The organism is Streptomyces sp. NPDC055243, assembly GCF_044544025.1.
Taxonomy (GTDB): Bacteria; Actinomycetota; Actinomycetes; order Streptomycetales; family Streptomycetaceae; genus Streptomyces.
In genome coordinates, this window is sequence record NZ_JBITWR010000026.1 from 55,192 (window position 1) to 109,171 (window position 53,980).

Below are 53,980 nucleotides of genomic sequence, written 5' to 3' on the forward strand. Positions count from 1 at the left end.
AGGCGGGCGAGGAGCAGCCCCGCCGGTCCGGCTCCGATGATTCCGACGGTGGTGCGCATCGGCCGACCCCTCCACTTGTTCGTCTGGTGAACTTTCGTTCATAATGTGCTGACGGGAGTCTCCGACCGGACCATGCGGCTGTCAACGGTTGCGGGGAACCCGATGTCCACCCGTGCGAGGAGCGGCGCCATGCCAGAAGAGTCCGTACGCCCCCTGGAGCGCGGTCTCGCGGTCCTGCGCGCCCTCGCCGTCGCCGACCAGGCACGGGCGGGCGACCTCGTCCGCGCCACCGGCCTGGCCCGCTCGACGGTGGACCGGGTCGTGGCGACCCTGGCCCGCATCGGCTACGTACGCGAGCACGGCCAGGAACTGCACCTCACACCCCGCCTGATGGAGCTCGGCAACGCCTATCTCGCGGCCGGCGGCCTCAGCGGCGAGGTCGCGGCGCGCACCGCCCGGCTCGCGGACGAGCTGGACGAGTCGGTGTCCCTCGCGGTGCCGGACGGCGACGGCGTCCGCTTCGTCACGCAGGCAGCGCGGCGCCGCGCCATGTCCGTGGCCTTCCGCATCGGCGATCTGCTGCCCGCCGAGCGGTGCGCGCCGGGGGCACTGTTCGCCGCCGAGTGGGACGAGGCCGCGTGGGCGGCGTGGCGGGCCCGCGTGGCCGCCGACCCCGAGGGGAGCGCCTTCCCCGCGCTGCCGCCGGGCCCGGCCGCGCCGCCCCCGGCTCTGGCGGACCGCGTGGAGCGCTCGCGGGCGACGGGCTGGGCCCTGGACGACCAGCTGATCGAGCCGGGCCTGATCGCGACGGCGGTCCCGGTGCGCGACGCCACGGGCCAGGCCCGGTACGCCCTGTCTGCGGTGAGCCACACCAGCAGGCACACGGCGCAGGGCCTCGCGGAGCTCGTGCTGCCACGGCTGCGACAGGAGGCGGCGCTGCTCGAAGCGCTGCCGACCGTCCAAGCGGCGTACGCGGAAGAGGAACTGACGGCAGCTCAGGAGCCGGACACCGCCGACGCCAAGACCGAACTGGGCCCCGGGTTCCTCCAGTCGCTCGCCCGCGGTCTCGCCGTCCTGCGCGCGCTGGGCCGGGCCCGCGGCGACGGACTCCCGCTCACCGCGATCGCCGCGGCCACCGGGCTGCCCCGGGCCACCGCACGCCGCTGCCTGCACACCCTGGAACTGGAGGGGTACGCGGCGCACGACGGCCGCCTCTACCGCCCGCTCCCCCGCATCCTGGAGCTCGGCTACGCGCGCCTCTCCCGCCTCGGCCTCGCCGACATCGCCGAGCCGCACCTGCGCCAACTGACGGGGCGCGTCCACCAGTCGGCCTCGGTGACGGTGCTCGACGGCACGGACATCCTGTACGTGGCGCGGGCGGCGACGGTCCGGGTCATGAGCGTCCACATCACGCTCGGCACGCGCTTTCCCGCCTACCCCACCGCCATGGGCCGCGTCCTGCTCGCCGGGCTGCCCGCGCCGGAGCGCGCGCGCATCCTGCAGGCCGCCCCGCCCGAGCCCCTCACCCGGCGCACCGTCACCGACCCCGCGGAGCTGAACCGCGTCCTGGACCGGGCCGCCGCCGACGGCTACGCCACCGCGGACGAGGAGCTGGAGGAAGGTCTGCGCTCGGTCGCCGTACCGCTCAAGGACGCCCGGGGGCGCGTGGTCGGCGCCCTGAACGTGGCCCAGCACGCGGGCACCGCCCCGCTGGCGGAGACCATCGGGGCGCTGCTTCCCGCACTGCGCGAGACGGCGGCGGCGATCGAGGCGGACCTGCACACGGCGGCCCGCTTCAACGGCGTACTGATGCCGTAGCGGGATACCGCCGACGTCTTAGCGGAGGTGCCCGGAGCCGGACTTGAACCGGCACGCCCGCTAGGGGCAGCGAGGTTTAAGCTCGCCGTGTCTGCATTCCACCATCCGGGCAGGCCATGGGCTCCGCATCAAGTGATTCGACCCTATCGGGAGGCGTCCCCCGAACAGCGGAACAACAGCCCGATGTTGTCTTATTTTATTGACGTCTGAGGGTGCATCAGCCACCGGTACAGCCCATAGGTACATGCCGCAGGCCCTTCCGCCACTGTGCGGCCTCCGTGACGGAATGACGGAATTTAGCCGCCTCCGGAACGTCCGGGGGGTCACTGGCGAGTGGTACCCGTGTCAGGGGTCGGTGTCATCCCCAGGTATGACACCGGCGCCCGGGGTCCGACTGCAGAGGGCCCTCGGAACCGGAACAGCGGCTGACTACACGGCGCGGATCCGCAAGGACGATGGAGTACGTCCCCACTCGTCGTCCCGACAGGAGCACCGCCCCGTGACCACCACCCCCTTCGCCGCCCGCACCACCGCAGTGGCCGCGCGCGCCACGGATCTCTCCAAGGTGTACGGACAGGGCGAGACCCAGGTGGTCGCCCTGGACCATGTCTCCGTCGACTTCCGGCAGGGCGAGTTCACCGCGATCATGGGCCCGTCGGGCTCCGGCAAGTCGACCCTGATGCACTGCGTCGCGGGGCTCGACAGCTTCAGCGGCGGCTCCGTGCGGATCGGCGAGACCGAGCTGTCCACCCTCAAGGACAAGCAGCTCACCAAGCTCCGCCGGGACAAGATCGGCTTCATCTTCCAGGCCTTCAACCTCCTGCCGACGCTGACGGCCCTGGAGAACATCACGCTGCCGATGGACATCGCGGGCCGCAAGCCCGACAAGGCGTGGCTGGAGCAGGTCATCTCCATGGTCGGCCTGGCCGGGCGGCTCAAGCACCGGCCCACCGAGCTCTCCGGCGGCCAGCAGCAGCGCGTCGCCGTGGCCCGCGCGCTGGCCTCGCAGCCCGACATCATCTTCGGCGACGAGCCGACCGGAAACCTGGACTCGCGCTCGGGCGCGGAGGTCCTGGGCTTCCTGCGCAACTCCGTACGCGAACTGGGCCAGACCGTCGTCATGGTCACCCACGATCCGGTGGCCGCGGCGTACGCGGACCGCGTGATCTTCCTGGCCGACGGTCGTGTGGTCGACGAGATGCACGGGCCGACGGCCGACGGGGTCCTCGACCGGATGAAGGACTTCGACGCCAAGGGCCGCACGAGCTGAGCGCCGTGCCACCTCCGCAGGCTCCCGCCCGCGGGTACGCCGTGGCTTGTCGCGCAGTTCCCCGCGCCCCTTCGAGGGCGCCCTCTCCGGGGCCCCACCTTCTCTCTCCCAGGACTCACACCCATGTTCCGTACCGCCCTGCGCAACGTGCTCGCGCACAAGGCCAGGCTGCTCATGACCGTGCTCGCCGTCATGCTCGGCGTCGCCTTCGTCTCCGGCACCCTGGTCTTCACCGACACCTTCGGCAACGCCTACAAGAACAAGTCGGCGAAGAGCTTCGACCACGTCTCCGTCGCCGTCCAGCCCGAAGGCGGCTCCTCCTTCTACTCGTCCCCCGACGAGGGCGAGGCCAAGAAGCCGCCGCGGCTGACCGACGCCCTCCTGAAGAAGGCCCAGAACCTGCCCGGCGCCGAATCGGCGATAGGCGGCGTCATGGGCTTCACCGCGCTCGCCGACAAGGACGGCAAGCTCGTCGGCGGCGAGTGGGGCACCAACGGGGCCAACTACTACCCCGGCAAGGACGGCAAGGACCCCCGCTACGACTTCACCGAGGGCGCGGCCCCCAAGTCCGCCGGTGACCTCGCCCTGGACTCCAGGACCGCCGAGCGCACCGGCTACCAGGTCGGCGACACGGTCCGCTACTCCACCGACGGACCGGTGAAGCAGGCGAAGATCAGCGGCGTCTTCGACACCGAGGACGGCAGCGTCCTGGCGGGCGGCAGCCTGGTGGTGTTCGACAACGACACCGCTCTCAAGGTCCTCGGCAAGACCGAGTACGACGAGATCGACGTGAAGGCCGCCGCGGGCACCTCCGAGACGGCGCTGAAGAGCTCGGTCGAGAAGATCCTGCCGAAGGAGACGGACGCCCTCACCGGCGACCAGCTCTCCGACGACCAGGAGGCGATGATCGAGGAGCAGACCAAGTCGATGAGCCAGGTGCTGCTCATCTTCGCGGGCATCGCGCTCTTCGTCGGCATCTTCATCATCGCCAACACCTTCACGATGCTGGTCGCCCAGCGCACCAAGGAACTGGCCCTGATGCGCGCCGTCGGCGCCTCGCGCCGTCAGGTGACGCGCTCCGTGCTCATCGAGGCGTTCCTGGTGGGCCTGGTGGCCGCCGTGACCGGCTTCGCGCTCGGCATCGGCGTGGCCATGGGCCTGGAGTCCCTGATGAACTCCGCGGGCGCCTCGCTGCCCGACGGACCGCTCGTCATCGCCCCGACCACGATCGTCGTCGCCCTGATCATCGGCGTGGTCGTGACCATGCTGGCCGCCTGGCTGCCGGGCCGCCGCGCCGCGAAGATCCCGCCGGTCGCCGCGATGAACAGCGTCCACGCGTCGCCCACCATGCGCGGCCTGGTCGTGCGCAACACCATCGGCTCGATCATCGTCGCCCTCGGCGCGGTCATGCTCTTCATGGACGACAACTACGTGATGGCCGGCGGCGCCGCGACGATCATGGTCGGTGTCATCGTCCTCACTCCGCTCCTGTCGCGCCCGTTCATCGCCTCGTCGGCCCCGCTCCTGAAGCCGTTCGGCGTCACGGGCAAGCTGTCCCGGCTCAACGCGGTGCGCAACCCGCGCCGTACGGCGTCCACGGCCGCGGCCCTGATGATCGGCCTGACCCTCATCACGGCGATGACGGTGGTCGCGACCTCCATGAGCAGCGCGATCAACAAGATGGCCGCGGGCTCCCTGAAGGCCGACTACACCGTCTCCATGGCGAACTACCAGCCGCTGACCCCGGAGGTCCGCGAGAAGCTGGACAAGCTCCCCGAGGTCGAGGCGAGCAGCCCGCTGCGCACGGCCTACGGCGAGGTGGACGGCTCGTACAGCAAGATCTCCGGCGTCGACGAGAAGGCCTTCGGCAAGCTGGCCAGCCTGGACTTCACCAGTGGCTCGCTCGCCGCCCTGAAGGGCGACTCCACGCTGATCGACAAGGAGACCGCGGACAGGGAGAACCTGAAGCCGGGCGACACCGTCCCGGTGAAGTTCGACGACGACAAGACGGCACAGCTGAAGGTCGCCGGCGTCTACGAGCCGAACGAGATGATCGACGGTCTGTTCACGCCGCTCGCCGTGGTCGACCCGCACCTCTCCAAGATCACCGACCAGCAGGTCCTGGTGAAGATGGAGGGCGGCACGTCCGACAAGGCCGAGGACACCATCGTCAAGGCCCTCGGCGACAACCCCGCCATCAAGATCCAGGACAAGGACGCGATCAGCAACGAGATCGCGGGCGCGATCAACCTGATGCTGAACATGCTCTACGGCCTCCTGGCGATGGCCATCCTGATCGCGGTGCTCGGTGTCATCAACACCCTGGCCATGTCGGTCTTCGAGCGGAAGCACGAGATCGGCATGATGCGGGCCATCGGCCTGGACCGCGCGAAGGTCAAGCAGATGGTGCGCCTGGAGGCGGTCATCATCTCCCTGTTCGGCGCGGTGCTCGGCATCGGCCTCGGCCTCTTCATGGGCTGGGCCGCGGGCAACAGCATCTCCGGGACGGTGAAGACCTACGCGATGGAGATCCCGGTCGGCCGTATCGCGATCTTCCTCTGCATCGCGGCCCTGGTCGGCGTCCTCGCGGCGATGTGGCCGGCCCGCAGCGCGGCCAAGCTGAACCCGCTGATGGCGATCAAGAGCGAGTAGCCCCCGGCGGTACGTGACAGGAGCGGGGCCCCGGACATCCACCGTCCGGGGCCCCGCTCGCGTACGCCCTACCGCCAGGCGCGGGCCCGCAGCGGCATCCCGGAGGTGCCCACCTCCGGGGTCTTCACCGCGAGGACCTGGTTGACGCCGATGCGGTTGCGCTCGAAGGCCAGCGCGGACGCCGCCATGTAGAGGCGCCAGATGCGGGCGCGGCCCGGCGAGGTGAGCCGCTGGCCCTCCTTCCAGTGGGCCTCCAGGTTGGCGACCCAGCGGCGCAGCGTGAGGGCGTAGTGCTCGCGGATCGCCTCCACGTCGCGCACCTCGAACCCGGCGCGCTCCAGGAGCCCGACGGTGGACCCCACGGGCGCGAGCTCGCCGCCGGGGAAGACATAGGCGTCGATGAAGTCGTCCACCTCGTACGCCGACTCGTCGGCCTGCGGCCTGCGCGCGATCTGGTGGTTGAGGAGCCTGCCGCCGGGCGCCAGGAGCGCGTGCAGGTCGTGTGCGTACTCCAAGTACCGCTCGGCGCCGACGTGTTCGGCCATACCGATGGAGGAGATCGCGTCGTACGGACCGTCGCGCACGTCGCGGTAGTCCTGGACGCGGATCTCGATCCGGTCGGTCAGGCCCTCCTCCGCGATGCGCTTCCTGCCGTACGCGGCCTGCTCCTGGGAGAGCGTGACGCCGACGACGGTGACGCCGTGCTCGCGCGCCGCGTGGATCGCCATGGAGCCCCAGCCGCAGCCGACGTCGAGCAGCCGCATGCCGGGCTTCAGGTCGAGCTTGCGGGAGATGAGCTCCAGCTTGTCGCGCTGGGCGTCCTCCAGGGTGGAGTGCTCGGACTCCCAGTAGGCGCACGAGTAGACCATCGAGGGGCCGAGCACCAGCTCGTAGAAGTCGTTGCCCACGTCGTAGTGGTGGCTGATGGCCTGCCGATCGCTGCCCTTGGTGTGCAGGTGAAGGGTGCGCCGCCTGCGCATCTCCTCCTGGGGCGGGGGCGGCGGCAGGAAGGGCGCGGCGAGGCCCACCAGGGTGCGGGCGGCGGCACGGAACTTCGGGTCGCGCAGGGACTGCCCTAGGCCCTTGGCGTCCTCGTCGCGCTCCCAGATGAACCCGGCGAGTGCGTCGAGCGCGGCGTACAGGTCGCCCTCGACGTCCAGGTCCCCGGCCACCCAGGCCCGGGCCAGGCCCAGCTCGCCCGGCTTCCACATGAGGCGGCGCAGGGCGCGGCGATTGCGTACGACGAGGGTGGGGCCACCCGGCGGGCCTGCTTCGGAACCATCCCAGGCACGAATGCGTACGGGGAGCGGGGCCCCCAGCAGTTGTTCGGCAAGGCTCTTCAGCCGCAGTGCGGCGTCTGGCATGGTGCACACCTCCGTGATTCGGGATATCCCGGATAGGTTCAACACCACGTAAACACCAACCGGACGCTCCCGCAGTCCCGTTGCCGCGTCACGGATCGGCAAAATACATGTAGGCGGCATGTATACGGCGCCGGAAAAACCCGAAGGGGCCGCCCGCACCACGGATGGCGGGCGGCCCCTTCGGGCCTTTTCAGCGACCGGAGGTCAGGAGGCCTTGGCCCTCTCCTCGGACCCGGCGGCGACCGGCTCGGCCTTGGCCGCGGCGGGCTTCGGCGCGGGCTTGGCGGCCTCGTAGAACTCCTCGCGCGGCGTCTCCATGGCGCCCAGCGAGACGACCTCACGCTTGAGGAAGACCGCGAGCGTCCAGTCGGCGAAGACACGGATCTTGCGGTTGAACGTCGGCATCGCCATGCCGTGGTACGCGCGGTGCATGTACCAGGCCAGACGGCCCTTGAGCTTGATCTTCACCTTGCCCATGACGATCATCGCGACGCCCTTGTGCAGGCCCAGACCGGCGACCGCACCCTTGTTGGCGTGGCTGTACTCCTTCTGCGGGAAGCCCCGCATGCCGGAGATCACGTTGTCGCCGAGGACCTTGGCCTGACGCAGCGCGTGCTGGGCGTTCGGCGGGCACCAGGCGTTCTCGTTGCCGGCCTTGCGGCCGACCATGTCCGGCACCTGGGCGTTGTCGCCCGCGGCCCAGATGTAGTCGGTGCCCTGGACCTGGAGGGTCGTCTGGGTGTCGACGTGGCCACGGGGGCCCAGCGGCAGACCGAAGCGGGCGAGCGCCGGGTTCGGCTTGACGCCCGCGGTCCACACGATGGTGCTGGAGTCGACCTCGAGGCCGTTGTTCAGGACCACGTGGCCGTCCACGCAGGAGTCCATGCCGGTCTTGAGGTAGACCTCGACACCGCGGCCCTCGAGGTGCTCCTTGCCGTACTGGCCGAGCTTCGGACCGACCTCGGGGAGGATCTTGTCCGCGACGTCGACGAGCACGAAGCGCATGTCCTCGCGCTTCACGTTGTTGTAGTACTTGGCCGCGTCGCGGGCCATGTCCTCGACCTCGCCGATGGTCTCCGCACCCGCGAAGCCACCGCCGACGAAGACGAAGGTCAGCGCCTTGCGGCGGACCTCTTCGTCCGTCGTGGAGTCAGCCTTGTCCAGCTGCTCGAGGACGTGGTTGCGCAGGCCGATGGCCTCCTCGATGCCCTTCATGCCGATGCCCTGCTCGGCGAGGCCGGGGATCGGGAAGGTGCGGGAGACCGCGCCCATCGCGATGACCAGGTAGTCGAAAGGCAGCTCGTACGCCTCGCCCACGAGGGGGGCGATCGTCGCGACCTTGCGGTCCTGGTCGATGGTGGTGACCCGGCCGGTCAGAACTTCCGCCTTGGGCAGCACGCGTCGCAGCGGGACGACGACGTGCCGAGGCGAAATGCTGCCGGCTGCAGCTTCGGGGAGGAAGGGCTGGTAGGTCATGTACGACCGGGGGTCGACGACCGTGACGGTCGCCTCTCCGTAGCGCATCTTCTTGAGGATGCGCCGAGCTGCGTACAGGCCTACGTACCCACCGCCTACTACGAGGATCCTGGGACGCTCCGTGGTGCTCATGCCATCGAGTATCCACCTGCCCGACGGGGGTCGCTCGTGCGCCCCTTCACAAGCATGGGTAGACCCTCTGCTACACTTCGCCGCCCACGTGACGCAGGCCATAGCGCCCCAGGGGAACCACGCGGTAACCCGAAACGTTGTGCACCCCTTGTGAGCTGCCACTCTGGCCTCCGAGGCCCTGTGGACCACCCGCCCGGAACACGCTCCGGACACACTCGCGAACCTTCACTGTCATGGGTCGCGGAGTCCTCTGGGAGCACTTTCAGGGGCTCGGAACCCCTGAACATCGACCAACCGAGCCGATTTCCTTGTGAAGAACTTCACGAAGTTTCCCGACGGCATGTCGCCGCAGGGCCCCTCGACCCCCTCACCAGCCGCTCAGACGCTATATGACGCGCTCAGGCGATCGACCAGCCGATGCCGTCGAGGATGTCGTGCTCGCTGACGACGACCTCCCGGGCGCCGGTCCGATCCATGATCGACAGAAGGACCAGGGCGCCCGACACGATCACGTCCACGCGGCCCGGATGCATCACCGGGATCGCGGCGCGCTCGTCGTGCGTGGCCCGGCTCAGGCGTCCCACGATCTCGCTCACCCGCTCGTAGGAGATCCGGGAGTGGTGGATCGCCGCGGAGTCGTACGCGTCCAGGCCCAGCGCGATCGCGGAGACCGTGGTCACCGAACCCGCGAGCCCGACCAGGGTGCGGGCCTCGCGGATCGGCACCGTCCGCTCGGCCAGGTCGAGCGCGGCCTCGATGTCGGCGCGGACGGCGTCGAGTTCGGCGGGCGCGGGCGGGTCGGAGCGGATGTGGCGCTCCGTCAGGCGCACGCAGCCGACGTCTACGGAGCGGGCCGCGGCGACGTGTTCGTCGCCGACGACGAACTCCGTCGAGCCGCCGCCGATGTCCACGACGAGATACGGCTTGGCCAGGTGGTCGCTGCCCGCCAGCTCCTTCGTCGCTCCCGTGAAGGAGAACTCGGCCTCCTGGTCACCGCTGATGACCTCCGGCTCGACGCCGAGGATGTCCAGGACGCCGCGTACGAAGTCGTCGCGGTTCTCGGCGTCGCGGGAGGCGGAGGTCGCCACGAAGCGGAGGCGCTCGGCGCCGTGCTCCTTGATGACCTCGGCGTACTCGCGGCACGCCGCGAAGGTCCGCTCCAGGGCCTCCGGGGCCAGACGGCCCGTCTTGTCGACGCCCTGGCCCAGGCGGACGATGGTCATCCGGCGGTCCAGGTCGACCAGTTCGCCGGTGGCGGGGTCGGCGTCCGCGACGAGCAGGCGGATCGAGTTCGTACCGCAGTCGATGGCGGCCACGCGGGTCATGCGCGCTCCTCCGCGGCCGGCTCGGCCTCCGCAAGGGACACGCACGCGCCCTTGCGCCACCACTCCGGGAGCATCGCGATCGCCTCGTCGCCCAGGGGGTTCACGCCGGGGCCCGCGGCCAGGGAGTGGCCGACCAGGACGTGCAGGCACTTCACGCGGTCGGGCATGCCGCCCGCGCTCGGGAAGCCTTCCAGGACCTCGATGGCGTCCCGGCGCGCGATGTAGTCCTCGTGCGCCGCGCGGTACGCGGCGGCGAGCTCGGGGTCCGTCCCCAGCCGCTCCGTCATCTCCTTCATGACGCCGTTGGCCTCAAGGGTGCCGATCGCGGAGGCGGCCCGCGGGCACGTCAGGTAGTACGTCGTCGGGAACGGCGTCCCGTCCGGCAGGCGCGGCGCCGTTTCGACGACGTCCGGCTGCCCGCACGGGCAGCGGTGGGCGATGGCCCGCAGGCCGCGCGGCGGACGGCCGAGCTGCTGCTTGAAGGCCTCGACGTCGGCGTCGGTGGGCTCGGTGCGCGGGGTGGTCGGCGGGGGCGTTTCCATGCCTGTCTTTCGATCGGTTCTCAAGGAGAGATGGTGCGGTGACTACGGAGAATGGTGGTGGTGGCGGGTCAGTCGTCGGCCGGGCGGTCCGCCTTGTCGACGCCGTCCCAGACGTTCGAGTACCAGGGCCTGGCGGCCGCCCCCTGGTCGGAGCGCTGCTTCTTCGCCGCCTCGGGGTCGACCACCGTGTAGCCGGTCTCGCCCGGCATCACGTAGTGCAGCCGGTCCCGGATGCGCTGCTCCGCGTACTCGTCGTCCCGCCAGCGGGCCTTCTCGTCGCGCAGCTTCTCGACGTTCGCGCGGCGCTCGGCCTGCTCCTTGCGCTGGTCCGCGATCTCGGCGCGCTGGGAGACGTACTGCCTTATCGGGTAGGCGAGCGCGACGACCAGCGAGCAGAGCACGAGCGCGAGGAGCGCGGCACGTCCCGTGAGCCGGGAGCGGCGCGCCTGGCGCTTGGTCTGGGAGCGGTAGACACGCTCCGCGGTCTGCTCGCCGAGCAGCCGCAGTCTGGTCGCGGTGGAGAACCGGTCGCGGTCCTTCACGGCCATGTGTGCCGCCTCCCCGATACGTACGTACGTCCCCGCACACGGTACGGGACCGAGTACGGGGACGTAGGTAACTGCTCAGCGGAGCCGGAGCCCGAGCCTCGGCCCGGAGAAGCGGCTCAGCCCTTGAAGCGGGGGAACGCCGAACGACCGGCGTAGACCGCGGCGTCGTCGAGGATCTCCTCGATGCGCAGGAGCTGGTTGTACTTGGCGACGCGCTCGGAGCGGGCCGGGGCGCCGGTCTTGATCTGGCCGCAGTTGGTGGCGACGGCGAGGTCGGCGATGGTGACGTCCTCGGTCTCACCGGAGCGGTGCGACATCATGCACTTGAAGCCGTTGCGCTGGGCCATCTCGACGGCGTCCAGGGTCTCGGTCAGCGAGCCGATCTGGTTGACCTTCACCAGAAGGGCGTTGGCCGACTTCTCCTCGATGCCACGGGCCAGGCGCTCGGGGTTGGTGACGAACAGGTCGTCGCCCACGAGCTGGACCTTCTCGCCGAGCTTCTCGGTGATGGCGTTCCAGCCGGCCCAGTCGTCCTCGAACAGCGGGTCCTCGATGGAGACGAGGGGGTACGAGGCGACGAGCTCCTCGTAGTACTCGGTCATCTCGGCGGCCGAGCGGGACTTGCCCTCGAACTCGTACTTGCCGTCCTTGTAGAACTCGGACGCGGCGACGTCGAGCGCGAGACCGATCTGCTCACCGGGGACGTAACCGGCCTGCTTGATGGCCTCGAGGATGAGGTCGAGCGCGGCGCGGTTGGAGTCCAGGTTCGGGGCGAAGCCGCCCTCGTCGCCCAGGCCGGTGGAGAGACCCTTGTCCTTCAGGACCTTCTTCAGCGTGTGGTAGACCTCGGTGCCCCAGCGCAGGGCCTCCGAGAACGACTCGGCGCCGATCGGCGCGATCATGAACTCCTGGATGTCCACGTTCGAGTCGGCGTGCGACCCGCCGTTCAGGATGTTCATCATCGGAACGGGCAGCAGGTGCGCGTTCGGGCCGCCGAGGTAGCGGAAGAGCGGGAGGTCGGAGGCCTCCGACGCGGCGTGCGCGACGGCCAGCGAGACGCCGAGGATGGCGTTGGCGCCGAGCGAGCCCTTGTTGTCGGTGGCGTCGAGGTCGAACATCGCCTGGTCGATCAGGCGCTGCTCGGTCGCGTCGTACCCGACGAGCTCCGGGCCGATCTGCTCGATGACGGCGAGGACGGCCTTCTCCACGCCCTTGCCCTGGTAACGGTTGGGGTCACCGTCACGGAGTTCGATGGCCTCGAAAGCACCGGTGGACGCACCGGACGGAACGGCGGCACGACCCGTGCTGCCGTCGTCGAGGCCGACCTCGACCTCGACCGTGGGGTTGCCTCGGGAGTCCAGGATTTCCCGGGCTACGACGACGTCGATGGACGGCACGAGCATCTCCTTCTGGGATGTGACGCGGGTACGCGGGGCGTTGGCCTCGCGGACACGAGCCTAACCGGCTCCCGGACAAGAGCCAGCCGAGCGACCGCCCTGTGGACAAACCGAGAGCAAAATGTTTCCGAACGGAACAAAGCGTGGAGGGCGCACATGACCCCGCCCCGGTGCGTACGGGGGATACGCGCACCGGGGCGGGGAGGGCCCGTGGGGACGGGGGTGGGGCGACGCCTCCGCCGAGGCGCCGCCGCCGTCAGCTCTTAGCTGAGGTGGAGCTGCTGGCCCGGGTAGATCATGTCGGCGTTGTCGATGATGTCGCCGTTGAGCTTGTACACCTTGTGCCAGCCGCCCTTGACGTCCTTCGCCTCGGCGATCTTGGAGAGGGTGTCACCCTTCTTGACCTTGTACTCGCCGTCGCCCTTCTTGACCGTCTTGCCGGTCGGGGTCTCGACGGTCTTCTTGGACTCGGTCTTCGGAGCCTCGGCCTTGGGGGCCTCGGCCTTCGGAGCGGCCTGCTGCGGCTGCTCGGTCTGGGCGCTGGGCTGGCTCTTGGGCTGCTCCTGGGTCTGCTGCGGGGCGCTCTCCTGCGCACCGCCACCCTCGTAGGAGGCGCCCGAGAGGCCGACGCCGCAGCTCGGCCAGGCACCCTTGCCCTGGCCCGCGAGGACCTTCTCGCCTATCTCGATCTGCTGGGCCTTGGAGGCCTTGTCGGCGGTGGGCGCGTACTTCGTGCCGCCGTACGCGGCCCACGTGGACGACGAGAACTGCAGGCCGCCCGTGTAGCCGTTGCCGGTGTTGATGGACCAGTTGCCGCCGGACTCGCACTGGGCGACGGCGTCCCACTCGGAGCCGGTCGCGGCGGAGGCCGAGCCGGCCGCCATCAGCGGGGCGGCGACGGCGACACCGGTGACGCCTGCGAGCGTGGCGACACGGGTGGCCTTGGACGGGCGGCGGTGCTTGCCCTTGCTGGAAAACAGCATGAGTGATCCCCTCACCGACGCCTGCGAGGTGAGCTGTCGGGTTCGGGCCGATGAAGTTGCCCGGCCGCGCTTCCTTGAAGCGCGACTTAACCCCTAGCCGTTTCCTTCCGTCGGCCTCGCTCTCGCGACGCTCGACATCCGGTCCCGGCGGAAACCTTGGGTCCCCCGCTCCTGCCTACGGCGCTTACGCGACGACTGTTCCCGAACGGCCGTTGGCAGGACTCGGCGTACCGACCGGCGGGGCCCGCTGTGGCGAGCGGTCCCGACCGTAGTCATGCGATCGGGAGAAACTCAAAGACGATCAGGGCTTCTGAGACCCATCTCTCACTTGCGCCAATTGGGACATCAAGCGCAAAACGAGTCGTCAACTACCCCTACTTTTCGCCCAAATCGAGGCTCTGACCGGGAAGGATGAGATCGGGGTCGGAGCCGACGGACTTCTCGTTCTCGGAGTACAGCTCGGTCCACCCGCCCTTCACGTCGAGGTCGTCGGCGATGAGCGAGAGGCTGTCTCCGGAACGGACCGTGTACGTCCCGTCGGAGCCGTCCTGCTGACGCTCCTCGCCGCGGGAGGCGTGCCGACCCGAGCCCTCGCGGGAGGTGTCGTCGGAGGGCTTGTCGTCCGCGCTGTCGCCGCGGTGACGGCCCTCGCCCGCGCCGGAGGAGGGGGTGGGAGTGGGCGAAGTTTCATCGCTCTGCCCGGACTTGCCCGGGTCATCCGACTCGCCCGAGTTGCCCGGCTCGTCGTGATTCTTGTCTCGCGCGTCGGCGTCGGCGTCATCGTCCTCATCGGCGCCCGGCTTCTCGGAGGACTTGTCCGAGGGCTTCTCCGAAGACTTGGTGCCGTCCGCGGAGTCGGCCGACTCGCTCGGCGACTTACTCGGCTCGTCCGATTCGTCCGGCTCGGCCGACTCACCGGACTCGGTCGACTCGTCGGAAGGAATCGTCGTGATCGGAGCGCCCGGGTCGACGTCCGCGGCGGCGCCGTCCTGGGTGAGACCGGCGATCGGCGCGCAGCTCGGCCAGGCGCTGGTCCCCTGGTCGTCGAGGACCTTCTCGGCGACGGATATCTGCTGCGAGCGGCTGGCCAGGTCGGCGCTCGGCGCGAAGTCGAGGCCGCCGTACTCCTCCCAGACCTGCTGCGAGAACTGGAGCCCGCCGTAGTACCCGTTGCCCGCGTCCGCGCTCCAGGACCCGCCGCTCTCGCACTCCGCGAGCTTGTCCCACGTGGCGGTGTCCGCCGCGCTCGCGCTGGTGGCACCGAGCAGCGGGATCGCGATGGCCGATCCTGCGACTCCTGCCGCGACGATCAGGGCCGGGGCCTGGCGGGGGCGTCGGTGACGACCATTGCCGGAGAGCATGCGGTTGCCTTTCGCGTGACTGGAGCGACGACTGCGGCACGGGATGCCGAGTCGTCGGTGAACGTAGCGGCAGTCGAACGCTTGTCACAAGTCGATGCAGCGGAGATCACGTGAAAGTCACAGTCTTGACGGTCCGTCAGTTAAACGTCTCTCCAGGTGTCGAATATTTGCTCTGCTGTGCGGGTGTGAACTCCACGGGCAGCGTGCGGAGTCCGCGCATGATGAGCCCGCCACGCCACCTCAAATCACCAGGTTCCACCGCGAGTCGCAGGTCAGGCAGGCGCCGCAGGAGGGTCGCGAGGGCGGCCTGGCCTTCGAGCCGGGCGAGCGGTGCGCCGAGACAGTAATGAATGCCATGGCCGTAGCCGAGGTGTTGGTTGTCGCGGCGGGCGAGGTCGATCGTGTCCGGATACCGGAACCGTTCCGGGTCGCGATCGGCGGCGGCGAGCACGACGAGGACGGGGTCGCCGGCGGCGATGTCCTCCCCTCCGACGGTCAGCGCCTCGGTGGCGAACCGCCAGGTGGCGAGCTCCACGGGACCGTCGAAGCGCAGGAGCTCCTCGAGCCCGGTCTCCAGGAGGGCGGTGTCGCCGTCCTTGAGAGAGTCCTGGAGCTGCTCGCGCTGCTCGGGGTGGGTCAGGAGGGCGTACGTCCCGTTCCCGATGAGGTTGACGGTGGTCTCGAACCCGGCGAAGAGAAGGATGAACGCCATCGCGGCGGCCTCGTTCTCGGTGAGGTGCTCGCCGTGGTCGGAGGCGCGGATGAGCCCGGAGATGAGGTCGTCGCCCGGTTCGAGGCGCTTGCGGTGGATCAGCTCGGCGAGGTAGCCGCGCATCTTCTTCACGGACCGGGCGACCCCTCCCCTGGGCCCTCCGCCGTGGCGGATCATCATCCCCGCCCAGTCGCGGAAGTCGTCCTGGTCCTCGCGGGGGACGCCGAGCAGATCGCAGATGGCGTAGATGGGCAGCGGGAAGGCGAAGTCGTGGATGAGGTCGGCCTCCCCCTTCTCCACGAACTGGTCGATGAGCCGGTCGGTCAACTCCTGCACGCGCGGCGCGAATGCGGCGATACGGCGGGGAGTGAAGGCCTTGGAGACCAGGCGCCGCAGCCGCGTGTGGTCCGGCGGGTCGATGTTGAGCAGATGGGTCATGAGGTTCGCGCTGCGCTCGCCCGGGATGCCGGTCTTGCTCTTCGCGTGCGCGGGCTCGCCGTGATGGGCCGGATTCTTGCTGAGCCGGGGGTCGGCGAGCGCCTGCTTGGCGTCGGCGTACCGCGTGACCAGCCAGGCCTCCACACCGCTGGGCAGCCGGGTCTTGTGCACGGGTGCGTGCTCGCGCAGCCAGGCGTAGGCGGGGTAGGGATCGGTGGCGAACTCCCAGGTGAAGAGCTCGGGCCCCTGGGCGTCGGGCGCCGGGGACGCGGCCCCTGCGGGGCAGGCTGCGGGGGTCGCCTCTGCGGGGGCGGGCGGCTGGTCTTGCATGGGGTCGACGGTATCCCTAGCCGGGGGCCGATCCCTGGTCGGGCGGGGCGAGGGGGCCCTTCAGGCGCCGCCCGGCATCGGCGTTGCCCGAGGCCTCGGCCCGGCGGAGGTAGTGGACGGCGCGGTTCTGGTGGGCGCGGCCGAGCGTGGCCTCGACGTCGGGCCAGTCCCCCGCCACGGCCCGCTCCAGGTACGGGATGGCTTCGGCGTCCCTGCCCTGGAAGAAGAGGAGATCGCCCAGCGCCCCGGCCCCGACGAGGCTCCCGGAGTCCGCCGCCTTGCGCAGCCACTCCACCGCGCCCTCCTCGTCGTCCTCCGCGGCGGCCAGCATGCCGAGCGCCGTCAGAGCGTCGCCGTCCTCTTGCGCGGCGCGCGGCGTCAGGATCCGCCGGGCGGCCTCCGCCACCGCGTCGAACGAGAGCGCGTCGTCCTCCGCCGTTCCGAGAGCCTGGAGCCAGACCATGAGCGGAACCGGCGCGATGTCCGTAGAGCGGACGGCGTCCGCGACGAGCGAGCCGTAGACCCGCCAGGTGCCCCGTTCGTCGTCCGACACCAGCAGCCCGGTGATGCCCTGCCGAGGCTCGGTCGCCCAGGAGAGCGCTTGGCCGACCGCCTCGGAGTCGGCGTCCTCAAGGACGGAGCCGTAGACGGCGCACACCGCTTCCAGCAGCTCTTCCGGTACGTCCTCGATCCCGCACCGGGCGAGGTCGATCGCGGCCCTCACCAGCAGATGCCCCAGCGGCTGCGCGGCGGGCCGCCGCGCCCGGCGCCACTCGTCCCACAACTCCGGCCCGATGACGAGGAATTCGCCGACCCCCCGCTCGCCGCGCCACCGCAGGGCGTCCACGAGCCGCGGATCGTCGGCCTGCGCGAGCCGCGCGAGCTCCGCCGGACTCCACTGGACCGGCACCTCCACCGTGCGGGCCGCGCTCAGGACGCGGGACGCGGGGCTGCCCCCGAAGCGGTGGGTGTCGTACGCCTCGTCGTTCATCGTGGCGAGTACGAGGAAGCCCTCATGCGTGAGGTGGGCGAGGAGCCCCGCGGTGAGGCCGTGCTCGCCGAGGTGGCCGTCCAGGTCGTCGAGCCACACCACGTACGTGCCCTTGGCGTCACGACCCCGGAGCCGGGCGGGGAGGTCGCGCAGGTCGGCCCCCGCGTCCGGGGCGTAGACCCTGGTGTCGTCCGCGACGGCGCCGCGCAGCGCGGCCCATGCCGTCATCGTCTTGCCGGAGAGCGGCTCGCCCGTGACGACGACCAGGCCGCCCTTGGCCACGGCCTGAGCGACCAGGCCCGTCAGCTCTCCGTGGCAGTCGCGCGGAACGTACGGCGGCAGGCTCGGCTCGTCGCCGAACCGCCGGGTGGGGCGCACGCCGAGGGCCAGGCGCCGCAGTTGGTCGACGCGGGGCCAGCCGGTCGCCGCCGCGGGGGCGTTGTCCGGCCGTGGGCCGTAGTGGTTGTACTGGACGCCGATCGTGGGGCCGTTGAAGGTGCCGTCGCCGAAGTCGACGTGGTCGCCCGCGACGACGGGCGCGGTGTTCACCACGACCGAGTCGATCTCCCGCGACTGGATCACCGCGCCGTGCACGGTGCCGCCGGAGACGGTGTTGGTGGTGTCCGGGGCCGGGGCCGGGGTCGGAGCCGGGGTCGGGGTCGGAGCCGGGGTCGGGGCCGCGCAGAGCGGACACCAGCCGGAGGCGCCGACCAGGTGCCCGTTCGGGCAGAAGTCGGCACGGCGCGCGGGCACGTCCCCGCTGCCGAACTCGGCCACGATGCCTCGCAGTTCGGCGGCGGAGCCGGGGTTGGAGACCAGCAGGCGCCCCATCCGTCCCTGCCACTCTTCCATGATCCGCCGACTCGGAGGCCACTCGTAACCGCCCGTCGTGGGGAGCCCGATCCAGCCTTCGTGCAGCCCGACCTCCCGGAGCAGCAGCGTCACCCGGAGGGCCACTTCCCGCCACCGCGGCGTCCGGGACGCCACGAGCAGGGCCCGTGCCGCCGAAGCCGCGAGCTCCTCCAACTCCGGTTCCACGCACGCCCCCACGCATCTCGAACTGCCCTATCTCAAAGGTACTCAGCCCCCGTGCCCTCGGCAGCGCGAACCGCGTCCCGGTAAGCCCGCGCCGCGACCCGCAGCGCCGCCTCCGGGTCGACGCCCTGTGCCTCGGACCGCAGGGCAAGCGCGAGGAGTTCGTATCCGACGCCCTCGCCCGAGGGCAGCGGCACCTCGAGGCCCGCCGTCCGCACCCGTGAAGCCAGCTTTGCCGCCAGGGCGAGGCCCGGCTGACCCAGGGGGATGCCCTCCGTCAGGGACGAGCGCTGCTTCTCCTCAGCCTTGGTACGCAGCCAGTGCGCCTTCACGTCCTCGGGGGTGTCCGCCGAGTCGTCGCCGAAGATGTGCGGGTGACGGTGGATCAGCTTCTCGACGAGCGTGCCCGCCACGTCGTCCACGGAGAAGGGGGACTCCTCGTCCTCCTCGGCGATGCGCGCGTGGAAGACCACCTGGAGCAGGACGTCGCCCAGCTCCTCCCGGAGCTCATCCCTGTCGCCCTCCTCGATCGCCTCGACGAGTTCGTACGCCTCCTCGATCGCGTACTTCGCCAGGCCCTTGTGCGTCTGCTGGGAGGACCACGGGCACTCGACGCGGATGCGGTCCATGACCTGGACCAGGTCCAGGAGCCGCGCGCCCGGCAGGTCGTACGACGCCGGGAGCAGTTCCAGGTCCGGCATCGACACGCGGCCCGAGCCCGCGAGCCTGGCCAGGCCGTCCGTCAGGGCGCGGTCGCCCTCGGCCGTGGCGACGACCAGGACCGTGCGGCCGCCGGAGCAGGCGTCCACCAGTTCCTGGGCCGTGGGCGACGCCTGGTCCACCGCCACGCCCGCCTCGCGCAGATACGGCAGCTGGGGGTGGTCCGCGTCGGCGCACAGCACCTCGTCCGCCCCGTGCAGGGCCTGCCACGCGGGCCAGGACAGCAGGCCGGGGGCCACCCGGTGGCTGGTGGTGAGGAGGATGACGCGGCCGGGGGCGTCGGCCGGGAGCGTGGTTTCGTTCACCCGTCGAACGTAACCCACGGCGCCGACAGCCCCCTCCTCACGTCCGCTCGGGCTACCCGGACTCCCCCTACGCCTGTTTGGGCGCCGCGGCACCGTCCCCGGAGACCTCGCGCACCCACGGCGTCTTCGTGTCCGTGCGCTTGTTCTTCTCCACGTCCCACGTGCCGTACCGCGGGTTCAGGTCCACGTCCAGCTTCTTGGAGGCCTTGGAGAGTTCCTTCCAGAAGGCCTCCTGGCCCTCCGGGGCGTTCATGTCCGCGCCCAGCCTCTTCGCCAGCTTCTGCGCCTCGATCTCCGTACGGAGGCTTTCCTCCAGGCGGGACGGGGCGACGCTGTACTGCTGGAGCCAGCCCTGTTCGAGCGCCTTCTTGCCGCCCGCCTGCTGTTCCAGGCCCGCTCTCATCGTCTGGATGTCGCGGCGCGTGACCTTCACCCCGGCGTCGGACGCAGCCTGGTGCAGCACCTTGTCCAGGACCATCGTGTGCAGCGTGCTGCGCGTGAGGCCGCCGGTCTTGGCGATCGCCTGCTCGTACTGCTGCTCGTCCGGGATCGCCGCGCGCTGCGCGTCACGCACCTCGTTCACCCGGCCCTCCAGCTGCGAGACCGTGATCCGGTCGTTGCCCACGACGGCCGCGGCGCCCGGATGCGCCTCGCTGCCGCAGGCCGTGAGGAGAGGGGCCGCGGCGATCGCGGCGGCGGAGAGGGTGAGCGCGGTGCGACGGCGGCGGTGCAAGTGAGCCTCCCGGTCGAGAGATTGTGCGGCGGTGCACAAAGTCTTGCGGTGATCGATGTTAGGGAGTGGCCGGTCTCTCGGCCACCTATTCGACCAACGATTCTCGAAGAGTTGGGGCACCGGTTGGGGCACCCCCGCGCCGAGCCGTCACTACCCGCGCACTTGTCCTAGCCACTGCAACGTCCGCCGGATCTCCGCGGGGAACGGATGCCCCACTCCGTGCATCCGCTCGGCGTCCATGAGCAGCCGCGCCAGCGTGTCGTGGGCCGCCGCCCGGTCGCCCAGGGCCAGGAGCAGGTGGCCGATGCGGCGGCGGATGTCGAGGGGGCGCTCGCGGTCGTCCGACGCGTAGCGGTTCTCGTAGTACGGCAGGAGGGCGCGGTACTCCGCGAGTGCCGCCGCCGGTTCGCCGAGCTGTTCGAGGCACTGCGCGGCCTCGTAGCGGAACTGGAGCGAGTGCGGGTCGGCCTGGCCCGACTCGGCGGCGCGCTCGTCGGCGAGGCGGCGCAGTTCGGGCAGGGCGCGGCGGTACTGGCCGTCGTCCATCAGCGTCGCCGCGTACTGCTTGCGCAGGGAGCGGACCACCGGGGAGTGCTCGCCGTGCTTGGCTGCGGCCGCGGGCAGGATCGAGCCGAGGATGTCCACGGCCTGGGTGATGCGGCCCTCGCCCAGGAGCCGCTTGACCTCGTCGACCGCGCGCACGACGTCCGTCTGGCTGCCGGGACCGCCCGGGACCTGGCTCTGGCCGGGCCGGTCCGGCTGGATGTCGGGGGCCGACGCCGGTGTCGCGGCGCGGTCGGGCCACGGCGCGTGCGGGCGCAGGAAGGGGCGGGTCGGGTCGAGCGGGCCGCCGGTCGGGATGCCGCGCGCGGGAAGGAGCGGGGCCAGTTCCTCGTAGACCTCCTGGGCGCTGGCGTGCCGGTGCTGGGGGTCCTTGGCCAGGAGCCGGAGCACCAGGGCTTCGAGGGCCTCGGGGACCTCGGCGCGCAGCCGGCGGACCGGGAGCGGCGGTTCGTAGAGGTGGCGGTGGAGCACGCCGAGCGCGGTCGAGCCGCTGAACGGCACGTCGCCGCTGAGGAGTTCGTGCAGCAGGACGCCCAGGGCGTACAGGTCGGTGTACGGGCCGACCGCGCCGCCCATCGCCTGCTCGGGCGCCATGTACGCGGGGCTGCCGATGGGCGAGCCGGTGTGGGTGAGGCGGGTGGTGTCGGTGTCCATCACCGAGGCGATGCCCAGGTCGAGGATGGCCACGGTGCCGTCCTGCTTGACCATCACGTTCCGCGGCTTGAGGTCGCGGTGCACGATCGGCACGGCGTGCACCGCGGAGAGCACGGCGCACAGTTGGGCCGCGATCGCGACGGCCCACTGCCACGGGTAGGGGTCGTGCTCGGCGAGGTGGTCGCCGAGGTCCGCCCCGTCCACGTACTGCATGACGAGGTAGAGGTCCTCGCCCTCCGTGCCCGCGTCGTGGACGGTGACCAGGCCCGGGTGGTCGACCTGTGCGGTGACGCGGCACTCGCGCACGAAGCGGCGGCGCAGCTCCTCGGCCTCGGCGCCCGCGACCCGGTCGGGGCGGAGCAGCTTGACCGCGACGCGGCGGTCGAGGCGTTGGTCGTACGCCGTCCAGACCTGGCCCATGCCGCCCTGGCCGATGAGCGTGGAGAGTTCGTAGCGCCCGGCGACCACACGGCCGCCCGTCCCCAGTGACACGGTCAGTTGCCGCCTTCCTGCTTGCGCAGGTAGTCACTGAGCTCGTCGAGCTCGGCCTGTACTTGGTGGATGCGGGCCGGTGCGGGGCGCGTGGGCGGGGGCGGCGTCTGCTGGACCGGCGGCTGGTGCTGCTGCGTCGGCTGGACCGGCGGCTGGTGCTGCTGCGTGGGCTGGAGGTGGACGGGGGCGGGTCCCTGCTGCTGCGGATAGCCGTACGTGGGCTGCGGCCCTGCGTAGCCCACGTACTGCGGCTGCCGGTGGCGGCTGAAGTGCCGGATGTCCGCGAACAAGTAGTAGGCGATCACCGCGACCAGCGTGCTCAGCAGGATCACCATGCCCGCGCTGCCGGGGCCCTGGAACTCGTCCTCGCCCGGGTCGACGCCGACGAGCACGAGGGCCGTCACGTCGAGCGCGGTCACCAGGCCGAAGAAGGCCCAGTCGTACGCCTTGCGCGTCACGATCGCGAGCCGCAGCATCGGCGCCCAGGCGAGCAGACCGCACGTCACGACGGCGAGGACCACGAACATCACGCGCAGCGTCACATGAGTGCCGCCGGAGGTCGGCGGCGGTTGCTGCGGCGCGTAGCCGTGGCCGTGCATGGCTGCTCCTGGTGCCTGATGCGGCCGCACGTTCGCCTGGAGGAACGCGCGGCCGAAAGTCGAAATACGAAAGGATGCAGATTCGAGCGTATAGGCCGACAAGGAGAAGCGGTCCAGGGTTGTACCGAACCGTTGCCGTACTGGTCACGTCCCGATCGCGGCCCCCGGCGGAACCCGGTCGTGCCACTTCGGCGGAACCCGGTCCTGTCACTCCGGCGGAAGCGTGCCGTCCGTCAGTCCGTCGTGCAGGCCCCGCACCAACTGCTCGCCCAGCCTGCCCGCGAGCCGCAGGGCGTCCTCGAAGGCGGCGAGCGCCCGGAAGCGCTCTCCGTAGGCGCGCTGCCCGTCGAGCGGCAGGCGCGGAAGGCGGATGCGGCGGACGTCGAGCCGGGCCGCGGTGGACGCATAGCTGCTCGCCTGGCGGTTGTTGGCGGTGCCCCGCAGGAAGCCGGCGAGGAACCACGGGTCCAGGGCCGCCGGGTCGGGGCGCAGGAGGGTGAGCCCCCGGCCGAGCGCGGCGCCCGCCGTGGCCTCGTCGACGACGCGGGCGGTGGTGGTGGCGCCGGAGAGCGGGATGACGACGTCGCCGGGGCGGGTCACCACGGAGTCGGCCCGGTCGGCCGACGGGTCGACGGAGCCGGAGGGTTCCGTTCCGGCCAGCACGTCGTGCTCGGTGAGGACCCGCGTGACCCCGGGCGCCCCGCCCCCGGACCCCGTCGCCGTACGCAGCGACAGCGCGCCCGCGCGGGCGAGTTCGCCCACGGTGGTGACCGGCCCCCGGGTCGCGTCACCCGCCTGCGCGGGCGGCGGCATGAGCTCCGCCGTGCGGCGCACCGCGTCCCCGAGCCGTTCGCGAACAGCGGTCAGCTCCTCGGCGCCGCCGTCCGTGGCCGGTGGCGGCAGGCGGCGGGCCGGGGCCAGGTCGACCTCGTCGTCGAGGAGTTCGAGCACCGGCACGCAGCGGGCGAGCCCCGGCTGTTCCTCGACCGTGCCGTGCCGGTCGAAGCGCCGCCAGACGTCCAGCACGGCGTCCTGCACCGGCCGCCACGCCTGCCGGTCCCTGCCGTCGGCGGCGGCGAGCCCCGCCGTCTCGACGAGGAGCAGCTCGGGCGAGGCCTGCCCGTCCGGCACCGGGCGCTTGAGGACCCACACGTGCAGCGGGATGTTGTACGGGGGCGCGGCACCGGCGGGCAGCGCGATGACGGCGCGCAGGGCGCCGCGGCGCAGGAGGTCGGCGCGCACCCGGCGCCCCGAGCGGCGCGACGCGGCGGCGGGCGGCATCAGCAGGACGGCGGTGCCGCCGTCCCGGAGGCGGGCCAACGCGTGCTGGACCCAGGCGAGTTCGGACTCCGTACGGGCCGGGAAGCCGTACTCCCAGCGGGGGTCGTAGGCGAGTTCGTCGTGCCCCCAGTTGCGCTCGTTGAACGGCGGGTGGCAGAGCACGGCGTCGGCCCGTGCCTCGCCGAAGGCGTCCGCGCGCAAGGTGTCGGCGGCGGCGGCGCGCACGGTGGCGTCGGAGTGCAGGGCCAGGCGCAGGGCGGTGAGGGCGGCGAGTTCGGGGGCGCCGTCCTGGCCGTAGAGGCGCTGCCCCGGCCGGGGCGCGACGGCTCGCAGCAGGGCGCCGGTGCCGCAGGCCGGGTCGAGCACGGTCGGCGCGGGACCGGCGAGCGCGGGCTCGGCGAGCGCGGCCATCAGGTCGGCGGGACCGGCCGGAGTGAGCGTGTACTGCCGGGGGTTGGCGTCGATGTGCCGCCCGATCAGGAACTCGTACGTCTGCCGGGCGCCCAGCTCGGAGGCCAGCTCGGCCACGCCCCGCAGGAGAGGGACGGAGGGCAGGAGCCGCTCGGCGTCCGGGACGGCCACGGCGGCCCGCCGCGGGCCGCCGTGGCCCGGGGCGGCGGCCGCGGGCGCACCGAACCGCGGGGTGACGACCTGCGCGAGCGCGTCCGGGAGCAGCTCCGCCATCCGTTCGTCCGACACCGCGCTCACCCTGAGCCAGTCCGGGTGGCGGTCGCGTACGAGGAGCAGGGCGCAGCCCGCGTGCAGGAGGGCGGTGACCGGGCCCGCGGGGTGGCCCGCCAGGTGCTGCCAGACGCGTTCCCTGAGCGGCACTTCGCCCAGCTCGCCCAGCTTGCCCTGGGTGCGCAGCCACTCCTCGATCTCCGCGAGCGCGAAGGAGGGGCTGGTGTCGGTGCCGCCGACGGGCTTGGGGAAGTCGGGGTGGCGGCGGCGCCAGTTGCTGACGGCCGCCCGGCCGACGCCGGCGAGCCGGGCGATCCCCGCGGCGGTCACCTCTGTCGCGTTCTCCCGCACCGACTGGCTCCCCTCGGTCCCGCTGCCCGCCGCGCGCGTACCCCCCGCGGCGCTGTGGCGCCGATCCTACCCACCTCATGCGGGACCGCCCGCTTCACGGGTGTTAACAGACCATCAACTCGTCGTCGTGTTGACTCGGTTCACAGGCTCTGCTGAGATGGCGGCAGCACTTCCAATCCCGTGGGGGGATCTTCATGCGACGTACCACTCTTGCCGCCGTGTGCCTGGCCGCCGCCGCGACCGTCGGCCTGACGGCCTGCGGCACCGAGACGGACGGCTCCACGACCGCCGCCAAGCCGAAGAAGGAGGCGGGGCCGTTCCCCGGCCTGTCCGGGCCCGACATCGTCGACAAAGCCGTGAAGGTGACGACCGGCGCCTCGTCCCTCACCGTGCAGGGCAGCGTCCCCGACGAGAGCGGCACCATCGAGCTGGACATGGCCCTCGACACCAAGGGCCGCTGCGCGGGCACGATGGCGATGGGCGGGGAGGGCTCGCTCGACCTGATCACGACCGCGAAGACGGTCTACATGAAGTACGACGAGAAGTTCCTGCGCGCCCAGGGCAAGGGCGAGCCCGCGGCCGAGACGCAGGCCGCCGTGGACATGCTCGCGGGCAAGTGGGTGAAGACGTCCGCGACCGGCTCCGACGCCAAGGACATCACCGGGTTCTGCGACCTGGACGTCCTGCTCGACGAGTTCAGGGGCGCCGACTCCCCCGCCCGCAGGGGGAAGACGACCACCGTCGACGGCACACCGGCCCTCATGCTGACCGAGAACGACGGCACCGACCGGTACACCCTCTACGTCGCCACGGAGGGCAAGCCGTATCTCCTGAAGGTCGTGAACGAGACCGCGAAGACGCCGGACACCATCGCGTTCAGCGACTTCGACAAGCCGGTCGACACGACGCCTCCCGCCGGCGACGTCATGGACATCGACAAGCTCGCGGGCTGAGCCTCCCGGTCCCACGTGGCACGCGGCACGGGCTCACAGCACGTGCCGCACCCACACGTTCGGCTCGACGTACACGGCGTACCCGCGCTCCGGCTCGCAGTGCACCGGCACCAGCGCGCCCGGCACCTCGACGGGACCCGCCGTGTCGAACGGAAGGCCGGTCCACGCCCGCCACTGCGCGGTCGAACCGGACACCGTCATCGACGCGTGCGCCACCTTCGCGATGGTGCCGCCCGCCCGCACGTGCACCCGCAGCCACGGGTCGGCGGGCAGACCGTCGTCGCGCTTGCGCTGTGCGTACGTGTCGATCAGCGCGGCCGGTTCGAGGTGCTTGGCGTTCGGGCGCACCGGAGCGACGACTTCCGTGAAGCCGCGCGCGCGTGCGTTCTCGCGCATCGCGGTGAGCATCCGCCCCGAGACGCCCTGCCCGAGGAAGGACTTCGCCACGGTGATCTCGATCGCGCTCACCGTGTCGGGCTTCCTGCCGTGCCGCAGGTCGGAGAACGCCCACAGCATGACCTGGTCCCAGCCGCCGTCCGGCAACTCCCCGCGTCCGTCCGCCCGCAGCGCGAACGGCACGCTGAACGCCCGGGCCACGACCGCGTCCTCCGCGTCCGTGGCGACCAGGACGTACTCGGGAAGATCCTTGACGATCCGCCCGATCATCGACCACGCGATGGGGTCGTTCCCGATGAACTCCGGCCAGGTGTCGTCCATCGCCCAGAGCGGCCCGGCGAGTTCGGGCCGCTCGGCCAGCGTCGTGATCTTCAGGTCCATGCCCGGGACGCTAGCGGCCACGGGCCCGTCTGTTAAGCGGTTTTCCGTCCGTACGGGAAGACCTCAGCGCGCGTGGAACCGCCCGGGCGCGGCCGTCGGGCTGTCCCCGGCCGGCAGCTTCTCCCCCGGGCAGCCCGTCAGGACCCGCTTCATGGCGTCCCGCTCGGCGCCCGTCACCCACACCCCGTACTTCTTCTTCACCGCCACCTGGCGCGCCACGTAGGCGCACCGGTAGCCCTTGTCCGGCGGCAGCCAGGTGGCCGTGTCGCCGTCGCCCTTGCCGCGGTTGGGGCCCGCGTCGACGGCGAGGAGGTTGAGCGGATCGTTGGCGAAGGCGATGCGCTTGCTCGGCTCCCAGGTGCCCGCGCCCTTCTGCCAGGCGTCGGAGAGGGCGACGAGGTGGTCGATGTCGACCTGGCTGCGACCGCGCACGAACGTTACGTCCTTGCCGGTGTAGGGGTCCGGCGAGAGCGAGCCGGAGGCGACCTCGCAGTCCCCGTCGCGGTACTTCACGTCCTCCAGGTCGCGCTTGAGTATGTCGTCGCGGGTGCCGCAGCCGTTGGAGTCCGTGTCGGCCCAGGGGCTGCCGAACCGGTCGCGGTCGTAGCCGGTCTTGGGCGCGCGGCCCTTGACGGTGAGCGCGTCGACGGCGGCGAGCGCGGGCCCGGCCTTGGCGTCGGGCCCGGATGAGCCGCTGTCCTTCTCCTCGGGCATACAGCCGGTGACGGACCCGGCGGCGAGGACCGCGAGCAGCAGCGCGGCCCGAACTCCAGTGACACGGCGGCTGGTACGGGGGTTCACGCGACGGTCACCTCCGCCCCGAGTGCGAGCGTGCCGGGCGTCACGACGTCCGCGTACACGCCGATGCACATGCCGCGCGAGGCGGTGAGCGTCTTCAGGATGCGGCCGTCCGCCGGAAGCCCGCGCTGGGCCTGGGTGGTCATGACACAGCGTTCGATGCGCTCGGTGACGCGCAGCCGCAGGCCGCCGTCGAAGGCGATCTCCCGGCCGACCCAGTCCTCCTCGACCCACGGCTCGTCGGTACCGACCACGATGTTCTTGCGCAGCCGGCGTACGTCGACGGGGTCGGAGTCGCCGAGCAGCTCGCCGAGCGCGCGCAGCGAGGCGGTGCCGACGAGCGAGACGGCTCCCGCGTCCTGATGGCTCGTCTCGCCTTCGCGCACCAACTCCGCGCCTACGCCGCAGAGTTCGGCGATCCGGGGATCGCCGGGCCGCAGCGTCTCGCCGTCCGGCGTGGTGACGACGGGGCCGTCACCCTCGTACACGGCGGTGTGCTCCAGCATCCCCGGCGTCCGCCGGAACCGGCGGTGGTTCTTGCCGCTCGCCAGCTTCCCGTCCTCGTAGCGCAGGGCCCACAGCCGGTCTCCGGCCACGCCCCGCTCGTCGACGACGAGGTGATCCCGCTCGTCCCCCAGCATCGACTTCACCGGAAAACAGACGAGCCCCACAACAGCCCCATGCCCCACGGCACTTCCCCTCCCCTGGCCCACACGCTTTCGTCTCGCACCGCCACCGTACCGAGCGACTGGTTTAGACCATATCGTCCCCCGCATTACCTCCGGCGTAATCGACCCGCCGGAGGACGCACGGCACCATCGACCTCATCCGCAGGAACGCCGACCGAGGAGTGAGAAATGACGACCGAAGACACCACCCGCGCCGCCGTCCAGGCCTTCCTGCAGTGCAGGCTGGCGGGCGACACCGAGGGGCTCACCGCCCTCTTCGCCGACGAGGTCGACTGGCTGCTGGCCGAGAACCCGGGCGTGCCGTGGATCCGGCCGCGCTCCACCGCCGCCGAGTGCGCGGCCCAGGCCGAAGAACTCGCCGCGCACACCGTCCCGGAGAAGGCGGGCGCCACCGTCGACACGATCGTCGTCGAGGGCACGGAAGCCGTGATCTTCGGCCGCCTCTGGGGCACCGTGCGCGCCACCGGCAAGTCCTTCGAGGGCCCCTTCTCGCTGCGCCTGACGGTCGAGGACGGCCGGATCACGCGGCACCACCTCTACGAGAACAGCCGGTCGATCGCCGACGCCTGCACCCCGTGACCCCCGCCCCCGAAGGAGGGCGGGGCCCGAGCGCTACGACCCCACGATCGTCGTGAGGAACTCCCCCACCCAGCCGAGCAGTTCGCGGCCGACCAACGGCTTTCCGCCGACCTTGGCCGTCTTCGGACGCGGCACCAGGAGCTGGTGGGCGTTGGCCTTGATGACCGTGCCGGGGTAGAGACGCTTGAGCCGGAGCTCCTGCGACTCCCGCAGCTCCACCGGGGCGAACCGGATGTTGTTGCCCTGGAGCACGATCTCGCCGACCTCGCACGCGCGGGCCAGCATGCGCAGGCCCGCCACCAGGAGGAGGTTCTCCACCGGCTCGGGCAACTTGCCGTAGCGGTCGGTGAGTTCCTCGCGCACCGCCTTGACGTCCTGCTCGCTGCTCGCCGATGCGATGGAACGGTAGGCCGCAAGGCGCAGGCGCTCGCCGGGCGCGTAGTCGTGCGGGACGTGCGCGTCGACCGGCAGCTCGACCTTGACCTCCAACGGCGGCTCCTCCTCCACCCCGCCCTCCAGGGACGCGCGGTAGTCGGCCACCGCCTCGCCCACCATGCGTACGTAGAGGTCGAAGCCGACGCCCGCGATGTGGCCCGACTGTTCACCGCCCAGGAGATTGCCCGCGCCGCGGATCTCCAGGTCCTTCATCGCCACGTACATGCCCGCGCCCATCTCCGTGTGCTGGGCGATCGTGGCGAGGCGCTCGTGGGCGGTCTCCGTGAGGGGCTTCTCCGGCGGGTAGAGGAAGTAGGAGTAGCCGCGCTCGCGGCCTCGGCCCACGCGGCCCCGCAGCTGGTGCAGCTGGGAGAGGCCGAAGTTGTCGCCGCGCTCGACGATCAGGGTGTTGGCGTTGGAGATGTCGATGCCCGACTCGACGATCGTCGTCGAGACGAGGACGTCGAACTTCTTCTCCCAGAAGTCCACCACCACTTGTTCCAGGGCCTGTTCGGACATCTGGCCGTGCGCGGTGGCGATGCGGGCCTCGGGGACGATGTCCCGCAGGCGGGCCGCCGCCCGGTCGATGGACTCGACGCGGTTGTGGATGTAGAAGACCTGGCCCTCGCGCAGCAGCTCGCGGCGGATGGCCGCGCCGATCTGCTTCTCCTCGTACGGACCGACGAAGGTCAGGACCGGGTGGCGCTCCTCGGGAGGCGTGGTGATCGTCGACATCTCGCGGATGCCGGTCACGGCCATTTCGAGGGTTCGCGGGATCGGTGTCGCCGACATCGTCAGGACGTCGACGTTCGCGCGCAGCTTCTTCAGCTGCTCCTTGTGCTCGACGCCGAAGCGCTGCTCCTCGTCGACGATGACCAGGCCCAGGTCCTTGAACTTCGTCTCGGAGGAGAAGAGGCGGTGCGTGCCGATCACGATGTCGACCGAGCCGTCGCGCAGGCCCTCCAGGGTCGCCTTGGACTCCGTGTCGGTCTGGAAGCGGCTCAACGCCCGCACCTTCACGGGGAACTGGGAGTAGCGCTCGGAGAACGTGCCGAAGTGCTGCTGCACCAGGAGCGTGGTGGGGACCAGGACCGCCACCTGCTTGCCGTCCTGGACCGCCTTGAAGGCGGCGCGGACCGCGATCTCCGTCTTGCCGTAGCCGACGTCGCCACAGATCAGGCGGTCCATCGGGACCGTCTTCTCCATGTCGTCCTTCACCTCGGCGATGGTGGTCAGCTGGTCGGGCGTCTCCACGTACGGGAAGGCGTCCTCCAGCTCGCGCTGCCAGGGGGTGTCGGGGCCGAAGGCGTGGCCGGGGGCCGCCATGCGGGCGCTGTAGAGCTTGATGAGGTCGGCGGCGATCTCCTTGACGGCCTTCTTCGCGCGCGCCTTCGTCTTCGTCCAGTCGGCGCCGCCCAGGCGGTGCAGCGTGGGGGCCTCGCCGCCGACGTACTTGGTGATCTGTTCCAGCTGGTCGGTGGGGATGTAGAGGCGGTCGCCGGGCTGGCCGCGCTTGGCGGGCGCGTACTCGACGACCAGGTATTCGCGGGTCGCGCCCTGGACGGTGCGCTGCACCATCTCGATGTAGCGGCCCACGCCGTGCTGCTCGTGGACGATGTAGTCGCCGGTCTCCAGGGTCAGCGGGTCGATCGTCTTCCTGCGGCGCGCGGGCATCCGCTGGCCGTCCTTGCCGGCCGCCTTCTGGCCGGAGAGGTCGGTCTCGGTGAGGACCGCGAGCTTGAGGGCCGGGTCCAGGAAGCCGTAGTCGATCGAGCCGCAGGAGACGTGCACGACGGAGGGGGTGAGCTCGCTGAGGTCCGCGTCCAGGCGGGCCGCGATGCCCTCGCCGCCCAGGACCTCGACGGTGCGGGCCGCGGGGCCGTGGCCCTCCGTCACGTAGACGGTGCGCCAGCCTTCGGCCAGCCAGCCCTTGGTGTCGGCGAGCGCCTTCGCGGTGTCGCCGCGGTAGGTCTCGGTGGCGTGCATGCCGAGCTTGAGGGTGTCGTCGTCCACGTCTTCGTCGGCGGCGAAGGGGGAGACGGACCACCACATCATGCCCAGGTCACGGGCGTGGTCGCGGACGTCCGCGATGCCCCACAGGGAGGCGGCGCCCACGTCGATGGGGGCCTCGCCGCCACCGGCCGTCGCGGCCCAGCTGGCCTGGAGGAACTCCTGCGAGGTCGCCACGAGGTCGGAGGCGCGGGTGCGCACGCGCTCGGGGTCGCAGACCACGGCCATGCTGTCCCGCGGCAGGACGTCGAGCAGCAGCTCCATGTCGTCGACCAGGACAGGGGCGAGGGACTCCATGCCCTCGACGGCGATGCCCTCGGCGATCTTGCCGAGCAGCTCGCCCAGCTCGGGGTGGGCCTGCGCGAGGGCGGCGGCCCGTTCCCGTACGTCGTCCGTCAGGAGCAGCTCGCGGCAGGGCGGGGCCCACAGGCCGTGCGCCGCGACCTCCAGGGAGCGCTGGTCGGCGACCTTGAAGTAGCGGATCTCCTCGACGTCGTCGCCCCAGAACTCGACGCGCAGGGGGTGCTCCTCGGTCGGCGGGAAGACGTCCAGGATGCCGCCGCGCACGGCGAACTCGCCGCGCTTCTCGACCAGCTCCACGCGGGAGTACGCGGCTGCCGCGAGGGCTTCCACGGTGTCGTTCAGGTCCGTGGTCTCGCCGGTGCGCAGGGCCACGGGCTCCAGGTCGCCCAGGCCCTTGACCTGCGGCTGGAGGACCGAGCGCACGGGGGCGACGATGACGGAGACCCGGCCCGTCTCGGGGTCGTCGGGCCGGGGGTGCGCCAGGCGGCGCAGGACGGCGAGGCGGCGGCCGACGGTGTCGGAGCGCGGCGAGAGGCGCTCGTGGGGGAGCGTCTCCCAGGAGGGGTACTCGACGACTCCGTCCGGCGGGATGATCGTGCGCAGGGCGGCCGCCAGGTCCTCGGCCTCGCGGCCGGTCGCCGTCACGGCAAGGACGGTGCGGTTCGTCTCGCGGGCGAGGGCCGCGATGGCGAAGGGGCGCGCGGCGGGCGGACCGACCAGGTCTACGTGGGCGCGGTTGCCGTCGGTGGCGGTCTTGACCGCTTCGGCGAGTGCGGAGTCCTTGACGACAGCGTCGAGCAGACCGTGCAGGCTCATGTGGGCTTTCGCTTTCCGTCCAGGTTCTGGGGCGCGCAGGGCAACGCGAACCGCCCGGCAACGTGAACGGGCCGGGGGATCTCCAGCGTACGACTCCGGAGTGACAGGCGCGGCTCGGTCGGACAGGGCGGTCGCCGGACCGGCCGAAAGCAGACGGCCCCGGCGGCGCGTACTCGCGCCGCCGGGGCCGCTCTTCCCGCACCCCCGTAGCAGGAGCTATTCGGTGGCGATGGCGTTCAGGACGTTCATCCTGCCCGCCCTGAAGGCGGGGACCAGGGCCGCGAAGAGGCCCACGAACGCCGAGCCGACGAAGACGGTGAGGATCGTCGGCCAGGGGATCTCCAGGACCTTCAGGCCCTCCAGGGCCAGGAGCTTCTGGGCCGTGGCCCCCCAGCCCATGCCGAGGCCCAGGCCGAGCAGCGCGCCGAAGAGGGCGATGACCACCGACTCCAGGCGGATCATGCGGCGCAGCTGGCGGCGCGAGAGGCCGATCGCCCGCATCAGGCCGATCTCGCGGGTGCGCTCGACCACCGAGAGGGCCAGCGTGTTCACCACGCCCAGGATCGCGACGATGATCGCGAGGCCGAGCAGGCCGTAGACCATGTTCAGCATCTGGCCGACCTGGTCCTTCAGGGTCTGCTTGAAGTCGGTCTGGTCCATGACCTTGTACTGCGGGTACTCGGCCATGGCCGCCTTCAGCGACTTGTACGCCGCGTCCTGCTGGCCCTTCTCCGCCTTGGCGAACATGATCTCGTTCGGCGGCATCCGGTCGGCCGGCACGTACTTCTCGGCGGTCGTGAGGTTCACGTACATCGCGCCCGAGTCGATCGAGGTGTCGCTCGACGTGATGGCCCGGACCGTCATCTCGCCCGTCCTGCCGTGGTCGAAGGCGAGCTTCACCTTGTCGCCGACGGTGATGCCGTGGTCCTTGGCGAAGTCCGCGCCGACCGACATGGAGTCCGGCTTGTAGGCGTCGGCGAGCTTGCCGGCGACCGTCTCGCTGCGCAGGTCCTGGGCGTACGTCGCGTCGGCGGCGCTGAGGCCGACCCCCTTGGCGACCTTGCCGTTGGCGGCGGTCAGGTCCGCCTTGATGTCCTTGTACTGGGTGATGTGGGCGATGTGGTCGGCCTTCTCCAGGGCCTTCGCGGCCTTCGGCGTGATCGCCTGCTGGCCGTCGGGCTGGATGATGAAGTCCGCGCCGACCGACTTGTCGAGCTCGTCCGTGGCGGAGGCGACCATCGAGGAGCCGACCACGGAGAGGCAGGCGACCAGGGCGAGGCCGATCATCAGGGCCGCGCCGGTGGCGCCGGTGCGGCGCGGGTTGCGCAGGGCGTTGCGCTCGGCCATCCGCCCGATGGGGCCGAACATCCGAAGCAGTACGGCGCTGATGACGCGGACCACGCCGTTGGCCAGGACCGGGCCGATGACGACGAAGCCGATCAGGGTCAGGACCACGCCGCCGCCGAGGAAGAGCGAGCCCTCGCTCGCCTTGTCCGCCTGGGACGCGGTGTAGAGGCCGAAGCCGCCGGCGCCGGTGAGGACCAGGCCGATGACCGCGCGCACGGCGCTCGCCTTGCCGTCGGCCGGTGTCCCGGCGTCGCGCAGGGCGGCCATCGGGGAGACCTTGGCGGCGCGCCGCGCGGGGAGGTAGGCGGCCAGGACGGTGACGACGATGCCGAGGACCATGCCGACCGCGGGGGTCGTCCACTTGACGGTGAGGTCCTGGGTGGACAGTTCCATGCCCATGCCGGACATGAGCTGCATCAGGCCGACGGCGAGGCCGACGCCCGCGCCGACACCGAGGACCGAGCCGAAGACACCGAGCAGCAGCGCCTCGACGAGCACGGAGCGGTTGACCTGCTTGCGGCTCGATCCGATGGCGCGCATCAGGCCGATCTCGCGGGTGCGCTGGGCGACCAGCATCGAGAAGGTGTTGATGATGAGGAAGATGCCGACGAGGAAGGCGATCCCGGCGAAGCCGAGCATCGCGTACTTCATGACGTCCAGGAAGCCGCTGACGCTCTTGCGGTTGTCGTCCGAGCTCTCCTTCTGCGTCTTGACCTTGTACGCGGAGGCGTCCGCGCCCATGGCCCGCGTCACGTTCCCCTTGAGGACCGTGTCGCTGACGCCCTCGTCGGCGACCACGTTGACGTGTGTGAACCTGCCGGTGGCGCCGAGGAGTTCGCGCTGTGCGGTCGCGGTGTCGAAGTAGACGATCGCGGCGCCGGGGTTGGTCACCTTGAAGGTGGCTATGCCGGAGATCTTCGCGGTGTGGTCGCCGGTGACGGCGATGGTGCGCAGCTCGTCACCGATCTTGAGGTGGTGCTTGTCGGCGGTGTCGGAGTCGACCATCACGTCGGTGGGCCCGCGCGGGGCGTGCCCGGAGGTGATGTCCATCGAACGCAGTTCGTTGCGCGTCCAGTTGCCGGCCATGGTCGGGCCGCCGCCGGTGGGACCCACGTTCTTCTTCTCGGAGTTGACGACGGTGACGCTCTCGCTGACGACCGCGCCCTCGGCGGACTTGGCGCCCTGTGCCTTCTTCGCCTGCTCGACGACCGATGCGGGCATCGACTCGGGCTTGCCCGTGTCGGGCCGGTCGCCCGGGTCCGTCGCGGACTTGGAGGTGACGGTGACATCGGCGGACGTCGCGGCGAAGAGCTTGTCGAACGTCGTGTTCATCGTGTCGGAGAAGACGAGGGTGCCGCAGACGAACGCCACCGAGAGGACCACGGCCACGGCGGAGAGCGCCATGCGGCCCTTGTGCGCGAAGAAGTTGCGCATCGAGGTCTTGAGGACGGTCATGACGTACGCCCCCGGGCGTCGAAGTCCTTCATGCGGTCGAGGACGGTCTCGGCGGTCGGCGCGTACATCTCGTCGACGATGCGGCCGTCCGCGAGGTACAGCACCCGGTCCGCGTACGAGGCCGCCACCGGGTCGTGCGTGACCATCACGATGGTCTGGCCCAGCTCGGTCACCGACTTGCGCAGGAAGCCCAGCACTTCGGCGCCCGCACGGGAGTCGAGGTTGCCGGTCGGCTCGTCACCGAAGATGATCTCGGGGCGCGCGGCCAGGGCGCGGGCCACGGCGACCCGCTGCTGCTGGCCGCCGGAGAGCTCGGTCGGGCGGTGCTTGAGGCGGCCCGCGAGGCCGACGGTCTCCACGACCTGGTCGAGCCAGCCGCGGTCGGGCTTGCGGCCCGCGATGTCCATCGGGAGCGTGATGTTCTCCAGGGCGTTGAGCGTCGGCAGCAGGTTGAACGCCTGGAAGATGAAGCCGATCCGGTCCCGGCGCAGCTGCGTGAGCTTCTTGTCCTTGAGGCCGGTGATCTCGGTCTCGTCGAGGTAGATGTGCCCGGAGGAGACGGTGTCGAGGCCCGCGAGGCAGTGCATCAGGGTCGACTTGCCGGAGCCGGACGGACCCATGATCGCGGTGAACTGCCCGCGGGCGATGTCCACGTCGATCTCGTCGAGCGCGACGACCCGGGTCTCCCCGGACCCGTACGCCTTCACGACCTGGCGCGCCCGTGCCGCCACGGCCGTACGCCCTCCAGTGCCCCCGTGCCTGGGAATGGTTACAGCCGATGTCACGGTAAGTCTCCTAAGTCGGTTGCGCGGTGGGTCAGGCGTGTTCGCTACGCATAAAGAGTCTGGTCGTCCGACGGCTCCGGCACCCTGGTGCCCAGCGCAGTCTTTTGCGGGGGAAAACCCCACCCCCGGGGGTGTGGTCGGCCGACTTCGGGGCCGTCCCCCGGCCCTGAAGTCGGCGCCTCCGTCGGCCGTCCCCCGGTCCGTCCGTCGGCATAAAGCCAATCTAAGAAGCGGCCGTGGCCTTCTCATCCTCCAGCGGTACGAAGGAACCCCGGTCCGTAGTACGGAGGATCCCTTAAGGGATCTCCACCCGCCGGTGGAGCCGCTCTCGGGGTCACTCCACCCTCCTGCTGACCACACCCCGACCCACCTGCCGAGATGTTCTCCACCCCTGCCCTCGGAACCCACCGGGTGAGAAGGTGGCCCGGAGCAATTAGATGCAGGGGGAAGGAATCTCGGTGGGCACAGCCGGAGCGGGCGGCGCGGCAGGTTCGGGCACGGACGGCATACGTTCGAACGCCACCGGCAGCGGGCGGCGCGGCCCCGTCGTCGCCGCCCTCATGCTCGCCATGGCGCTCGCCGCCCTGGACTCCACCATCGTCTCGACCGCCATCCCGCAGATCGTCGGCGACCTCGGCGGCTTCTCCGTCTTCTCCTGGCTCTTCTCCGGCTATCTGCTCGCCGTCACCGTCACCCTGCCCATCTACGGCAAGCTCTCCGACACCTTCGGCCGCAAGCCCGTCCTCATCGCGGGCAGCGTCCTCTTCCTGATCGGCTCGGCCCTGTGCGCCCTGGCCTGGAACATGGGGGCGCTGATCGCCTTCCGCGTCATCCAGGGCCTGGGCGGCGGCGCGCTCCAGGGCACGGTGCAGACGCTCGCCGCCGACCTCTATCCGCTCAAGGAACGCCCCAAGATCCAGGCCAAGTTGTCCACCGTGTGGGCCGCCTCCTCGATCGCGGGGCCGGGTCTCGGCGGCCTGATCGCCGCGTACGCCGACTGGCGCTGGATCTTCCTGATCAATCTGCCCATCGGGGCGGTCGCCCTCTGGCTGATCGTGCGCCACCTGCACGAGCCGCAGCGCGAGGCGGTCACCCGGGGGCGCACCGACTGGGCGGGCGCGCTCACCGTCTTCGCCTGCGGTGGCGTCCTGCTCACCGCGCTCGTGCAGGGCGGCGTCGCCTGGGGCTGGCTCTCCGCCCAGTCACTGGCGCTGTTCGCGGGCGGACTGCTGCTGGCCGGGGCCGTCGTGGTCATCGAGCGGCGCGCGGCGGAGCCGATCATCCCCGGCTGGGTCTGGCGCCGGCGCACCATCGCGGCGGTCAACCTCGCCCTGGGCGCGCTCGGCCTCCTGATGGTCGCGCCCACCGTGTTCCTGCCGACGTACGCCCAGTCCGTGCTCGGCCTCGCGCCGATCGCCGCCGGGTTCGTGCTCTCCGTGATGACCCTGAGCTGGCCGGTCTCCGCCGCCCTGAGCCAGCACGTCTACCGCAGGCTCGGCTTCCGCGACACGGCGCTCATCGGCATCGGCGGGGCCGCCCTCGTCCTCTTCGCGTTCCCCCTCCTGCCCTACCCGGGGCAGGCCTGGCAGCCGGCCCTGATCATGCTGCTGCTCGGCGCGGCACTCGGCCTCTTCCAGCTGCCGCTGATCATCGGGGTGCAGTCCAGCGTCGGCTGGTCCGAGCGCGGCACGGCCACCGCGTCCATCCTCTTCTGCCGCCAGATCGGCCAGACCCTGGGCGCCGCGCTCTTCGGCGCGGTGGCCAACGGGGTGCTCACCTCGCGGCTCGGCGGCGCGGGCTCCCTGGACTCGGTGGCCCACGCCCTGGAGAACCCGGCCGCGGTCGCCGACCCCGAACGGCTGCGCCGCGCGGTCGATTCGGCGGTCGACACGGTGTACGTGGGAGCGGGGTGCGCGGCGGTGATCGCACTCCTCGTTCTGGTGTTCCTGGCGCCTCGGCGCTTTCCGGTAATCGGGACGGAAACCCCGGAAAACGGGGAGTCAGAGGCCCTGAAGGGCCAGGAAAACCCCGAACCGACCCCGCGCGAACGCCCTATGAACAAACCGGCCGAATAGACCGACCAACCAGTATGTGCAAAACCTTACGCGGCTCTACTACTTACAAGTAACGTGCTCGATTCTCACCTCTCGCTCCCTGCGGTCCCGCACCGGACCGACGCCGCGCAAGGAGAACCGGGATGTCCTACCCTCATCAACCCCAGCGCCCGCACCGCCCCCAGCAACCCCCTCAGAACCCTCAACGCCCTCAGAGCCCTCAGAGCCCTCAGAGCCCTCAGAGCCCTCAGAGCCCTCAACCCCAGCACCCGCATCACGCCTACCACCCCCACCTCCCCCCGCACAGCTCCTCCCCCTCCTACCCCACCTATCCCTGGCAGCCCGTCGCGCCACCGGACCCCCCACCACCCCCAAGGCTCCCCCGCCACCCCGCACTTGGCCGCCACAGCGACCTGCGCCACCTGCGCAGCGCCTACCGCTGGCAGCGCCGCGTCGCCACCCTCACGGCGCTCGGCTACTTCACGCTCTTCCTGATCCTCTCCGCGTTCGCCCCGACCCTGATGACGGGCACGGTCTCCGGCGGCCTCTCCACCGGCCTGCTGCTCGGCCTGTGCCAGGTGCCCGTCACCTTGCTGGCCATAGCGCTGTACGAGTACACCGCCCGCCGCAGGGTCGACCCGCTGGCCGAACGCCTGCGCAAACTGGCGGAGTTGGAGGCCAACCGATGAACTCCCGCTCCCCTCTGACCGGCCCCCCGTCCCCGCTGACCCGCTCCGACATCACGCTGGCCACCGACTCGGCCCAGGCCATGTCCCTGGTGGCGTTCACCGCCGTCGTCACCCTCACGCTGCTCCTGTGCGTGATGACGGGCCCCGACCGCGACAACCTCGGCGAGTTCTACACCGGCTACGGCGCCCTCTCACCGATGCGCAACGGCCTGGCCATCGCGGGCGACTACATCTCGGCGGCGACCGTGCTCGGCACGGGCGGAGTGATCGCGCTCCTCGGGTACGACGGGGTCGTCCTGGCCCTGAGCACGGCCCTCTCCCTCATGCTCCTGATGTTCCTGCTGGCCGAACCCCTGCGCAACGCGGGCCAGTTCACCATGGGCGACGTACTGACCCGCCGGATGCCGGGCCGCGCCGTACGCATCACCGCGTGCGCGGCGACGCTGGCCGCGCTGATCCCGCTCATGCTGGTGCAACTGGCGGGCGCGGGCGATCTGCTCTCCTTCATCCTCGGCTTCTCCGGCGAAGGCGTGAAGACGGGCTGCGTCGTCGCGCTCGGCGCGCTCATGATCAGCTACGCGGCGATCGGCGGCATGAAGGGCACCGCCCTCATCCAGATCCTGAAGATCGTGATGCTGCTCGGCTCCGGAGTGGTCATCGCCGCCCTGATCCTGCGCCGCTTCGACTGGGACCCGGGCGCGCTGCTCGCCGCCGCCGAGAAGGGCAGCGGGGTCGGCCCGGCCTTCCTCCAGTCCGGACTGCAGTTCGCGGGCGGCCCCAACCCCCGCCTGGACATGATCAGTTCGGAGCTGACGGTGGTGCTCGGCGGCGCGTGCCTGCCGCACGTCACGATGCGGATGTACACGGCGCGCAGTGCGCGCGAGGTACGCCGCTCGCTGTCCTGGGCGGTGTCGTCGGTGGCCCTCTTCGTACTGATCATCGCGATCGTCGGCTTCGGCGCGACGGCGATGCTCGGACGGGCGGCCATCGCACAGGCGGACCCGCAGGGCAACACGGCCTATCTCCTCGGCTCCAAGGCGGTGTTCGGCGCGAACGCGTCGACGGCGGAGACCCTCGTCTTCACGACGGTCACCACGGCGATCTTCCTGACGCTGCTGGCCTCGGTCGCCGGAATGATCCTGGCCTGCGCCAATTCCCTGGCGCACGACGTCTTCGCGCATCTGCGCAGGGAGCTGACCCCACGCCGGGAGATGACACTGGCCCGCGTCTCGGCGCTGGCCATAGGGGGCCTGGCGATCGCCCTGGCGGTCATGGTCCAGCACCACAACCTCCAGCCACTGGTCACGCTGTCGTTCTGCCTGGGCGCGTCCGCCCTCGCCCCGGCACTCGTCTACAGCCTCTTCTGGCGCCGCTACACCCGCAGGGGCCTGCTCTGGACCCTGATCGGCGGCACGCTCGGCTCGGTCATCCTCATGACGGGCACCAACCTGGTCTCGGGCGCCCCCACATCAGCCTTCCCGAACCACGACTTCAACTGGTTCCCCTTCACCACAACAGGCCTGGCCTCCATCCCCCTCGGCTTCTTCCTGGGCTGGCTGGGCACGGTGTCGTCAGGCCCCAGGGAATCGGAGGAACAGCGCAAGCGGTACGAGGCGGTGGAGGGCTGGATCTTGGCGGGGGTGACGAGGAGATGACACTCGCCGCGAGCTGATCACCCACCCCTCAGGAGCCGACGCGAGCTGATCACCCACCCCCGCCCCTTCCAGGAAGGCTCGACGCGGGGAAATCGGGTGGGTGGGCGGGAAAGAATCGCCGCGAAGCGGCGGCCTGAAACGCCCCGCCCAGCTAGGGGGCACCCTCGGCGGCAGCCCGCCCGGTCAGGGCAGCGAGGCTACTGCGCACATGCTCCATGTGCGCCCGCACCTCGTCCCACTCCTCCCCGTGCTCCCGCAGCATCCGCTCCGTCTCCCGCCCGACCTGCTCCTCCCGCACCCTCGCGGCAGCGAGCAACTCGGCGCCCCGCGCCTCCGCGTCCTCCTGCCCGTGCCGGGCGGACTCCTCCGCCTCGACCGAGGCCCGCTTCGCCTCGGAGAGGCGGGCCTCCGCGGCAGCGACGAGCGAGGCCTCCGCGGCCGCCGCCTCCGCTTCCCGCAGGGCGATCTCCCGCTCGGCGGCCTCCCAGCGCTCCGCGTGCTCCTTCTCCTGCTCCTCCAGGAGCGCGGCACTGCGCTGCCGCGTCTCCCGCAGCGCGGCAAGGGCCTCGCCCCGCCACTCCTTCACGTCACGGCGGGCCGCGATCCGCGACTCGTCCGCGGCGGCGCGGCAGGCGAGCAGCCGCTGCCGGGCCCGCTCCTCGGCCTCGCCGAGGACCTCGTCGGCGTACGCGCGAGCGGCCTCACGGACCTCCCGGGCCTCCGCGTCGGCCGCCTCCGTCACGCGCTGCACGTCCGCCTCGGCCGCTGCCCGCACGGCCGCGGCCTCCTCCTCGCCCAGGGCGAGGATGTTCCGCGCGCGCTCGCTCAAATTCTCGTACGTCTGAGGCGCGAGCCGCGACACCACGTCCCGCAGCCGCTCCGCCTCCGCCTCCATCTCCTTGGCGAGGACGGTGAGCCGGGCGGCACGTTCCCACGCGCCGTCGCGGTCCTGGGACAGATCGAAGGCGTACGCGTCCACCTGCTCGGGACGGTAGCCACGTCCGCGCACGGCGACGAAGCCGTGCTCCGACGCCGTTGCACCGCTGCTCATCCTTGAATCCCTCCTCCGACGCACCACGCGCGTATTACGCGATTGGCGCACATCTTGATGGATCAAGCGGAAGCGCTCATAACGCGACACTCCGCGCATGTCATCCGCTCAAGGATGCTCTATTTGCCACCAGAAGCCGGAATCGGGTTCGCACTCGTCGGGACAACGCACGAGGCGCCCGACCCACGCACAGGGTCGAGCGCCTCGTTCACCACGGCGAGGGGGCTACAGAAGCCCGTCCCACATCTGCTCGAGCAGCACCGACCACCAGCTCTCCGGCGAAGCGAGCGCCGCCGGGTCCAGCGCCGCCAGCTGCCCCTGGAAGTCCACGGTCCAGCGCCCCGCCTGCTCCTGGTTCAGCCCGAACCGCAACCGCCACATGCGGCCGAGGAGTGCCAGGCAGCGCGCGAACTCGGGAAGACCCGTGTTCACGAACTGCGGCGCCACCGGGGCGCCGCCGGGTCCCGCCTCCACGGGCACGGCGACGATGTTCGCCGTGCCGTACTGGACGCAGATCGCGCGGCCGAAGTCGCTGCCCATGACGAGGTACGAGCCCGCGTCCGACGCCGGCTGCACCCCCCGCTCCTGCGCCGTCTCGGCGAGGGTCGGCACCGGCCGACCCGGCTGGGCCTGCGCCCAGAAGAACGGACCGAAGTCGACGGGCAGGCCCGCCACGACGAGCGTGTGCGCCACGAGGTCGGGCACGCCCTGCCGGGAGACCGCCCGCTGGTCGAAGCGGAAGATGCCGGGCCCGAACGCGCCCACCAGCTCCTGCGCCACGCCCTCCGGCGGGATCGGCGGCGCGGGCTGCACCTGCGGCAGCGGCGCGCGCACCGGCGCCGGGCGCGCCGGACCGTCCGCGACCTGGTGCAACTCGGCCTGGTGCGCGATGAGCTGCTGCATGCCGCCCTGCCGGGACGCGTGGTCCCTGCCGTACGGGGCGATGCTCGTGATCCGCGCCTGCGGCCAGGTCTCGCGGATCATCCGGGCGCAGTACGCGCCCGGCAGCTCGCAGGACTCCAGCTCGGTGTGGAGTTCGAGCACCTGCTGCGGCGGCACGTTCATGCCGCGCAGCTCGTGCAGGATCTGCCACTCCGGGTGCGGGGTACCGGGCGCCGAGCGGCGGATGAGCTGCTGCTCGGAGCCGTCCTGCGCGCGATAGCGGAGTACGGCCTGGTAGCCGGGCCCGACGGTCGGCTGACCTGCGGGCGGCTGCGGATAGCCGTAGGGCTGACCGGGAGCGGGCTGACCGGGCCGGCCCTGCATGGGAGGCGGCATGCCGGGGGCACCCGGAGCGCCGGGAGCGCCCGGGGCCTGCGGCGGCAGGGGCGCGCCGGGGCCGCCGACCGCGGGCCCGGCCAGCATGGTCGCCGCGTGGTGGACGCCACCGCCGGGCGCACCGGGGGTGCCGGGAGCACCAGGAGGCTGCGGCGCACCTCCGCCCGGAGCACCGGGCGGACCGGGAGGCTGCGGCGCACCAGGAGCACCAGGAGCACCAGGAGCACCGGGAGCACCAGGCGGCTTGATCCCGCCGGGGCCACCCAGGCTCGGGTCCGCCAGCATCGTCGCCGCGTGGTGCACCCCGCCGGGAGGCGTACCCGGAGCACCGGGCGGGCCGGGAGGCTGCGGCGCACCAGGAGCTCCAGGGGCACCCGGAGCTCCGGGAGCACCCGGAGCACCAGGAGCACCCGGCGGCTTGATCCCGCCGGGGCCACCCAGGCTCGGGTCGGCCAGCATCGTGGCCGCGTGGTGGACACCGCCGCCGGGAGGCGGGGTGCCGGGTGCGTTCGGCGGCTGCGGGGCGTCGGGAGCCGCGGGCGGCTGAGGTCCGTCGGGGCCCAGCGCCGATACGAGCTGCGTCGGGACGTAACCCCCCGCCGGGGTGCCCGGAGCACCGGGACCGGACGGCGGCGGCGTACTCCCCTGGGGCACACCGGGCGTACCCGGGGCACCGGGAGGCGGCGGCGTGACCGCACCGCCGCCACGCGCACCGCGCGGCGGCGCCTGCGCCTTGCTGGTCGCGGCGTCGGCGATGTCCCCGGAGCCGGGCGGCACGGAGTGCTGAGCGGCTCCGGGAGCGGGACCCTGCGGGTAGCCGTACGTGGACGGGTCCGGCGGGCTCACGCCCGGAGGCGGCGGCATGTTCACCGCGGCACCGGCGGGCGGCGGGGGCAGGTTCGGCCCCGGAGCCGCCGGGGTCCGCGGACCGGGCCCCTGCGGATAGCCGTACGCGGACGCGTCGGGCGCACCGGCACCCGGAGGCGGCAGGTTCGGGCCGTCGAGCGCGGGCGCCACCGTGGTCGACGGAAGGCCGCTGCCGCCGCGCATCAGCGCGGTCTTGGCCTCCGGCGCCACACCGGGCGGCCGGACGTCGTCATCGTCACCGCCGACCAGCGGCGGCGCGAACACCGTCGCGGGCGCCGGTACCGAACGGTCGTCACCGGAGTCGGCGTTGGTGTCCGTACCGGCCCACGGGGTGTCCTCGACGGGCTCACCCGACCCCCCGGCCGCGGGCCACGGCGTACCGCCACCGGGCGCTTCGGGAGCCGCGGACGCGACAGGCGCCGCGGTCTCGGCAGGCGCGGACGGCACAGACGGCGCAGACGGCGCGGACGGCGCCGAACCGCCGTACCCCACACCCTCGTCGGACGCCTCCGGAGCAGGAGACAACCCCGCGTCCGCAGCCGCGGCCGCGCCCGCCTTCGCGGACTCCGCCCGCCGATCAGGGATGCCCAGCTTGTCCGCCGCCTCCTGGAGCCACTCCGGAGGGCTCAACAGGAACGACGTCTGATTCAGGTCGACCCGCTCCGGCGGAGCCGGCGCCGCGTCCTGCGGCGCCACCTCAGGGGCGCCGTACTCCTCTTCGTACCGGCGGATCACCTCACCGACCGGCAGGCCCGGCCAGAGCGAGGCATCGCCGCTGTCGCGCGCGATGACGAGCCGCTGACGGCCGCCGTCGGACACCGGACCGTTCTCACGGTCCTCCGCCCACACGACGAAACCGAGCTCGAACTCCCGCACCCGCACCTCGCGGTGCTGGTATCCGGGCACATCGCCGTTGATCCACTCCTCGGCGCGCTCCTGCGCCTGCGCGAAGGTCACCATCGACAAGTCACTCCCCCACCGGGACGGCGCGCGCGAAGCCGCCGTCCACCATCAGGTTCGCCACGGTCTCCAGCTCCGGCGGGTTCCCCGCGAGCCGGGACAAGAACGCGTCGAAGTCGTCACCGCACGGCAGCAGCAGCCGCTGCACCCGCTCGGCGGGCTGCCAGGCAGCCGTTTCCGAGACGTCCCGTGCGTCGTCGTACGCGCAGAACCACACCGAACCGATCCGGTCGCCCTTGACCTTCACGGCGAGAATGCCGCCCTGCACGAAACCAACTCCCAAGTAGTCCTTGGTGAGATGGTCGCGCAGGCACTTGTTCACGTACACCAGGTCGTTGACCGCTGCCTCGTCCCGCACCGTGAAGAACGGCTGGTCGATCAGGAGGCCGAGCTCCGCGTCCAGCGCCGCGCCGACCGGCGCGCAGCCGCCCGCCGCCTTCAGGAAGGAGCGGTAGGCGCCGGGCAGCCGGTAGCCCAGCTCCTCCTCGGCGCCGAGGACCTCCTGCTCGCTCACCGCGACCGCCGACTTCGGCAGCGCGAGATGCGCGGGACGGGTCTCCTGGAGCGGGCGCGTGCCCCGCTTGTCCTGGTCCACCGGCGTCGTGGCGAGCCCGCCGTGGTGCCGCAGGAGCGCCTTCACCTCCACCGGGACCAGCTCCAGGCGCCTGCCGCCCGGCACGTGGTGCCAGGTCCAGCCGTGCGGGGTCGCCACCGGCGGAATCGTGTCCCACAGCTCGTGGTCCGCCGCGGCCAGCGCCGCGTTCGCGGAGACGTAGTCCGTCAGGCGCAGCTCGTCGACGCCGAAGCCCTCCGGGGGCTCGGCGATCTCGGCGGCCGCACGCGCGTAGACGGAGAAGTCCGGATAGCCGTGCTCGTCCACGCGCACCCCTCTGGGGTGGCGCGTGGCCCGGACCGGATCCGGGAAGTGCACGACCTGCCCGGCGTAGGCCGCGTTCGGCGGCGCGGCTTGCTGCCCCAGCCGACCTGTCGTCATGGCGGTTGCCCCCTGCGGCACTGTGAGTTCTGCGGATCGCTGTGCACGGACGGCGCCGTGCGTGGATGTCGCTGTGCGTGGATTGTGCGTACTTCGTCCTGCGTTCCGCGGTCTGCGGATGTCGACAGCCTATGCGTAAGGACGACACGGGTCACCGGGCCTCCGGTTCCATGACCAGCAGCCACCGGACCGTCACCGTGCGACGAAAGCCGGGCGTGTCGCGGTGCCCCAGCTTCCGCACCACCCGCCCCATTTGGCAGGCTGTCACCGCAACGCGGGGGCGTGGCACACGCGGTCACACCGCGAGTTGCGGGGAGGGAAGCACCACCATGCACACGGCACAGACCGGTACGGCAGGCCGCACGGCGGCCACGACGGCGCCCTCGGCGACCGCCGAGCACCACGACGGCGCGGGGGACCCGCGCGTCGGCTGGAGCAGCACCTCCGCGCAGGCGCCCACGCTGCGCCAGCGCCGCGACGGCATACTTCCCACCGTCGCGGCGGCGCTCTCCGTCCGCGGCGCGACCCTCACCTGCACCGCGGGCCGCGGGGAGGAACCGCCCGCTCTGCACCCACTCGTACAGGACTTCCTCGACACCCTCACAAGCGGTCAGCGCGAACGCTTCACCGGGCGGTGCGCCGAGGCCATCCTCATCTCGCGCCACCTCACGGCTGCCGACGGGAGCCGCTCGAAACGGGCGGCGCGAAAACCGATGACCAACGGCGAGGCCCGCAAGGCCCTCAAGCACTCCAAGCTCACCACCCGCCGCATCCGCGAGGACGGCGACCCCCTGCACGGCGGCTTCGCCCGCCCGTGCCGCTCCTGCACCGCCCTCACAGCGCACTTCGGCGTACGGATCGTGGAACCCGCGACCCCGGAATCCTGACCCCACCAAGCCGCCGAACCGCCGAACCGCAACGAGGGCCGCCCATGCACACGGAACAGCACACCGACCACCCCACCGCGCCGACCGCCGCGTCGCCCCGCTTCCCCGTCCCCGTCGACGCCGCCCTGCGCGCGGCGGGCTGGCGCCCCGGACGCTGGGACATAAAGCAGGCGGAGATCTGGGCCGACGTCCTGCGCCGCCACACCTCGCCGGCGGGCCACCGGCACGCCGTCTTCCCCGCCGCCGTCGAGGCGTGGGCGGAGTTCGGCGGACTGCACATCACCCCGCAGGGCCCCGGCCGCCACATAGCGCCCGCCGCCGTGCACCTGGACCCGCTGTACGGCCTCCACCTGGCCCGCACCCTCGGCGACCTGGGCCGCGCCCTCGACACCGAGGTCTGCCCCATAGGAGAGGAGACGGAGACCCAGGCCCTGCTCGCCATCGACGCGGACGGCCGCGTCTACAGCCTCGACCACAGCGGCGACTGGTACCTGGGCTCCCACATCGACGAGGCACTGGCCACCCTGGCATCGGGCACCCAGCCGGAACGCCTGAAGGCGAGCTGACGACAGCCCCGGGGAGCTAGGCCGCGGCCGCGGGCAGTACCGCCGACACCCGGAAGCCGCCCGCGTCCGTCGGCCCCGACACGAAGACACCGCCCAGCGCGACGACCCGCTCCTTCATGCCCACCAGGCCGTTGCCCCCACTGGGCAGCCGGGCGTCCCCGGAGCCCGCCTCCGGCGGCGGCTCGTTCTCCACCTGCATCGCGATCTCCGCACCGCGGTGCGCGAGGCGTACGTACGTCTTGGCGCCCGCGGCGTGCTTGTGCACGTTGGTCAACGCCTCCTGGACCACGCGGTACGCGGTCTGCTCCACGTCCGCCGCGTACGCACGCGACTCGCCCTCCACGGACAGGTCCACCGCCATCCCCGCGGCACGGGACTGCCCCACCAGCTCCTCGATCTCCTCCAGGCACGGCCCGTCCTCGTCCACCGCACGCGAGGCGGCGGCCGCGGCGGCGAACCCCACGGCGGCCAGCGGCACCGCGGCGGAGACCGACCCGTGCCGGCCACCCGCGGCCGGCGGGGTCTCCCCGGTCCGCAGCACACCGAGCATCTCGCGCAGCTCGGTCAGCGCCTGCCGCCCCATGTCACCGACGAGGGCGGCGTTCTTGACGGCCTTCTCGGGATCTTTCCGAGCGACAGCCTGCAAAGCCGCCGCATGCACGACCATCAGACTCACCCGATGCGCGACGACGTCGTGCATCTCCCGCGCGATCCGGGTCCGCTCCTCGTTGCGCGCCCACTCGGCCCGCTCCTCGGCCCGCTCGGCCAGCAGCTGCAACTCACGCTCAAGACTGTCGGCACGCTCCCGCAGGCTCTCCATGAGCCGCCGCCGGGCCCCGACGTAAAGACCGAGCAGGATCGGCGGCGCGGTGAGCCCGATGGAGGTGGTGATCGCGATGAACGGTATGAACCCCTCGGCGAACCCCAGCTCCCCGCTCTCCATGTCCTGCCGGGTCCGCACCAGCGTCACGATCATCGTGCCCAGCAGGGACATCCCGGCGAGCGACCCGATGATGCGCCGGGGCAGCTCGGAGGCGGCCAGGGTGTAGAGCCCGACAACCGTCAGGAAGATCCCCATCTGAGCCGGCGTGATCGCGATGGAGATGAGCACCACGGCGATCGGCCACCGCCGCCGCAGCACGAGCGAGGCGCCGGCCAGCACCCCGAACGCGATCCCCACCCCCGTGGGCACCCCCGTGTCCCCCGCGAACGTGATCCCCTCGGCCCCGCACTCCGCCGCCGATGCCAGCGCGAGCCCCACATCCAGCACGGCACTGCGCCGCCGCTCCCACCACCACGGCCCGGTCACGGCCGCGCTGTGGTTCTCCCCCGTCGTGGTCATGCCTTCCAGCCTACGGGCGACAAGCCCTCCTTTTCCGGCGAGTTTCGTGCTCGGTGATCGAACGCACGCGCCGTTCGACGCAAAGCGAAACCACCCGGAATCCCTCGAACTGTTGAACCGCTCCCGCTTTCCGGCCGGACGTCCACATTCCGGACGACGGTCGTCGCATGACGGAAATCACGAGCAAGTACGCGGACTTCGAGGGCCTGCGAGAGCGGGCGATCGCGCTGCGGCGCGAGGGACTGAGCCTGCGGCAGATCTCCGAGGAACTCGGGGTGCGCAACAAGGAGACCTTGAGCCGACTCGTGCAGGGCGAACCTCCCGCCGCGTGGACCAAGCGCCCGAGGGCGAGGGACGGCCTACGGGAGCGGGCACGGGAGCTGCGCCTCCAAGGCCGGACGTACAACGAGATCCAGGCCGAGCTGGGCTGCTCGAAGAGTTCGGTATCGCTGTGGGTGCGGGACCTGCCGAAGCCAGAACCCAAGTGCACGCCCGAGGAACAACGAGCACGCATGAACGCCGGACTCGCACGGCTGCGAGCCGACCAGGACCGCGAACGCCGGGCGACCAAGCAGGCAGCGGCGGCAGCGATCGGCGAGCTGTCGGACCGCGAGCTGCTCATCGCCGGAGTCGCCCTCTATTGGGCCGAAGGCTCCAAGGACAAGCCGTACCGCCGCACCGAGGTACTCCAGTTCATCAACAGCGACCCGAACGTGATCCGACTCCACATGCGCTGGCTGGCGCTGCTCGGCGTCGGCCTCGACCGCTTGACCTTGCGCGTCAGCATTCATGAATCCGCGGACGTGGCGGCCGCCGAAAGACACTGGGCAGAGGTCGTCGGCATCGACGCGGGAGCGTTCAGCAAGCCGACCCTGAAAAAGCACCACCCCCGCACCGTGCGCAAGAACACGGGAGACGGGTACTACGGGTGCCTCGTGATCTATGTGAGGCAAAGCGCCGATCTCTACCGTCGCATGGAAGGGGCTTGGTACGGCATAGTGTTGGGTGCCGAAACGGCGACCTAGCCAAATGTCCAATTTGGGTCGCTTCAATCCCCCGTGGTGTAATTGGCAGCACTGTGGCTTTTGGTGCCATCTGTCCGGGTTCAAGTCCTGGCGGGGGAGCTGCTTACGTTCGGGTCCTGACCGCAAGGTCAGGACCCGCCCTCATTTCCGCCCCACAACGCCCCGGTATCCTGCGGATGTCCACTCCCCGCACAATCCGAAGCCGAAGGGCATCCCCGTGAGCGCCAACTGCCCGGCAGCCGTCGTCGTCCTCGCAGCGGGTGAGGGCACCCGTATGAAGTCGGCCACCCCCAAGGTCCTGCACGAGATCTGCGGCCGTTCCCTCATCGGGCACGTCCTCGAGGCCGCGTACGCGCTGAGCCCGGAGCGGCTCGTCACCGTCGTCGGGTTCGCCCGCGAGCAGGTCATCGGCCATCTCTCCGCCGTCGCCCCCGACGTACGCACCGCCTACCAGAGCGAGCAGAAGGGCACCGGCCACGCCGTCCGCATCGGCCTGGACGAGCTCGGCGGCGCCGTGGACGGGACCGTCATCGTCGTCTGCGGCGACACCCCGCTGCTGACCGGCGCGACCCTGCGGAAGCTGGCGGCCACGCACACCGGCGACGGCAACGCCGTGACGGTGCTGACCGCCGAGGTCCCGGACGCGACCGGCTACGGCCGCATCGTGCGGGACGGCGAGAGCGGCGCGGTGACCGGCATCGTCGAGCACAAGGACGCCACCGAGAAGCAGCGCCTGATCCGTGAGATCAACTCCGGCGTTTTCGCGTTCGACGGGCAGCTGCTCGCGAAGGCGCTCGGCAAGGTGCGCACGGACAACAGCCAGGGCGAGGAGTACCTCACCGACGTGCTGGGAATCCTCCGTGAGGCGGGGCACCGGGTGGGGGCCGCCGTCGCCGGTGATCACCAGGAGATCGCGGGGATCAACAACCGGGTGCAACTGGCGCAGGCCCGCCGCACCTTGAACGACCGCCTCCTGACGGAGGCCATGCTGGCCGGTGTCACGGTCGTGGACCCCGCCTCGACGTGGATCGACGCGACGGTGACGTACGAGCAGGACGCGCTCGTGCACCCGGGCACGCAGCTCCAGGGCGCCACGCACCTCGGTGAGGGTTCCGAGGTGGGGCCCAACTCCCGCCTGAAGGACACCAGGGTGGGCGCGGGCGCGCGCGTGGACAACACGGTGGCGAACGACGCCGAGGTCGGGGAGCAGGCGAGCGTCGGTCCGTACGCGTATCTGCGGCCGGGTACCCGGCTCGGTGTGAAGTCGAAGGCCGGCACGTACGTGGAGATGAAGAACGCGAAGATCGGTGAGGGGACGAAGATCCCGCACCTTTCCTACGTGGGTGACGCGACGATCGGTGATTTCACCAACATCGGTGCCGCCAGCGTCTTCGTGAACTACGACGGCGAGGCCAAGCACCACACGACGGTGGGCTCGCACTGCAAGACCGGTTCGGACAACATGTTTGTGGCTCCTGTCACGGTCGGGGACGGCGCCTACACGGCGGCGGGTTCGGTCATCACGAAGGATGTTCCTGCGGGTTCGCTGGCCGTGGCCCGTGGCCAGCAAAGGAATATCGAGGGTTGGGTGGCGCGCAAGCGTCCGGGCAGCGCGGCCGCGAGGGCGGCCGAGGCGGCGTCCGGGGAGTCCAGGAATTCGGCAAGCGGAAGCTGACCGGAAACAGGTGCGTCGGACACGGCGTACCGTGATAGATGCACACCATTTCGGCCGACTCAGCGCACGGGACGCGCGGACTCGGCAGCGGGAAGAACTCGTCTGAGGAGACAAGTGCTGTGACCGGGATCAAGACGACCGGCGAGAAGAAGTTGATGCTCTTCTCCGGCCGCGCCCACCCCGAGTTGGCCGAGGAGGTCGCACACAAGCTGGGTGTCGGCATCGTGCCGACGAAGGCTTTCGATTTCGCCAACGGCGAGATCTATGTGCGGTACCAGGAGTCGGCTCGTGGCGCGGACTGCTTCTTGATCCAGAGCCACACGGCTCCGATCAACAAGTGGATCATGGAGCAGCTGATCATGATCGACGCGCTGAAGCGCGCGTCGGCCCGCTCCATCACCGTGATCGTGCCGTTCTACGGCTACGCGCGCCAGGACAAGAAGCACCGCGGCCGTGAGCCGATCTCGGCCCGCATGGTGGCGGACCTGATGAAGACCGCGGGTGCGGACCGCATCCTCACGGTCGACCTGCACACCGACCAGATCCAGGGCTTCTTCGACGGCCCGGTCGACCACCTCTTCGCCCTGCCGATCCTCGCGGACTACGTGGGCGCGAAGGTCGACCGCGACAAGCTGACGGTGGTCTCCCCCGACGCCGGCCGCGTGCGTGTCGCCGACCGCTGGTGCGACCGTCTCGGCGCCCCGCTGGCCATCGTGCACAAGCGCCGTGACAAGGACGTCGCCAACCAGGTCACCGTCCACGAGGTCGTGGGTGAGGTGAAGGGCCGCGTCTGCGTCCTGGTCGACGACATGATCGACACCGGTGGCACGATCTGCGCCGCCGCCGACGCGCTGTTCGCGCACGGTGCGGAGGACGTCATCGTGACGGCGACGCACGGCGTGCTGTCCGGCCCGGCCGCGGACCGTCTGAAGAACTCCAAGGTGAGCGAGTTCGTGTTCACGGACACGCTGCCCGACCCGGGTGACCTGGAGCTCGACAAGATCACGGTGCTCTCGATCGCGCCGACCATCGCGAACGCGGTGCGTGAGGTCTTCGAGGACGGTTCGGTCACGAGCCTCTTCGACGAGCAGGCCTAGCCCTCGCGGGTTCGATAGATCAACTTTGAGGCGGCCTCCCCCGCCGGGTAGACTCACGGAGTTGCTCGGCGAGGGAGGCCGTACTCATTGCAGTACGGCGGTCCGTTATCGACGCGCTCTTCGTAGCAGGCCAGTAGTCGTATGGCCGGGTAACCGACCCCATTCGACATTTCTGACTTACGAGGAGTGCACATGTCCGAGGTCAAGCTCGCCGCCGAGACCCGCACCGAGTTCGGCAAGGGCGCCGCCCGCCGCATCCGCCGCGAGAGCAAGGTCCCGGCCGTTGTCTACGGTCACGGCGCCGACCCCGTCCACATCACGCTTCCGGGCCACGAGCTGCACCTCGCGCTCCGTACGTCCAACGTCCTTCTCGCCCTCGACATCGACGGCAAGAAGCACCTGGCGATCCCGAAGGCCGTCCAGCGTGACGCCATCAAGGGCTTCCTCGAGCACGTCGACCTGCTCCTCGTCCGTCAGGGCGAGAAGGTCAACGTCGACATCTACGTCCACACCGAGGGCGAGCTCGCCCCGGGCGGCAACCTGCTCGAGCACGTCCTGAACGCGCTGCCCGTCGAGGCCGAGGCCACGCACATCCCCGAGTCGGTCACCGTCTCCATCGCGGGCCTCGAGGCCGGCGCGACCATCCTCGCCAAGGACATCCCGCTGCCCGCCGGCACCACCCTGAACGTCGAGGACGACGTCGTCGTCCTGCAGGTTCTGGCCGCGCAGGCCGAGGAGGCCTCCGAGACCGAGGCCGAGGGCGACGCCGCCGCCGAGGCCTGAGCCTCGACCGCGAACGCCTGAGCTCGACTTGGTTCGAACTCTGCCAACCGCCGCTCCGCGCTCCTGCGCGGGGCGGCGGTTGGGCTATGAAGGAGACATGCAGATGACGACGGACCCCAGCGCGCCCTGGCTGATCGTGGGTCTGGGCAATCCAGGCCCTGGGTACGCCATGAACCGGCACAACGTGGGCTTCATGGTGGCCGATCTCCTGGCGGAGCGGATCGGCGGCTCGTTCAAGCGGAGCGGTCGTACGCAGGCGCAGGTGCTGGAGGGCCGGATCGGCCCCGTGGGACCGGCGAACCGCCGGGTCGTCCTGGCGAAGCCGATGTCGTACATGAATGTGTCGGGCGGTCCGGTGACGGCGCTGCGCGACTTCTACAAGGTGCCGACGGCGAACATCGTGGCGGTCCACGACGAGCTGGACATCGACTACGGCACGCTGCGCCTGAAGCTGGGCGGCGGCGACAACGGCCACAACGGTCTGAAGTCGATGACGAAGGCGATGGGCCCGGACTACCACCGGGTGCGGTTCGGGATCGGGCGTCCGCCGGGGCGCATGCAGGTCGCGGACTTCGTCCTGAAGGACTTCTCGTCGGCGGAGCGCAAGGAGCTCGGCTACTTCGTGGACCGGGCGGCGGACGCGGCGGAGGCTCTGGTGATCGAGGGTCTTGAGCGGGCGCAGAGTTCGTACAACTCTTGACCGGTTGCCCCAGGGCTGTTGACTGAGCGCAGCGCCATGGCCAAGGATCGCCGCCATGACTGCGCTGCTACTCGTACGCCGGACGGCCATGGGCGCGCTTGCGGCGCTGCTGCTGGTCGCGGGGTTCTGGGCGTCCTGGGGCACGGCGCAGCACGTGATGCTCTCCGGTGAGCGGGAGCGGGGCACGATGCGGGTGACGCGGTGCTCGTCGGACACCTGCGTGGGTCCGTACGCCCCTTCGTCGTCCTCCTCGGCCTCCGGCTTCAAGCCGCGCGACCGGGTCGAGATCGACCGCTCGATCGCGGAGAAGGAGGGGGCGCGGATTCCGGTGGCGGTGAAGCCCGGCACCTCCGAGGTCGTCCGCACCGGCGGCCCCGGTTTCCTGCACGCGTGGCTCCCCCTGGGCGGGGCGCTGCTGCTGTCCGCGGTGGTGGTCGCCGGGGGTCTTCGCCTCCCTCGTACGGCCTGGGGCCTCGCGGTGGCGGGCGGCGCGCTCCTGACGGCGTCCTTCGCGACGCTGGCGTTCTGACCTGACCTGACGTGGGGGGGGGGGGGGGGGGGGGGGGGGCCCCCCCCCCCCCCGCGGGGCGCCGGGGTGTGGGGGGCCCCCCCCCCCCCCCCAAACCGGGGGGGGCAGCGCGCGGCCGCCGGGCGGG

General features: G+C 71.3%; 42 protein-coding genes, 2 tRNA genes and 1 riboswitch (1 of these 45 cut by a window edge). Of the genes, 17 read left to right on the forward strand and 27 right to left on the reverse strand.

Going from position 1 to position 53,980, the window contains the following annotated elements; all coding sequences use genetic code 11:
- Positions 1-59: the beginning of a 4-hydroxybenzoate 3-monooxygenase gene (locus ACIGXX_RS42030; protein ID WP_399984223.1), read on the reverse strand. 1,117 nt of this gene lie to the left of the window's left edge; the window shows 59 of its 1,176 coding nt (coding positions 1-59); it begins with the start codon at positions 57-59; the stop codon falls past the left edge of the window.
- A gap of 130 nt (positions 60-189) precedes the next feature.
- Here ACIGXX_RS42030 and ACIGXX_RS42035 point away from each other — a divergent pair, with 130 nt between their 5' ends.
- Positions 190-1,818, forward strand: coding sequence for an IclR family transcriptional regulator C-terminal domain-containing protein (locus ACIGXX_RS42035; RefSeq protein ID WP_399984226.1), 1,629 nt, complete (start codon positions 190-192; stop codon positions 1,816-1,818).
- A 28-nt stretch (positions 1,819-1,846) separates the two neighbouring features.
- Here ACIGXX_RS42035 and ACIGXX_RS42040 read toward each other — a convergent pair.
- Positions 1,847-1,929, reverse strand: a tRNA-Leu gene (locus ACIGXX_RS42040).
- 388 nt (positions 1,930-2,317) lie between these two features.
- Between ACIGXX_RS42040 and ACIGXX_RS42045 the strand changes: the two genes are divergently transcribed.
- Together ACIGXX_RS42045 and ACIGXX_RS42050 are read left to right on the forward strand one after the other, a co-directional pair.
- Positions 2,318-3,088 (forward strand): ABC transporter ATP-binding protein, encoded by a 771-nt coding sequence (locus tag ACIGXX_RS42045; protein ID WP_351163055.1) that lies wholly within the window; start codon positions 2,318-2,320, stop codon positions 3,086-3,088.
- A 123-nt stretch (positions 3,089-3,211) separates the two neighbouring features.
- Positions 3,212-5,740: an ABC transporter permease gene (locus tag ACIGXX_RS42050; RefSeq protein ID WP_399984229.1), complete on the forward strand. Its 2,529-nt coding sequence runs from the start codon at positions 3,212-3,214 to the stop codon at positions 5,738-5,740.
- 68 nt (positions 5,741-5,808) lie between these two features.
- On the opposite strand, the gene ACIGXX_RS42055 is transcribed toward ACIGXX_RS42050, so the two are convergent.
- The 15 genes from ACIGXX_RS42055 to ACIGXX_RS42125 all read right to left on the reverse strand — a co-directional run bounded on the left by ACIGXX_RS42055 (position 5,809) and on the right by ACIGXX_RS42125 (position 24,754).
- Positions 5,809-7,104, reverse strand: coding sequence for a cyclopropane-fatty-acyl-phospholipid synthase family protein (locus ACIGXX_RS42055; RefSeq protein ID WP_351163050.1), 1,296 nt, complete (start codon positions 7,102-7,104; stop codon positions 5,809-5,811).
- Between the two features lie 204 nt (positions 7,105-7,308).
- Positions 7,309-8,712, reverse strand: a complete 1,404-nt coding sequence (locus ACIGXX_RS42060) for an NAD(P)/FAD-dependent oxidoreductase (RefSeq protein WP_351163048.1) — start codon at positions 8,710-8,712, stop codon at positions 7,309-7,311.
- A gap of 398 nt (positions 8,713-9,110) precedes the next feature.
- Positions 9,111-10,037, reverse strand: a complete 927-nt coding sequence (locus ACIGXX_RS42065) for a Ppx/GppA phosphatase family protein (protein WP_351163045.1) — start codon at positions 10,035-10,037, stop codon at positions 9,111-9,113.
- Positions 10,034-10,579: a DUF501 domain-containing protein gene (locus tag ACIGXX_RS42070; protein ID WP_351163043.1), complete on the reverse strand. Its 546-nt coding sequence runs from the start codon at positions 10,577-10,579 to the stop codon at positions 10,034-10,036. The genes ACIGXX_RS42065 and ACIGXX_RS42070 overlap by 4 nt, the downstream gene beginning before the upstream one ends.
- A 68-nt stretch (positions 10,580-10,647) precedes the next feature.
- Positions 10,648-11,127 carry a septum formation initiator family protein gene (locus ACIGXX_RS42075; protein ID WP_351163041.1) on the reverse strand — a complete coding sequence of 160 codons (480 nt, stop codon included), beginning with the start codon at positions 11,125-11,127 and terminating at the stop codon, positions 10,648-10,650.
- Positions 11,128-11,243: 116 nt separating this feature from the next.
- Positions 11,244-12,530 carry a phosphopyruvate hydratase gene (eno, locus tag ACIGXX_RS42080; RefSeq protein ID WP_351163038.1) on the reverse strand — a complete coding sequence of 429 codons (1,287 nt, stop codon included), beginning with the start codon at positions 12,528-12,530 and terminating at the stop codon, positions 11,244-11,246.
- A gap of 257 nt (positions 12,531-12,787) precedes the next feature.
- A complete protein-coding gene (locus ACIGXX_RS42085; RefSeq protein ID WP_351163036.1) occupies positions 12,788-13,507 on the reverse strand; it encodes a transglycosylase family protein in 720 nt (239 codons plus the stop codon).
- A 3-nt stretch (positions 13,508-13,510) separates the two neighbouring features.
- Positions 13,511-13,700, reverse strand: a riboswitch (cyclic di-AMP (ydaO/yuaA leader).
- A gap of 181 nt (positions 13,701-13,881) precedes the next feature.
- Positions 13,882-14,868: a transglycosylase family protein gene (locus ACIGXX_RS42090; RefSeq protein ID WP_399984238.1), complete on the reverse strand. Its 987-nt coding sequence runs from the start codon at positions 14,866-14,868 to the stop codon at positions 13,882-13,884.
- A gap of 136 nt (positions 14,869-15,004) precedes the next feature.
- Positions 15,005-16,348 (reverse strand): cytochrome P450, encoded by a 1,344-nt coding sequence (locus ACIGXX_RS42095; RefSeq protein WP_399984241.1) that lies wholly within the window; start codon positions 16,346-16,348, stop codon positions 15,005-15,007.
- A 16-nt stretch (positions 16,349-16,364) separates the two neighbouring features.
- Positions 16,365-18,377 carry a tetratricopeptide repeat protein gene (locus tag ACIGXX_RS42100; RefSeq protein ID WP_399984245.1) on the reverse strand — a complete coding sequence of 671 codons (2,013 nt, stop codon included), beginning with the start codon at positions 18,375-18,377 and terminating at the stop codon, positions 16,365-16,367.
- Between the two features lie 32 nt (positions 18,378-18,409).
- Positions 18,410-19,399: a nucleoside triphosphate pyrophosphohydrolase gene (locus tag ACIGXX_RS42105; RefSeq protein ID WP_399984248.1), complete on the reverse strand. Its 990-nt coding sequence runs from the start codon at positions 19,397-19,399 to the stop codon at positions 18,410-18,412.
- Between the two features lie 67 nt (positions 19,400-19,466).
- The gene (locus ACIGXX_RS42110) at positions 19,467-20,132 is read right to left on the reverse strand and encodes a SurA N-terminal domain-containing protein (RefSeq protein WP_351163023.1); all 666 of its coding nucleotides are present in this window, start codon (positions 20,130-20,132) and stop codon (positions 19,467-19,469) included.
- 150 nt (positions 20,133-20,282) lie between these two features.
- Positions 20,283-21,770: a protein kinase gene (locus tag ACIGXX_RS42115; protein ID WP_383819369.1), complete on the reverse strand. Its 1,488-nt coding sequence runs from the start codon at positions 21,768-21,770 to the stop codon at positions 20,283-20,285.
- 74 nt (positions 21,771-21,844) lie between these two features.
- Complete coding sequence (locus tag ACIGXX_RS42120; protein WP_351163021.1) at positions 21,845-22,441, reverse strand: hypothetical protein; 597 nt, start codon at positions 22,439-22,441, stop codon at positions 21,845-21,847.
- A gap of 207 nt (positions 22,442-22,648) precedes the next feature.
- Positions 22,649-24,754, reverse strand: coding sequence for an N-6 DNA methylase (locus ACIGXX_RS42125; protein ID WP_351163019.1), 2,106 nt, complete (start codon positions 24,752-24,754; stop codon positions 22,649-22,651).
- A 194-nt stretch (positions 24,755-24,948) separates the two neighbouring features.
- Here ACIGXX_RS42125 and ACIGXX_RS42130 point away from each other — a divergent pair, with 194 nt between their 5' ends.
- Positions 24,949-25,707 carry a hypothetical protein gene (locus ACIGXX_RS42130; RefSeq protein WP_351163016.1) on the forward strand — a complete coding sequence of 253 codons (759 nt, stop codon included), beginning with the start codon at positions 24,949-24,951 and terminating at the stop codon, positions 25,705-25,707.
- A 33-nt stretch (positions 25,708-25,740) separates the two neighbouring features.
- Here the strand turns inward: ACIGXX_RS42130 and ACIGXX_RS42135 are convergent, their stop codons facing one another.
- The 3 genes from ACIGXX_RS42135 to ACIGXX_RS42145 form a co-directional block, all read right to left on the reverse strand.
- Complete coding sequence (locus ACIGXX_RS42135) at positions 25,741-26,484, reverse strand: N-acetyltransferase (RefSeq protein ID WP_361470021.1); 744 nt, start codon at positions 26,482-26,484, stop codon at positions 25,741-25,743.
- A 63-nt stretch (positions 26,485-26,547) separates the two neighbouring features.
- The gene (locus ACIGXX_RS42140; protein ID WP_361470067.1) at positions 26,548-27,198 is read right to left on the reverse strand and encodes an HNH endonuclease family protein; all 651 of its coding nucleotides are present in this window, start codon (positions 27,196-27,198) and stop codon (positions 26,548-26,550) included.
- Between the two features lie 83 nt (positions 27,199-27,281).
- On the reverse strand, positions 27,282-28,058 hold the full coding sequence (locus tag ACIGXX_RS42145) for an MOSC domain-containing protein (RefSeq protein WP_399984255.1): 777 nt from the start codon (positions 28,056-28,058) through the stop codon (positions 27,282-27,284).
- 81 nt (positions 28,059-28,139) lie between these two features.
- Here ACIGXX_RS42145 and ACIGXX_RS42150 point away from each other — a divergent pair, with 81 nt between their 5' ends.
- The gene (locus tag ACIGXX_RS42150; protein ID WP_399984258.1) at positions 28,140-28,550 is read left to right on the forward strand and encodes a nuclear transport factor 2 family protein; all 411 of its coding nucleotides are present in this window, start codon (positions 28,140-28,142) and stop codon (positions 28,548-28,550) included.
- 33 nt (positions 28,551-28,583) lie between these two features.
- On the opposite strand, the gene mfd is transcribed toward ACIGXX_RS42150, so the two are convergent.
- The 3 genes from mfd to ACIGXX_RS42165 all read right to left on the reverse strand — a co-directional run bounded on the left by mfd (position 28,584) and on the right by ACIGXX_RS42165 (position 35,701).
- Positions 28,584-32,114 carry a transcription-repair coupling factor gene (mfd, locus tag ACIGXX_RS42155; protein ID WP_351163006.1) on the reverse strand — a complete coding sequence of 1,177 codons (3,531 nt, stop codon included), beginning with the start codon at positions 32,112-32,114 and terminating at the stop codon, positions 28,584-28,586.
- A 216-nt stretch (positions 32,115-32,330) separates the two neighbouring features.
- Positions 32,331-34,916, reverse strand: coding sequence for an FtsX-like permease family protein (locus ACIGXX_RS42160; protein ID WP_351163004.1), 2,586 nt, complete (start codon positions 34,914-34,916; stop codon positions 32,331-32,333).
- Positions 34,913-35,701, reverse strand: coding sequence for an ABC transporter ATP-binding protein (locus ACIGXX_RS42165; RefSeq protein ID WP_351163002.1), 789 nt, complete (start codon positions 35,699-35,701; stop codon positions 34,913-34,915). Before ACIGXX_RS42165 ends, ACIGXX_RS42160 begins: the two co-directional genes overlap by 4 nt.
- Positions 35,702-36,138: 437 nt before the next feature.
- Between ACIGXX_RS42165 and ACIGXX_RS42170 the strand changes: the two genes are divergently transcribed.
- From ACIGXX_RS42170 to ACIGXX_RS42180, 3 genes are all read left to right on the forward strand, one after another.
- A complete protein-coding gene (locus ACIGXX_RS42170) occupies positions 36,139-37,776 on the forward strand; it encodes an MFS transporter (protein ID WP_399984263.1) in 1,638 nt (545 codons plus the stop codon).
- A 122-nt stretch (positions 37,777-37,898) separates the two neighbouring features.
- Positions 37,899-38,444, forward strand: coding sequence for a DUF485 domain-containing protein (locus ACIGXX_RS42175; RefSeq protein WP_399984266.1), 546 nt, complete (start codon positions 37,899-37,901; stop codon positions 38,442-38,444).
- 80 nt (positions 38,445-38,524) lie between these two features.
- Positions 38,525-40,099: a cation acetate symporter gene (locus tag ACIGXX_RS42180; RefSeq protein WP_361470063.1), complete on the forward strand. Its 1,575-nt coding sequence runs from the start codon at positions 38,525-38,527 to the stop codon at positions 40,097-40,099.
- A gap of 151 nt (positions 40,100-40,250) precedes the next feature.
- On the opposite strand, the gene ACIGXX_RS42185 is transcribed toward ACIGXX_RS42180, so the two are convergent.
- From ACIGXX_RS42185 to ACIGXX_RS42195, 3 genes are all read right to left on the reverse strand, one after another.
- Complete coding sequence (locus ACIGXX_RS42185; RefSeq protein ID WP_361470013.1) at positions 40,251-41,150, reverse strand: cellulose-binding protein; 900 nt, start codon at positions 41,148-41,150, stop codon at positions 40,251-40,253.
- Between the two features lie 225 nt (positions 41,151-41,375).
- The gene (locus ACIGXX_RS42190; RefSeq protein ID WP_399984270.1) at positions 41,376-44,255 is read right to left on the reverse strand and encodes an SUKH-4 family immunity protein; all 2,880 of its coding nucleotides are present in this window, start codon (positions 44,253-44,255) and stop codon (positions 41,376-41,378) included.
- A 7-nt stretch (positions 44,256-44,262) separates the two neighbouring features.
- Positions 44,263-45,249 carry an SMI1/KNR4 family protein gene (locus ACIGXX_RS42195; RefSeq protein WP_351162994.1) on the reverse strand — a complete coding sequence of 329 codons (987 nt, stop codon included), beginning with the start codon at positions 45,247-45,249 and terminating at the stop codon, positions 44,263-44,265.
- Between the two features lie 329 nt (positions 45,250-45,578).
- On the opposite strand from ACIGXX_RS42195, the gene ACIGXX_RS42200 reads away from it, so the two are divergent.
- Positions 45,579-46,136 (forward strand): YwqJ-related putative deaminase, encoded by a 558-nt coding sequence (locus ACIGXX_RS42200; protein ID WP_351162992.1) that lies wholly within the window; start codon positions 45,579-45,581, stop codon positions 46,134-46,136.
- Between the two features lie 44 nt (positions 46,137-46,180).
- Positions 46,181-46,702, forward strand: a complete 522-nt coding sequence (locus ACIGXX_RS42205; protein ID WP_351162990.1) for an SUKH-3 domain-containing protein — start codon at positions 46,181-46,183, stop codon at positions 46,700-46,702.
- 16 nt (positions 46,703-46,718) lie between these two features.
- Here the strand turns inward: ACIGXX_RS42205 and ACIGXX_RS42210 are convergent, their stop codons facing one another.
- Positions 46,719-48,044 (reverse strand): sensor histidine kinase, encoded by a 1,326-nt coding sequence (locus ACIGXX_RS42210; protein ID WP_399984277.1) that lies wholly within the window; start codon positions 48,042-48,044, stop codon positions 46,719-46,721.
- A gap of 167 nt (positions 48,045-48,211) precedes the next feature.
- On the opposite strand from ACIGXX_RS42210, the gene ACIGXX_RS42215 reads away from it, so the two are divergent.
- The 7 genes from ACIGXX_RS42215 to ACIGXX_RS42245 all read left to right on the forward strand — a co-directional run bounded on the left by ACIGXX_RS42215 (position 48,212) and on the right by ACIGXX_RS42245 (position 53,853).
- Complete coding sequence (locus ACIGXX_RS42215) at positions 48,212-49,069, forward strand: hypothetical protein (RefSeq protein WP_351162986.1); 858 nt, start codon at positions 48,212-48,214, stop codon at positions 49,067-49,069.
- 27 nt (positions 49,070-49,096) lie between these two features.
- Positions 49,097-49,168: transfer RNA gene (locus ACIGXX_RS42220), tRNA-Gln, on the forward strand.
- Positions 49,169-49,286: 118 nt separating this feature from the next.
- The gene (gene glmU, locus ACIGXX_RS42225) at positions 49,287-50,744 is read left to right on the forward strand and encodes a bifunctional UDP-N-acetylglucosamine diphosphorylase/glucosamine-1-phosphate N-acetyltransferase GlmU (RefSeq protein ID WP_351162983.1); all 1,458 of its coding nucleotides are present in this window, start codon (positions 49,287-49,289) and stop codon (positions 50,742-50,744) included.
- Positions 50,745-50,863: 119 nt separating this feature from the next.
- Positions 50,864-51,841, forward strand: coding sequence for a ribose-phosphate diphosphokinase (locus ACIGXX_RS42230; RefSeq protein WP_351162981.1), 978 nt, complete (start codon positions 50,864-50,866; stop codon positions 51,839-51,841).
- Between the two features lie 192 nt (positions 51,842-52,033).
- The gene (locus ACIGXX_RS42235) at positions 52,034-52,624 is read left to right on the forward strand and encodes a 50S ribosomal protein L25/general stress protein Ctc (protein ID WP_351162978.1); all 591 of its coding nucleotides are present in this window, start codon (positions 52,034-52,036) and stop codon (positions 52,622-52,624) included.
- A 97-nt stretch (positions 52,625-52,721) separates the two neighbouring features.
- A complete protein-coding gene (pth, locus tag ACIGXX_RS42240; protein WP_249589448.1) occupies positions 52,722-53,324 on the forward strand; it encodes an aminoacyl-tRNA hydrolase in 603 nt (200 codons plus the stop codon).
- Between the two features lie 55 nt (positions 53,325-53,379).
- Positions 53,380-53,853 carry a hypothetical protein gene (locus ACIGXX_RS42245; protein WP_351162975.1) on the forward strand — a complete coding sequence of 158 codons (474 nt, stop codon included), beginning with the start codon at positions 53,380-53,382 and terminating at the stop codon, positions 53,851-53,853.
- Positions 53,854-53,980: the final 127 nt, after the last annotated feature.

What these genes read in the sequence shown, in the direction of transcription:
- ACIGXX_RS42050 (WP_399984229.1), top strand. Translation starts at nt 3,212, where the DNA reads ATGTTCCGTACCGCCCTGCGCAACGTGCTCGCGCACAAGGCCAGGCTG.
- ACIGXX_RS42180 (WP_361470063.1), top strand. Translation starts at nt 38,525, where the DNA reads ATGTCCCTGGTGGCGTTCACCGCCGTCGTCACCCTCACGCTGCTCCTG.
- ACIGXX_RS42055 (WP_351163050.1), bottom strand. Translation starts at nt 7,104, where the DNA reads ATGCCAGACGCCGCACTGCGGCTGAAGAGCCTTGCCGAACAACTGCTG.
- ACIGXX_RS42190 (WP_399984270.1), bottom strand. Translation starts at nt 44,255, where the DNA reads ATGGTGACCTTCGCGCAGGCGCAGGAGCGCGCCGAGGAGTGGATCAAC.
- ACIGXX_RS42200 (WP_351162992.1), top strand. Translation starts at nt 45,579, where the DNA reads ATGCACACGGCACAGACCGGTACGGCAGGCCGCACGGCGGCCACGACG.
- ACIGXX_RS42085 (WP_351163036.1), bottom strand. Translation starts at nt 13,507, where the DNA reads ATGCTGTTTTCCAGCAAGGGCAAGCACCGCCGCCCGTCCAAGGCCACC.
- ACIGXX_RS42035 (WP_399984226.1), top strand. Translation starts at nt 190, where the DNA reads ATGCCAGAAGAGTCCGTACGCCCCCTGGAGCGCGGTCTCGCGGTCCTG.
- ACIGXX_RS42175 (WP_399984266.1), top strand. Translation starts at nt 37,899, where the DNA reads ATGTCCTACCCTCATCAACCCCAGCGCCCGCACCGCCCCCAGCAACCC.
- ACIGXX_RS42195 (WP_351162994.1), bottom strand. Translation starts at nt 45,249, where the DNA reads ATGACGACAGGTCGGCTGGGGCAGCAAGCCGCGCCGCCGAACGCGGCC.
- eno (WP_351163038.1), bottom strand. Translation starts at nt 12,530, where the DNA reads ATGCTCGTGCCGTCCATCGACGTCGTCGTAGCCCGGGAAATCCTGGAC.
- ACIGXX_RS42160 (WP_351163004.1), bottom strand. Translation starts at nt 34,916, where the DNA reads ATGACCGTCCTCAAGACCTCGATGCGCAACTTCTTCGCGCACAAGGGC.
- ACIGXX_RS42215 (WP_351162986.1), top strand. Translation starts at nt 48,212, where the DNA reads ATGACGGAAATCACGAGCAAGTACGCGGACTTCGAGGGCCTGCGAGAG.
- ACIGXX_RS42070 (WP_351163043.1), bottom strand. Translation starts at nt 10,579, where the DNA reads ATGGAAACGCCCCCGCCGACCACCCCGCGCACCGAGCCCACCGACGCC.
- ACIGXX_RS42095 (WP_399984241.1), bottom strand. Translation starts at nt 16,348, where the DNA reads ATGCAAGACCAGCCGCCCGCCCCCGCAGAGGCGACCCCCGCAGCCTGC.
- ACIGXX_RS42130 (WP_351163016.1), top strand. Translation starts at nt 24,949, where the DNA reads ATGCGACGTACCACTCTTGCCGCCGTGTGCCTGGCCGCCGCCGCGACC.
- ACIGXX_RS42205 (WP_351162990.1), top strand. Translation starts at nt 46,181, where the DNA reads ATGCACACGGAACAGCACACCGACCACCCCACCGCGCCGACCGCCGCG.
- ACIGXX_RS42115 (WP_383819369.1), bottom strand. Translation starts at nt 21,770, where the DNA reads ATGGGCCAGGTCTGGACGGCGTACGACCAACGCCTCGACCGCCGCGTC.
- ACIGXX_RS42140 (WP_361470067.1), bottom strand. Translation starts at nt 27,198, where the DNA reads ATGCCCGAGGAGAAGGACAGCGGCTCATCCGGGCCCGACGCCAAGGCC.
- ACIGXX_RS42065 (WP_351163045.1), bottom strand. Translation starts at nt 10,037, where the DNA reads ATGACCCGCGTGGCCGCCATCGACTGCGGTACGAACTCGATCCGCCTG.
- pth (WP_249589448.1), top strand. Translation starts at nt 52,722, where the DNA reads ATGCAGATGACGACGGACCCCAGCGCGCCCTGGCTGATCGTGGGTCTG.
- ACIGXX_RS42135 (WP_361470021.1), bottom strand. Translation starts at nt 26,484, where the DNA reads ATGGACCTGAAGATCACGACGCTGGCCGAGCGGCCCGAACTCGCCGGG.
- ACIGXX_RS42145 (WP_399984255.1), bottom strand. Translation starts at nt 28,058, where the DNA reads ATGCGGGGGACGATATGGTCTAAACCAGTCGCTCGGTACGGTGGCGGT.
- ACIGXX_RS42120 (WP_351163021.1), bottom strand. Translation starts at nt 22,441, where the DNA reads ATGCACGGCCACGGCTACGCGCCGCAGCAACCGCCGCCGACCTCCGGC.
- ACIGXX_RS42090 (WP_399984238.1), bottom strand. Translation starts at nt 14,868, where the DNA reads ATGCTCTCCGGCAATGGTCGTCACCGACGCCCCCGCCAGGCCCCGGCC.
- ACIGXX_RS42150 (WP_399984258.1), top strand. Translation starts at nt 28,140, where the DNA reads ATGACGACCGAAGACACCACCCGCGCCGCCGTCCAGGCCTTCCTGCAG.
- ACIGXX_RS42170 (WP_399984263.1), top strand. Translation starts at nt 36,139, where the DNA reads ATGCAGGGGGAAGGAATCTCGGTGGGCACAGCCGGAGCGGGCGGCGCG.
- ACIGXX_RS42245 (WP_351162975.1), top strand. Translation starts at nt 53,380, where the DNA reads ATGACTGCGCTGCTACTCGTACGCCGGACGGCCATGGGCGCGCTTGCG.
- ACIGXX_RS42185 (WP_361470013.1), bottom strand. Translation starts at nt 41,150, where the DNA reads ATGAGCAGCGGTGCAACGGCGTCGGAGCACGGCTTCGTCGCCGTGCGC.
- ACIGXX_RS42075 (WP_351163041.1), bottom strand. Translation starts at nt 11,127, where the DNA reads ATGGCCGTGAAGGACCGCGACCGGTTCTCCACCGCGACCAGACTGCGG.
- mfd (WP_351163006.1), bottom strand. Translation starts at nt 32,114, where the DNA reads ATGAGCCTGCACGGTCTGCTCGACGCTGTCGTCAAGGACTCCGCACTC.
- ACIGXX_RS42210 (WP_399984277.1), bottom strand. Translation starts at nt 48,044, where the DNA reads ATGACCACGACGGGGGAGAACCACAGCGCGGCCGTGACCGGGCCGTGG.
- ACIGXX_RS42235 (WP_351162978.1), top strand. Translation starts at nt 52,034, where the DNA reads ATGTCCGAGGTCAAGCTCGCCGCCGAGACCCGCACCGAGTTCGGCAAG.
- ACIGXX_RS42060 (WP_351163048.1), bottom strand. Translation starts at nt 8,712, where the DNA reads ATGAGCACCACGGAGCGTCCCAGGATCCTCGTAGTAGGCGGTGGGTAC.